This window comes from Pannus brasiliensis CCIBt3594, from assembly GCF_036688125.1.
Taxonomy (GTDB): Bacteria; Cyanobacteriota; Cyanobacteriia; order Cyanobacteriales; family Microcystaceae; genus Pannus; species Pannus brasiliensis.
Genome location: NZ_JBAFSM010000030.1, coordinates 1 through 57,671 on the forward strand (window position 1 = coordinate 1; position 57,671 = coordinate 57,671).

Sequence of the window (57,671 nt, forward strand, 5' to 3'; positions counted from 1 at the left end):
CGATGCCCAACTGGTGGTAGGTGCTGGCTTGGGAATAGCGATCGCCGAACTCGACTTTGATAGCGAGAGCCTGTCGGTAATTCTCTCGCGCCTCCTCGAACTCCCGTAACTCCTGCGCGACCCTGCCTAACTGGTGGTAATCCGTAGCTTTCCAAAGCTGTTTTTGTCTTTCTTCTATATTACCGAGAACGTCATAAATTTCTAAAGCCTTTAAATAAGATTGTTTCGCTCGATCGTACTGCTTCGTCATTAGACAATTGGTAGCCATTCTTTCTAATGCGAATGTGACTTGATAGCCATATTCACTCACTAAAATTTCGGAAAAATAAGACTCTTGCGATTGACAAACAAACTCGGATAGTTTTAAATTATTTTGAACATCGTTAATCAACCTGAAGTATTTATAAAGACAAAAGAAAATATGAATACTCTCCCGATTCGCCAGACAGGTTTGCAGGGCGTTATAGAGATTTTCGTATTCCAAGCGACAGAAAAAGATTCCTAACTGTCGTTGTTGCGGGTCTTGCGATTCCATTAATTGATTGTAGGCATTCGCTAAAACTTGATAGTGATTTTTAAATCCTTCCTGTATCGCCTCCCGCATCGCGGGATCGAGCGCGTTGAGCTTTATTTTCAGAAAATAGGGAAACACCGGTTGAATGGTCAATAATGGACTTTCCTCCTCTATCGGTTTCAATAACCCCCGATCGATCGCCTCCTGAATCGCCGTATCGAAATCGGTAAAATCGAAACCCTGTAACGGTTCTAGTTTTTGTAATTGTTGAGCGTAATTCGGAATATCACTACGATCGATAAACCCGCTAAACGGTGCAAGACAAAGTAGCAATTTTTGCGAATTCTCCGAGAGATTGCTGTGGGAATATTCCACGCATTTGATAATACTTTTCGTTTTGTCCTCGCTGTCCGTATCCAGATCCCCGTCCGCGATCTGTAGCGCCTCCAGCACTTGCCCCGGTGACTGCCGTTTCAGATTCGGGAGAATCACCTCCATCGCAAGGGGATAGCCCACTAAAACCTTCATTAATCGCGTGAAATCCGCTTCCCCCTGCAACGATTCCGCCTGACTCCCCGCGTGACGTTCTAAAATCCGTTTCGCCAACTCCGTCCGCGCTTCTTGGTCTAACCCCCGCAAAGCATAAACATTCGTTTGAAACGTCGTATCCTTTAGCCATCCCTCCCCACTTCGCGAACCCAACACCACCCGCGTTTTTCCCCCCGACAACCGCGAGAGAAAATCCCGAAGTTTTTCCCGTTCCTCCGGCGCTAAAGTATTCGGAATCGCCAACGGTTCCCCCGTCACCGACTCCAGATTATCCAAGATCAAAACGTGATTCTCCGCGCGCAACAGCGTCACCATTTTCTGCATCCGCGCCACCGGATTCATCGCCTGAAAACGTCCCCTCTCGAAACGGTCATAGATTCCCGTCCCCAACGCGAATAAAATCCGCTCCAGCGTCCACGCGCTCTCGTCGTAGCCGAAATAGAAAATCCTCTCCGCGAACCGCGTTTTCTGCCACCATTCCCGGAGATAATTGAGTAAAGTGGTTTTTCCCGTCCCGCCCATCCCTTGCAGTAACAGGATATTCCGACGCAGTAACGCCCTCTCTACCCGCAGAATATCCAGATCCCGCCCGACGAACTGGTATTCCGGCTGAATAAAGCGAAACTCTCGCGCCTGTGCCTCGAAATAGGCTTCCTCTTCCCGCGCTGACAACTCCCGTAACGGAAAATTCACCGGCCGGTTACTGTACACCACCGGCAAAAGCCAATCCTCTAAGCGGATAGTTTCGTTAAAATACGCCCGTCTTTCCTTGCGGTTGAACAATTCCCGCCGTCCCAAGCGTATCGCTTCATCGATCGACTTCCCGCTAAAGAGGGATTTATATAACTTCTCGATGATAATTTCCGCCGCCGATACCGTCACACTGTAGCCCATCGCCACCACCATCTGCATCCCCGCGGCCATCAGACGACTACCGAGACTCGTCTCTCGATACTCCTCCCCCTGCCCCGAATCCCCGCGTAACTGCTTCCCCGACTGACAAGCATTGAGAATACAGACCGGAATCCCTTTACCCGTCAATAAATCCGCCATTTCCGTCGCTTCCACGAGATCGGCCGTTCCCTCTTCCTCCCCTTCCAACACCAGAAACGCCTTTACCCCCGTGTAGGGTTGTATCTGCTCGCGGCCGAAACGTTCGCGGTAGGTTAGGGGATTGGGTTCCGATGGTTTTGTCGAATTGAACTCCTTGTAGGTCAATAACGCCCCGTGCGTGTCAAAATGAACGATATGATAGTATCCCGCGCCCTTTTCCTCTAAATGCCTCGATAACGCTTCAAACGTCGCCGGTCGCAATAACTCCACATTCACCGGTAAGCGACTATTTTCGATACCCTCGACTAACGGCCGGGAAATCGTCCGGTAATTCACATCCTTTTTAGAAGGTCGCGCCACCACCAGCAGGAGATTAATCGTCGCCGATTCCGCCATTTCCGAGGCTGTAGCCGTCGATCGAAAGCTTTTTCGCACCATCACGCCCTCTACCGCGAACGGTCGGGGCAAATTCGGATCGCGGAGTGCCTCCCAGTGGAGCGCGTGAAACTCCGGATTGTTCCCCTCGATCTCGATCCGTAATTGTGCTAGATTTCCCTTATATCGAACATATTCCGCGTAAGCGTCGGGATTGGAGCGAAAAACCTGCTCGAATAAACTTTCCCCGTAAGCCTTGACACTATCCGCCGCTTCTTTCGCCTTCACCGTATCCAGAATCGGACACTGCAACCATTCCTCGAAATACCACTCTAAGCGTTTTTCCTCCCCCGCGCCGAAAGGATCGCGCACCGTCACCGGAAAGCGCGCTTGATGGTCGAATTCTAGAATGGCGGTAAATCCGGACTCGGTTTGTCCGTCCTCGCGAATGGTGATGGTAGGCATGATGGCAGAGATCGATCGACTGCCTCCAGTATAGCCAAGCAAAACGGGGAGAATCGCGAACCGGACGAGAGACACACGGCCGCATTGTAGGGGCCAGGTCTCGCGCCCGAACAATGCGGGATATCCCCCCCGAAACCCCTATCGTAGCGATTTTATTTTCCGCGACAGACCCGATGTTCCCCCGATCCCCATCGGTGGTAAGCTGTATGTTGGCTAATTTTAGAAAAACTTAACACTTTCCCGTTTCGGGAGTTATTGATTAGCGAAACCCCAGAGTAGACATAAACATGGTAGCGACAACAGAAACGAACGTCGGTAAAATCGTCCAGATCATCGGCCCCGTGATCGATGCCGAATTCCCTAGCGGTAAACTTCCCCGGATTTACAACGCCCTGACCGTCAAAGGCAAGAATTCCGCCGGACAAGACCTGTCCGTCACCTGTGAAGTGCAACAGTTACTCGGGGACAACCAAGTACGCGCCGTTGCCATGAGTAGCACCGACGGCCTGGTTCGGGGATTAGATATCGTGGACTCGGGCGCGCCGATTAGCGTTCCCGTCGGTAAATGCACCCTCGGCCGCATCTTCAACGTACTCGGTGAACCCGTGGACGAAAAAGGCCCCGTCAACGTGACGGAAACCTCCCCGATCCACCGTCCCGCCCCGAAATTAGTCGATCTAGAAGTAAAACCGAAAGTTTTTGAAACGGGGATCAAGGTTATCGACCTACTCACCCCCTACCGTCAGGGCGGTAAAATCGGCCTGTTCGGTGGCGCGGGCGTGGGCAAAACCGTGATCATGATGGAATTGATCAACAATATCGCGATCCAACACGGTGGCGTGTCCGTTTTCGGTGGCGTGGGCGAACGTACCCGCGAAGGAAACGACCTCTACAACGAGATGATCGAATCCAAAGTAATCAACCCCGATAACCCGGAAGACTCGAAAATCGCGCTCGTCTACGGTCAGATGAACGAACCGCCTGGAGCGAGAATGCGCGTCGGTCTGTCCGCGTTAACGATGGCGGAATATTTCCGCGACGTGAACAAGCAGGACGTTCTCCTGTTTATCGATAATATCTTCCGCTTCGTGCAAGCCGGTTCCGAAGTGTCCGCGCTTCTCGGTCGGATGCCCTCCGCGGTAGGATATCAGCCCACCCTCGGCACGGACGTGGGCGACTTACAAGAGCGCATCACCTCCACCAAAGAAGGTTCGATTACCTCGATTCAGGCGGTATACGTTCCCGCGGACGACTTAACCGACCCCGCGCCGGCGACCACCTTCGCTCACCTCGACGGAACGACGGTTCTCTCCCGCGGTCTCGCGGCGAAAGGCATCTATCCCGCGGTAGATCCTCTCAATTCCACCAGCACCATGCTCCAGGCGAATATCGTCGGTGACGATCATTACGGCATCGCCCGCGCGGTTCAATCGACCCTGCAACGCTACAAAGAACTGCAAGACATCATCGCCATTCTCGGCCTCGATGAACTGTCGGAAGAAGACCGTCTGACGGTGGATCGCGCCCGTAAGATCGAGCGTTTCCTCTCGCAACCCTTCTTCGTGGCGGAAGTGTTCACCGGTTCCCCCGGTAAATACGTCACCCTCGACGACACCATCAAAGGGTTCAAGATGATCCTCGCCGGCGAACTCGATAGCTACCCCGAACAGGCGTTCTACATGGTCGGCAATATCGACGAAGCGATCGCTAAAGGCGAAAAACTCAAAAAAGGCTAGATAGAAAACGGGTAAAAGGTTGAAAACAATTTTTTACCCGTACTTTCTTCTCGAAATCGTCAAAATTATCACGATTATCAGCGATGACTATTACAGTACGGGTGATCACGCCCGATCGAGTTGTTTGGGATAACGTGGCCGAAGAGGTGATCCTGCCCAGTTCCACGGGTCAGTTAGGGATTCTCACCGGTCACGCGCCCCTGTTAACCGCCCTGAATACCGGCGTGATGCGGATCAGACCGGGCAAAGATTGGGAGAATGTCGCCGTTATGGGCGGATTCGCCGAGGTCGAGAACAACGAGATCAAAGTTCTCGTCAACGGGGCGGAGTTAGGGAAAAATATCGATAAGGAAAAGGCCCGCGCCGAGTACGAGAAAGCGCAGACGACTCTCGACGAGGCGACCAAAGGGGACGATCGCCGCAAGCTCATCCAGGCTCAACAGGCTTGGAAGAAAGCCCGAGCGAGATATCAGGCCGCCGGCGGTTTGGTTTCCCTCTAGAAAACAGAAATCGGGTAGGTCTCGCGCCTGCCCGATTTTATAGGGATTATTTTTCCGGCGTAATTCGGGTTCGGGTGGGATAGAAGTTTGAATATCAGGATTTATAGAGGATCGATCGGCTTTTCGGATTTCTCCCGACTCCTGAATTCTGGCTCCTGACTCCTCCGAATTAGTTACTGCCGCTAAAAACGACATCTGGAAATTTGGCCGCCGCGTCGGCCATCGGGATATGTTTTCCCTGATTGCGTAGCTCCTGCCAGAAGTTGATCACTTCCGTGGCCTTGTTGAGAACCTCGACGCGATCGGCCTCGTCGATCCAGTGTTTGGCTTCTAACTCGTCCTGGAGTTGTTGCCACGCGTCGTTACGCGGCCAGAAAAAGTAAGCGGTTAGGGGGCTAGTGCCTTTTCCGACCACCTGATCGACGGCGATCGCCACGTTCTGATCCAACCACAGCACTTTTAAAATAAACTTAGATCCCAAAGATTCCTCCAAATACGTTGCAGTCATTGTCAACAGAAGATTCGTACAATTCTCCATTTTACCGCGCCGCGTCGGAACCGACGGAACGAGAAATCAGTCTCGCGGGTGAGGGAAGAGAATTTTAGCCGTGACAGTGGCTAGGGGTTAAAAGCGGGATGTAATCAGTAAAAATCCCGAATAAAGAAGCTCTCTCTCGGTTAAAATCTCGATTTATCTTTTATTAATCTAATTTTTCAAGTTTTGAGAATTGGGAAAATCCAAAGCGCGGGAAGTTCCGGCTATCCCTCCGGTACGCCGTCCCGTCGCGGGGGCGGGAAAAAATAACGAGAGCGAGGCGGAAAATGAGCCTCCCCGATCGGCTACCCTTACTGCCATAACAGTTTACCCGACTCTAGAAGGATGTTTGGTTAGCTTATGGATGGTATCTGTACCCTCGCCAACGATCGGGTTTACGATCAACCGGTCGCGCTTCTCAATAGTATCGAGGTGAACGCGGGAAAAGAGATCCCGGTTTGTGTCTATCCCTACGATGACAACACCGAACGAATCGCCGCCGAGATCGCCAAACGTCCGAACGTTCAACTCTTTCGCGATCGAGAGGTGATCGATCGTCGGGACGCTTTCGCCCGCGCCGCGTGGGAACCCCATCCGACGGCCCGCGAGCGGTGGCGCGAGGCCGGGAGCGAGGGATACCATCGTTTCGGAACCCACCGGCGTTATTGCGCCTTTGACGGCCCGTTCGATCGCTTTCTCTACATGGACGGCGACACCCTGTTAATGGGAGCGGTCGATTTCGTTTTCGATCGCCTCGATTCCGCCGATCGCGTGGTATACGATTTTCAGTATAAAGATCCCACCCACGTCTAGGAAGTCGCTTCCCCGAAATTACGCGAGATTTTTCCGGGAGAGCGCGTCGAGCGGGAAATTTTCTGTTCGGGGTTCTTCGCGTCGAGAAAGGGATTGTTCGACGGCGATCGACGCGAGTGGTTACTGGAACGATCGCGCTCCGGGGAAGCGGAAATCGTCTACCCGATGGCGGTCGATCAACCCCTGTTGAACTATATGATGATGCGATCGGGCTGTTCGATCGCCAATCTCGCCCGCGAATTACCGCAAGAACGACGGACGGGATGCTGTGTCACCTCCCCCCACTTCGATACCCGAGAGCATCTGCTCTACGATCGAGGAAATCGCCTCACCTACTTCCATTACATCGGCCTATCCTCCAGCCTATTCGCGCGCCTCTGTAGCGCCGAGAATATCGATGTTCCTTACCGGGATATCTTCCTGCATTACCGCTACCTACACGAACCGGAAAAACGCCCGGTTTTTACCGATTTCCCGCGACCGCACCAACCGCCGGTTCCGAGTCTGATGAAACGGATGTTAGCCAAACTTGGTATTTAATACCCATTTTCTAAAAATAAGAGAGACTTGTTGGTAACGGGAAAAGGTTGAAGGGGAAAAGGTGAATGTATCAGCCTTTCCCCTCCCCCTTTTTTTCACCCCTACCAGGGTTAAAACGGTCAAAAAATTGGTATAACTGGTGACGGGGATCGATCGAGAAAATCGAGGATAATTTCTCTCGGTAGCGATCGATACCACCGTTCCGGGTACGGGATCTCGATCGACGCTCCGATGGGGTAGCGATCGGGTGTTTTCGAGACGAACTATCCAGAAAACAAAAATTTTTAGGCGAATTCGTTTCAAAAATATCGTTCAATAACTTCCGACAAGAAACCGTTAAGACCACATCGGTACAAATCCTTGTCAAGTTAATAGAGATAGTTTTATCCCGTTTTTTTCCCCGTTAATCTGAAGGCGAAATCTATGCGCCCGCGGGAAAAACGCGAGAATCCTATGGACGGTATCTGCACGCTCGCCAACGATCGGATCTACGATCAATTGATCGCGCTTCTCAATAGTATCGAGGTGAACGCGGGAAAAGAGATCCCGGTTTGTGTCTATCCCTACGATGACAACACCGAACGGATCGCCGCCGAGATCGCCAAACGCCCGAACGTTGAACTATTTAAGAATCGGGAAGTCATCGATCGATGGGATGATTTCGCTCGGAAAATGTGGGACACTCACCCGACGGCGAGACAACGCTGGTCGAAAGCCGGGAGCGAGGACTACTATCGTTTCGGAACCCATCGCCGGTTTTGCGCGTTCGAGAGTCCGTTCGATCGATTCGTCTACATGGACGGCGATACTCTCTTAATAAGTCCGTTGGACGGGATTTTCCAACGATTACACGATAACGATCGCGTCGTCTACGATTTCCAATACAAAGATCTAACCCACGTTTACGAATCCACGTCCGCGAAACTAACCGAAGTTTTCCCGAGAGAACGTCTGGAAACCGAAATTTTTTGTTCGGGTTTTTACGCGTCGAGAGCGGGATTATTTACCGAAGAACGACGGAATTGGCTCGTCGAACAATTACGGGCGGGAGAGGCGGAAATTCTCTACCCGATGGCTCCCGACCAAACGCTGATTAACTATATGATGATGCGATCGGGGTACTCGATCGTTAACCTCGCTCTAGAATTACCCCGAGAAAAACGGACGGGATGCTGTGTCACCTCTCCTCATTTCGAGACCCGAGGAAACCTGCTCTACGATAAGGGAAATCGCCTCGTTTATCTCCATTACATCGGTTTATCCTCTAGTCTATTCGCCCGACTTTGTAGCGGGAAAAACCTCGATTTTCCCTACCGGGATATCTTCCTACATTACCGCTACCTACACGAACCCGAAAAGCGCCCGTTTTTCAACGAGATCCCGCGACCACCCCAATCGCCTACCCGAAATCTGGCGCGGCGAGTAATGACCAAACTCGGATTGACAATATAAGAAACTTGTCAGAATAGTTCGGTCTTATTCTTAGGAATTTCATATCCTTTGGAAAAAAACATTACATTTTAACGGAACGCTTCGAGAGAACTCGGATAATTCAAAAAAAATATCCTAGCCGGATCGGTCGCGATCAAGAGATGAAAAATTTCCACGATAACAAACCTCTCCGAAAATTCGCGGGAGTTATTTTAGCGTCCTCGGCGATCGCCGGGCCCGTTTTCACCGGGCGCGTCACGGCCGCCGATCCCGCTATCGTTCGAGAAGCGCAACAGTTGTGTATCGATAACGCGAGAACCAAAGGGTTCGAGCTAAAAGAAGTGGTCAGTTCCGGAGATGCCGACGTGGCGGGCAAAGACGCGAAAATTATCCTGACCTTACTTAAAGACGGCCGGGATTTTAAACAAACCTGCTACTACGATAAAAACGCGAAAAGTGTCTCTTTCGGCGAGGAGATCGCCGCGACGCTCACTCCCCCTGCCGTCACCGTGCCTCCCGCGAAAACGTACTCCCCCGCTCTCTGGTGGATGCTGTTACCGATCGTCGGTTTACCCGCGCTCTTGTGGTGGGCGGAAAATCGCCGTATCGGTCCGGCTAGAACCGTCACTATCGGTGCTAGAAACGCTTCGATCGCTCACTCCGAGGCTCTCATCCGTGGCGAGGATGGCAATCCGGTACAGGTATACAAAGAACCTTCCTACAGTTCTAGAGTTCTCGGAACCGTTGATGACGGTCAATTGGTTCGCCTCACCGGACGGGAAAACGATGATTGGTTCGAGTTGGTCGGTGGCGGTTGGTTGCCCAAGCAATACGCGAGAACTTTCGTTACCGGTTAAAGGTTGGCCGGGTGCGGTTGGTTGCTCCGGCCGTACATCAGATCTTCCGTTACCGGTGACAGTAAGGTTGGCATCCACCCGGTAGGCTTCACCCGATCTCGCGTTCCCGACGCTTGCCGGTCGGGTTTCGCTTACAGGGAAAGCATCCTCTCGGGAATTGCAACGCCGAGAAGACGCGATCGCCCCGAGGAGACGTGGCTTCCGGCCCGTTGGTCGGCCCTTGGAAACGAACGGGCAACCCATTTTGGATTCGACCAAAAGTTCTTACGGTTGCCCGTTGCCCGTTGCCTATTCCCTCCACCGAAGGTCGGTCAGCGAGTAAGAAGCGGATTTCCGGGAAAGAAAACAGCGATCGCCCGAGCGACGATTTCCGTCCCGATTCGAGCGCGAGGGAGCCGATACATTTTTCGCGACGACGCGCCCGTCCCGGCATTCTCGATCGACTTCAAATAATAAGAATATATCGATCGAGGGATGACAGGGGTTTCCCAAAACTGGCCGGATCTGTCACAATATATCGATGACACAATTCGCGTATGGATCGGGAAAAGTCTTATGGAATTTGAAGCTTTATTATTAGGAGCCGAACCCCTCGTCGCTTTCGGGGCGGGATTGGGCGCGTTGGCGCTGGGATCGGCGATCGTCGCGCTCGGGAATTCCGAAGCCGGTCAACCGTTAGTGGAATCGGGTCGCGATCTCACCAAACACGGACTGAAATGGAGCTTGGAAACCTTCGATAAAGTGCAGGAAACCTTCGCCGAGGCGGGGGAATCCTGGAACGATCTCGTCGCGGAAGCGAAGTCGGAAATCAAGGATGCCCGCGTGAAATCGGAGACGACCCCGCCGCAAGAAGTAGAAATTAAATAAATATAGTCATCGGGAGTTAGCCCTTTTCTGTCAGAGGTGGAATGCCGCCGATCCCGCGATCGAACGATCCCCTTACTGGGCAAGGATTTCGGGATTGAGTTGCTGACAGTTTCCCTCGATCGGGTCGTAACAACGCTCAATTCTCGTGAAACCATTGATAGACAAGCGTTTCGGCTCGGATTGCCAACAGGAACCGATCCTACTCTGATGAAAGAGGGTTAGAGTCCGGGAGAAAAAGTTTCGTTTAATTTTGACCGATATATCTGGATTTTCGGGTTAATCGTTCTTTTTTTCTCCCATCTCGAACCGATCTCGATCGCCACTCCGGAACCTTCCGATCGCTCGCTAAACCCCGTCTATCCAGTCAAATCTATCGATCGTGGAACCCGTGGAAATCAGCCTGATTATCTCGATTCTCTCGGCCGCGGCAACGGCGGCCTGGACGGTGTGGACGTGGGGAGAACAACAGAACATCGAGCGGCAAGAAAAACGGGAACGGCTGGCCGCTTCCTATGTCAATCCTTTTCTCCTCGCGGCGGAATCCCTGCAATACCGTCTGTATAATCTTCTCTACCAAGAGGATATGTTCCGGCGCTCCAATCTCGTACAGAACACGTCCGGTTTCGTCTCCCCGCTCACCCTAGAAACGCTCTATCGATTCGCGCTGTATTTCGGTTGCGAGAACTATCTGATCCGGTACAGCCCCTACACCCACGATCGCCCCTCCATTGAAATTAGTCGGCAAGTAGCCCTTAATTTTGTCGATATCGAGAATTTTCCCGATTCATATTTCTCTTTCTCACTCTCGGAACAGTTATCTCTCGGTCAGTTGGTCGTGAAACCGATCGGTTCCCGCGACGGGGAATTTCCGTCCGTGGAGGCGATCGATATCTACCGGTTCGAGGACGAACTCCGCGCCGCGCGGGATAACGATTCCCCGCTCTGGCGGAGTCCGGGAGTTCGAGCGGCGATCGAGGCCCTCGAAGCGTTCAGCCGGGGTGAACCCCTAAAAGGTTGTCAGCGCTTGGAAGCGATCCTCCTACAATTGGTTCAGCTTCTCCAATATTTGGAGAAAAAAGAGGGTTTTTCGGTCGCCCTTCAAGAAGAACGCTTTTCCGAACGTCTATCGCGCTCCCGACAGGGGATGACCGGCGCGGGAACTACCGAGGTGGTACATAAAACCGCGGGACGGATTCGCCTCCGGGTTCCCCGCTCGCGATCCGACGAGCGCTACGCCGAACGATTACTAGAAAAGATTCGCTCCCTGGCCGGGGTCACGGAAGTTAGCCTGAATCGTCCTTCCGCCTCTCTGACCGTTCATTACTCCTCTTCCGCCTGGCGGGATTGGGAAACGTTCTTGATAAGTTTTATCGAGCGGGAAATCACTTCGGAGGGAGTCTGAGCGGTTCGGGAGAGCGGGATCGTCACCGATTTGTCACCTCGATCTGTTACTGTTCGACTAACTCCATCGAAACCGGTTCGCCCGCGAGCGTTCCGGAAACACCGATCGCTGTCCGGCGATCGTTATCCGGCGAACCGGGCTAGATAGGTTTACGACCCGATCGCTCCGAACCCGATCGAGGGGAATTTCGGGCTTTTGAAAAACCGAGAGAATGATTCTGATTGAACGGGCGATTTTCGAGCGGGAAATAGCGATATATACAGTAATCAAGATCGGGCCAGTAGACCATGCGAATTCTACTTGTCGAGGACGATAAAAACTTGGCCAAGGTATTAACCGATTTTCTCGAAAAACATAATTACTTAATCGATACTTCCGCCGATGGCGAGTTAGCTTGGGAGATGATTAGTCTCCTACCCTACGACCTGATCTTGCTCGATGTAATGCTCCCGAAACTGGATGGAATTCACCTCTGTCGTCGTTTGCGCGAACACGATCGAACCGTTCCCATCATGTTGATCACGGCGCGGGATTCGGTGGCGGATAAGCTAATCGGACTCGATAGCGGCGCGGATGACTACCTCGTGAAACCGTTCGATCTCCAGGAATTGCTCTCCCGCGTGCGGATTTTATCCCGCCGTCCGGCCGATCGACCGTTGAAAATTCTGACGGTCGGCGATATCCGTCTCGATCCGGAAAAACGCGAGATCTCCCGCGACGGTCGGGTTGTCCCCTTCACCCGCAAGGAATATTTACTGATCGAGCTATTGTTCCGCCATCCCTATCGGATTTTTAACCGCGGCGATATTGTCGATCGCCTCTGGTCGCTGGAAAACCCGCCCACCGAAGACACGGTAAAATCTCATATCCGCCGGATTCGGAGCAAATTAAGGGCGATCGGGGCCGAAGATCTCATCGAAACCCTGTACGGTCACGGATACCGGATCAATCCGCTCTTGCTCGATCGATCTCCCTCCGAACCCGCTCACTCTGCCGCGCGGCTAGAGGAATTGAACGCCGCGATCGCGGGGGTGTGGGAAAATATCCGAGCGGGAGTATTCGAGGAAGTAGAGTTTTTGGAACGGGTGATTTCGGGCGAGATCTCCGACCCCATCCGGATAGAATCGGCCCGGCAAACGGCGCATAAACTCGCGGGAACGATCGGTAGTTGCGGTTTCGAGGCCGCTTCCCATGTTACTAAGGCGATCGAGACGCTATTACAAGAATCCCCCCCGCGACCGAAAACGGGCGACTCCCTGCGCGCTCTGGTGAGGGTATTGCGATCGCAGTTGGAAGGGCAACCCCGTCCCCTGACCGGCCGCGCTCGGGAATAGCGATCGAGTCGCGTATTAATCGGGCCAGTTCAAGATCGATCGCGTCTGTCGCACCAACTCCGGCGCTGTAAAGGGTTTGGTAATCATGCCGGCGATCGGTAGTTTCGCGAATCGGGCGCGCTCGCCGGCCCCGGTTTTCGCGGTGAGGAGAATCACGGGGATCGATCGGGTGACGGGATTCTCTCGCATTCGATGGAAAGCGGTGATGCCATCCATCCCCGGTAGCATCACGTCGAGCAGGATCGCGTCCGGTTGTCGGCTTTCCGCGAGGGCGATCCCGGCCGGACAATCGGCCGCGATCAGGGTTTCCCAGGAAGTCAGCACTTTAAAAGTCACTTGAATCACTTGCCGGATACCCGGTTCGTCATCGATCACGAGAATACATTTGGTCATAGGGCAGGAGTCAGGAGTCAGGAGGCAGGAGGCAGGAGGCAGGAGGTGAGGGAGGGAAAAGGTGAAAGGGTAAAGGGTAAATGGTGAAAAGATTAAGAAAGCTCTTTTCCCTTTTCCCCTTCCCCTTTTCCCCCAAAAACCCCCCCCATCTTCCCATCTCCCCATCTCCCCATCTCCCCATCTCCCTCACCTCCCCATCTCCCTCGCGAGCGGTAGGGTGAAATAGAAGGTACTGCCTTGTCCTAGAATACTTTCGGCCCAGATCTGTCCCCGATGCTGTTGGATGATACCGCGACAGATGGCCAATCCCAAACCGGTGCCGCTTTTCTCGCGCGAGTCGGAGGTGTCTACCTGGGCGAATCGATCGAAAACCCGATCGAGTTGGTCTTCGGGAATGCCGCGCCCGCGATCTTTCACCTGAAAACGTAGCGCGTCCGGGGCGATCACCCGTTCCACGACGATATCGATCGTCGAACCCGCGGGGGAGAAACGGATGGCGTTACCGAGTAAATTGGTAAGAACTTGTACCAGGCGATCGAAATCGGCGTACACCGGACAATCGATCGCGGATATTGAAAAGGCTATCCCGGCACTCTCGGCCAGTTCCTTGACCTGCGCGATGGCGGTCTCGATCAGCTTGACGGGAGAACAGGGTTGTTCGTGTAGTTGCAGTTTGCCCGATTCCAATCGTTCGAGATCGAGGATATCGTTGACGAGACGTACCAGGCGATCGACTCCGAACGCGGCCGCTCGGATCATGTTCCGGCCGTCCTCGGAGACCGGATCGACGAACCGCCCGTCCAACAAACTCAGCGCGACCTGGATCGAGGTGAGAGGGGTTCGTAACTCGTGACTGACCATCGAGATAAATTCGTTTTTCAGGCGCTCCAGTTCGTGGCGCTCGGTAATATCGTCGCCGATCGAGATCGTGCCGATCGACTGTCCGACAGTATCTTTTAAAACGGTGTCGTTCCAGGCGATCAGTCGTTCCTCGCCGGATTCGGTGAGAATTCGATCCTCGTGGTGCGAGTACAAGGAATTCCCATCGAGTAATTCTTGAAAGTGTTTTTTCGAGTCCCGCCGTCGCGCCGGGGCGATAAAGTTCTCGAACCAGCATTTTCCCAGCACGTCCGTTTCCCGGTAGCCGGTAACTCGCCCGAAAAAAGGATTCACGTACTCGACATCGCCCCGACTATCCAACCCCACCACCATCAGTTGCACGCGTTCGAGGAGCGATCGCCAGCGTCGATCCGCTTCCCGTAGTTTCGCCTCGGTTCGCTTGCGATCGGTCACGTCGAGTACCGTTCCGAATAACCCGATCAGTTCCCCCCGCTCGTTGAAAATCCCCGGCGCGCCCCTCGCCTCCACGTAACGGATCTCCCCGTCGGGACGGATGATTCGCAGATCGACCTCGTAGGGCCGGCCCGCGTAGGAATCGGCGGTAATCCTTTCATGAAGCGATCGATCGTCCGGGTGAACGTAGGGAGCATCCCGCCCCCTAGGAGGGGACACACTAGGCTCAAGCCCGTGAATCCGATAGATTTCTTCCGACCAAACGACCTGACCGATCTCGCTGTCCCACTGCCAACTGCCGACGTGGGCGACTCTCTGGGCTTCCCGCAGGGCGAACTCGCTCCGGCGTAGTTTTTCCTCTACCCGTTTCCGCTCGGTCACGTCCAATACCGTACCGAACAGATAGAGCAATTCCCCGGCCGCGTTGAATATCCCCGGTTCCCCCCGCGCTTCCACGTAGCGGATCTCGCCGTCGGGACGGACGATCCGGAGATCGACCTCGAAGGGAAAACCCGCGCGGGCCCGATCGAGCAGTTCTCGATACAGGGACAGATCGTTCGGATGGATATACCGGAAAATCTCTTCCCCTCGCGGCGGGGAAGAGGCTGGATCGAGTCCGTGAATCCGGTAGGTTTCCTCCGACCAGATCGTGGTGTGGTTGAGGCGATCCCATCGCCAGCTACCGACGTGGGCGATCCGTTGGGCGGCGCGTAGGTCGCACTCGCTCTGGCGCAGTGTCTCGACCTCGGCTCGCAGGACTTCTAGTTCCGCGATTAGCTCCGCTTTCGTTCTCGATCGATCGTCCATTTTTCCCTTCTTTCGTTACCGATCGCCGCGCCCGGAGGGCCGAGTGCCGATCGCCCTCCCTTCTTCCAATATCGATAGGGTACAGAAATATTTAAACCAATCTTAGGATAGATGCGTATTGCTGTCATATCAATTTATCCGCGGGAACGATAGAGAGAACCCGATGGGCGGTTCGATCGGTAAACCTCCCGCGAACGCGAGAATCGAAAGTAGAATTTAACTTAAAACTTGAAATTTTTAAAATCTTTAAGAGAAAAATAAAAATTTTAGATTTCTAAAAGCTCTTTACTTCTCCTTTCTCCTCCTGCCTCCTGCCTCCTGCCTCCTGCCTCCTGACTCCTGCCTCCTGACTCCCGCCCCAACGAGAGATTTTTGATTGTTACAGGACGCGGGACACGTCCATCGGTAACGCGACATAGAAGGTACTGCCGCGGCCGACAACGCTCTCGACGTGTATCCGGCCGCCGTGTTGCCGGATTATCTCGTGACAGATCGCCAGTTCTAAGCCTAATCCCCCGTATTCGCGCGTATCCGAGGAATCTATTTGCTGGAACGGTTTAAAGAGCCGTCCTATATCCTCGCGAGCGATTCCAACGCCCCGATCGGCGATCGAGAACAGGGCGATCGCCGCCCCCGGCCCCTCTTCCGACGGAACGATCGTCACCGTCACCCAGATCTGACCGTCTCGCGGGGAGAATTTGATAGCGTTGTGAAGTAATCCTCGGAAAGCCCGTCGTAAATAACGCTCGTCCGTCACCAGAGGAATCGATTCTAAAATATCGAGGGAAATCCGGATCTGTCGCTCGTCCGCGAGCGGTTGTAGGGTTTGAACGGCCTGTCGGAGCGCGTCCGCGCCATCACCCGGCTGTAGGAACAGGAAATCTCTCCCGTGGGACAGTCCGTACCAATCGAGAATATTCTCGATCGCCCGGGTGAGGTGATCGGCGCTCTCGGCGGCCAGATCGAGGAGTTGACCGACTTCGGGGCGATCGTTAAGCGGTTGTCGCCGTAATAACCAGAGCGCTCCTTGAAGCGAGGTGATACGCGTGTAGAGTTCGTGGCTAAAAAGAGAAAATAACCGCTCGATCGAAGGTTCCTTCGCATTCGCCACACTCGGTTCTACCGGTCGAGAAGGATTCCGCTCGCTCATAATAGCCTGGTGAATACTGGTTTCATTCGGGGAGCGGTCAGATCATGAAGTGACTTCAACTAATGACTTTCCAGTTATAGATTACCCGGCAAAAGTAACAAACTAGGAACGAAAAGACTGTTTCTCGTGAATCGCCCGATCGATTGTCGCGGGGATCGGGATTTTTTCGTCGGGGGAATCGTCACTCGATTTGCACTTTTTTCCTTTATGCTTGCCCGTTAACGAGATCGATCGAAAAAAGATCGGGTTAGCGATCGAGCGAAATTTTCCGACCCGTAATCGATGGAATTATCCTATGTTAGTATCGCCTAAATCCTGCACGGCCGCTCTGGTCGGTACCGCTACCGTATTCGGCGCGCTGGTTCTTTCTCCGGTGCCGACAAAAGCGCAGGCGCCGAGTCTCGGTGACGGGATGATCTGCGTCGCGAGAGGGAAAACCAACGCGGGCGCGAAAATCTATTTTTATACCTCCGAGATCGACGATGATTCGATCGACCGAAAAGAACCGGTTTCCGTGACGATGGTACAGCCGGTCACGGACATCACCGAGGGAGAAGTAGTAGTTCTCGATAAAGAAAAACACTCGATCCTCATCGACGCTTTCGGCGCGGCCACTCCCCCGGCCATGCAACCGGTCGGATTGGCTCTCACGACCTATCAAGGCAATAACACATTTTCGGGAAAAAGTCAAGCGGGAACTCCTCTGAGTTTTAGCCTGAGCGAGAACAATCGCGTTTTTACCCTCCAGCACGCCGGCTCGACCTATACTGGAGTCTGTCATTAAAATCCACCCCGATTCCCCCGCGCGACCATGAGTATCACCGATCGACAGATTCTTATTGCCCATCCCGCGATCGTCCCCGAAGAACCGGCTTCCCTTCCCGAAAAGCGCGAGTTCGTTCGGGATTATCAACTCGTTCACGCGATTCAAGGGCGTTGGCGGGTGAAGAGCGCCCGTCTCCGTCACGATCCCGATTACGGGATGAATCTAGCCGGACTCTTGCAAGATAGCGAATTCATCGAGACAGTCCGCTATAACGAGGCGGCGGGTTCTTTAATTATCGAGTACGTTCCGGATGGAGTTTCCCCGGAGCGTCTGCGGGAATATATTCTCGTCGCGATGGAAGAGGCCGATCGGGGTTACTCGATCGCCCCCAAAGTCACCCCGGAATCCGGTCACGAGATTAACTACTGGGAGAGACTGGGAATTCCCGTCGGTAGTCTCCTCCTGGCGATCGTCGCGCTCCCCCTCGAACTGCCCCCGATCCTGGTGGGGGGATTGATTCTCGCGGCCTGTCTGCCCGCCTACGGTCGCGCCTGGGAGGGAATCCGCGAGGAAAAACAATTAACCGTCGATTTTCTCGATTCTCTGGCGATTACCCTGAGCGCGGTGCAGGGCCATTTTATCCCCCCCGCGTTCATGATCAGTTTAATCGAGGCCGGGGAAGTGATCCGGGACGTTACCGCTCGATCGAGCGAGCGTCAGACCCTCGATCTCCTCGATAGTCTCGGCAAATACGCCTGGATCGAGCGCGACGGCGTGGAAGTCCAGATCCCCCTCAAAGACGTGGAAGAGGGCAATCTCGTCATCGTCTACCCCGGCGATCTCATCCCCGTTGACGGAAAGATCGTGAGGGGTAGCGGACTGATCGACCAGCAGAAACTGACCGGAGAATCGGTTCCCGTCCACCGGGAGATCGACGATGAAGTGTACGCCTCTACCCTACTCGTCGAGGGACAGTTAGCGATCCTCGTCGAAAGGACGGGCAACAATACCCGCGCCGGTCTGGTGGTGGAACTGATGAAAGCGGCTCCTGTCCACGATACCCGGATCGAGAACTACGCCGCCAAATTCGCTAATATCGCCGTTTTACCGACTTTATTAATCGGGATGGGCGTTTTCGCGTTCACCGGGGATCTGGCGCGGGCGACCGCGTTAATCACCCTCGACTTCGGCACGGGAATCCGGGTATCGGTTCCCACCGCGGTACTGGCGGGATTGACCCACGCCGCGCGCACCGGGGTCTATATCCGTAGCGGACGGGCGATCGAACAATTGGCGAAAGTCGATTGCGTCGTTTTCGACAAAACGGGAACGCTCACCCAGGGGAACGCTTCCGTTACCGATATCCGACCCACCGCCGACGGAGTGACCCCCGAGGAAATTCTCACGCTCGCCGCCAGCGCGGAACAGGGCTTAACCCACCCGGTCGCCCACGCCATCGTGCAACACGCGCGCGATCTCGGTATGGCGACGATCGCCCCCGAGGAATGGGATTATCGGGTCGGTTTGGGCGTGGTCGCGGGCATCGAGGGACGGCAGATTCTCGTCGGCAGTAGTCGTTTCATGAAAACCGAGGGAATCGACATCAGCGCCAGCGAGAGCTTTAAAACGGGAGGTGTTTCCCTCGTTTACGTCGCCCGCGATGGCGTTTTAATCGGGGTGATCCTTTACGCCGACCCGATCCGTATCGAGAGTCCAGGCGTGATCTCCGAGTTACACGGGTGGGGCATCGAGACCCATATGTTAACCGGGGACGTGCAGAGAGTGGCGGAGGCCGTGGCGATCGAGTTGGGCATTCACGGGAACGAGGTTCACGCGCAGGCTTTCCCGGAACGGAAGGTAGAAGTGGTACGGCAGTTGAAAGAACGGGGCAAAACCGTCGCGTTTATCGGGGACGGGATCAACGATTCCGCCGCCCTCGCTCACGCGGATGTCTCGATCTCCTTCGCGGCCGGAAGCGATATCGCGCGGGAGACCGCGGACGTGGTGCTGATGGATGACGATCTCAGTGGTCTGACCCACGCGATCGCCCTCTCGAAGCAGGTGATGGAGATTATCTATCAAAACGCGCTGATCGTCGGGATTCCGAACTTGAGCGCCCTGGCGATCGGGGTTCTGTTCGCCCTCGATCCGGTCTTGGCGATTATCGTGAACAACGGTTCCGCGATCCTCGCCGGTCTCAACGGTCTACGTCCGGCGCTCGGAGAGGATAAGAAGTCTTATCGGGACGCTTAGGGAGATGGGGGAGTTTTGGGGGAAAAGGGGAAGGGGGAAAGGGTAAAGGCTATTTTTTATCCCGTCATCTTATATCCTTTGCTTCTAGCTCCCGCTTCTTGGCTCTTGGTGAATTAGCGAAGCGTAATCCACCCTACGGTCTTCCCCTCGGGATACCTTTTTATTTACCACTCAACAAAATCAACAAGAGGTTGTCATGGAAGAGTTATTGATTATCGGTGGTGTCGGTGTGGCCGGAATCATCGTTTTCGGTTCGGCGATCGCTCTGGTGAACCCGCAAGCGGGCGAGGCGATTTCGGAAACCGGCCGGACTCTGGCGAAAAACGGTTTGAAACTCGGTATGGAAGCGGTAGAAAAGGTTCAGTCCTCGATCGCCGAGGCCGGGGAGTCCTGGAACGACATCGTGGCGGAAGCGAAAGCGGAGCGGGAATCGGTCGCCACTAACTCGCGGGTTTCCCCGTCCGAAGACCACTCGTAATTCCTAACGTTCCCCCATCCGGGGGAATTGCGATCGCCAGCGGATAACGCGAGCTTATCCCCGATTAACGTGTTCGCGGGAAAAAATCGGGAGGAGGGGATCGGGCGATCGACTCGAAAAACACTCGATCGGTTATCGCGTAACCCTCGCTTCCCTTCTCCGTTCTTCGGGACGTTATTAAACCTCTTGTATAATTCGTCTTTGAACCTCTAAAAACTTCAAAACAAGATAAATAGGTTTTTTGTGCGATTTTTAACTATAAAATTTTTGATTTTTTCTCCTGACTCCTGGCTCCTGACTCCTGGCTCCTGACTCCTGACTCCTGGCTCCCTAACCAAACGAAAATTTTTGAATTTTGCGCGGATGTCTATTTATGGTGACAGCAGACTATCAGATCGTTCATGACATTCCGGGGCGCGTTCGCTTACGGGTTCCCGGATTCCGCCACGATCCCCGGTATACCCTGACCGTTCAGGGATTACTGGAAGCGATCGAACCCGTACTCGATACCCGCGTGGTTCCCGTTAACGAGACCCTGGTGATCCAATACGAACATCAAGCGCTCTCCGAAGCCGGATTCCGGCAGAAATTGACCGATATCCTGTCGCTCGCGCGAGATCCGGATTTTGACGGGCCGTTCAGCGTTCGGTGGCCGGGCTACCATTCTAGCGGCTTAACGCTCTACGAATTCGCCCGCGCCCGCGAGATCAAACATTGGTGGTCAGATCTTCCGGAGGGTCTGACTACCGCGGTCGCCGAAATCTCGGGTACGGTGGTGAAAATCCTCGAACCGCTACTCCCGGACTGGGCGATCGAGCGGGCGTTACGATCGATCGACCACCTCGCCCGAAAAGCCCCCGAAGCGTTGGATTTATGGCGATCGAAAGCCAAGGTCGCTCACCCTCGCGACCCCCGCGCCGTCTCGCTCGAAGAGTGTGATCGTCTGGTCGAGAAGATACGACAGGAAACCCTAGAATTCAGCATCGTCGAAGGCGCGATCTCCGGTCTGCTCGGGCCCGTCGGCGAGATTGCGAATGTTCCCGTTTTTGTCTTTCAAGCGCTCGAATCGATCCACCGGATCGGCTCGTGTTACGGCTATTCCCCCACGACCGAAGAAGAGCGGAATTTCGCCTACACGATTCTAGGCGCGGCCCTGGCCGCCACCCCCTCGGAAAAACGGCAGGCGGTGAAAAATATTCAAGAAAGTCACGCGCGCTTTTACCGGCAGGCTTTCGGCGATACCCTGACGGAATTCGGCTCGAAAAGCGCGGTCGGCTTGATGCGAGATCCGATTCTCGGTCAATTGGTCGTTTATCTGGCTCCAGGGGCGATCGTCGGGGCGCTCCTGATCGTGTTCGCGGTGTTTTTCGATCTCAATAAAGATTTCTTCCTCGATCGAGGGGTCATCGCTTCAGCCCGACACGCCTATCAATTGCGATGGTTATTGGATAACGGAAAACTATCTCCCGTTACCGGTGCCGAAGTCATTCAATAATTCGATCGAGATAAGGTAATCCCGATTTTCTGAATTTCTGGCTACAGTCGAGGAAAAAGAGGGAAATTTTATCGCCCGACCTTTTCCCAGAATCGTAACGTAGGGGCGCGAGACTCGCGCTCTTATTTTTTTGGAGAAAAATCGGTATTAACGTAAGTTGCTAGTTATAAATCCTAGCCAGCGATCCCCCTAAATCCCCCTTAAAAAGGGGGACTTTCCCTCATGTTCCCCCCTTTTTAAGGGGGGTTAGGGGGGATCGAAACTTTAGTTTAGATCGCGGACATTGTAACTAGCAACTTGGGCTATTAAGATTCATCGGGTGGGGGATTTCCCGACAACATCGAGAGAAATTCATTTCGGCTCTGGCTAAAGGAAGCGATCGAGTCGTAAATCAAATATAATTGCAAGGTAAAATTTAACTCGTCTGTTGTTAAACTATCTAAAAAACTTACATTATTTTCTGCATCGTCCAAAGGAGGGATTTGGAAAAGAGAATGAGAGCGAATAGCCCGATCGATCCGTTCAAAAATATCGTTCAGTCGGTGAATTCTTCCCAGTGTTCGCGTGGATAGCTCGACGGGCTGGGAACTTTGCACGATATAGCTAAAATAGAGGAGCGATCGATAGATCGGCTGATACGCTTCGATGAATTCCGTATCTTTTTGCTGTAGGGTCGATCGAGTGTAGCCCGCCGTCAATTTACCGATTAATTCGTGTTTTCGACTCGCGAGGTTTTTTTCTAGTAAGAAAACACTCCGTAAAGCTTTGCGTCCGAGTTGCTCTAAGTGTTGGCGATCGATATTTTCCGATCGATAAGCGGCAACGATGTCGGTAAACCAAACGCGCATCTCGTTCCACGCTGTTAACTGTCCTTTCTGTAAACGCGGTCGATCCGAGGTGGGTAAAACGAAAAGAGCGACGACAATTCCTACCATACAACCGAGGCCGATCTCGATCGCCCGCCATTCGATTAAATCTACCGATAGCGGTTTACCGACCGCCGCGAGAAAACAAACGTAGGCTACCTGTAGAAAAAAATAGGCGTAGCCATAATTATCCAACGCGGAGAGTAGATAAACGTAGGGAAAGATCGTCAGAAAAGCGGTGAAGAAAATCAGGGCATGATGTTGTCGGATCAGCGCGTAAATGGCTAGGGATGCGATCGCCCCGAACAGCGCGCCCCAGAATCGTCCCTCCGCTTTCCAGAGCGAAGTACCGATCGTATCCTGACTGACGATAAACGCGGAAAGAATAATCCATTCCCCGTGAGAGGGTTTTTTTAACACGTAAACGAGCGCCATCGCCAAAAGAATCGCGATCGCCGTGCGCGTGGCCCGTCGATGCACCGGATGATGGATATCGAAAATAAGGCGCGACGATCGCGGTAATTCCTCCTCGATCGATCGAGAGAGAATATCCACGGCACTTTCTTCCGCGAGGTCGCGTTTCGGTTCCAGCGTTAACTCCGCGATCGCGCGGATTTTCTCGAAGAAATTTCGGATCGCTGACCGGGTATTCTGTCGCCGGATTCGTGTCGCGGGAGGAACGGATCGATCGCCCGCGAATTCTTCTAAAGATCGATCGGAATTAGCATCGAGTAGCGGTGGGGATGCTAACGGCTGTCGGGAACTCGTTCTTTCCAGAAATTCGATCGCCCGCCGCCCCGATTCTATCAAACCCGACTGTAGTGGCGAGGGCAGAGATTCCGTAGATTGTAAGGTTAATAAACTGGTTTCCAGCGCGAGGATAGCCTCGAACAAGTCCTCGCCGGTCGCGAGCTTTTGACGGTAACGGGCGATCGAGCTTTTCGGAATTCGTTTCGAGCGCGTCATCTGTCTTAAGACTAGATTTTGAGCGGCTAGTAAGTTAGCGATCCTCCGATCGAGATCGTCATCCCGCGGATCGTCATCGGAATCCCGAGAATCCGTCGCGGGATTCCATCGATCGATAACCTGTTGTAGCCGCGTGGCTAACCGTCTGCCGACGCGTTCGTGTAGGGCGAGAAATACCGCGCGGGGACGGTAGGGAGCGATCGCGAAATAGCAAATATAAACGATCAGCCAACCTAGCGCGATATTCAATAACGTTCCGGGAAGTTGTTCGACGAGGGGATTACCGGCCACCGCGAGCAAGCAGAGAATCCACACGAAAAATCCCCCCGCGAAAGCCCGGCTAAACTGGGTCATATATTGCACCAGAAATCCCAGGACGATTAAAATCGCCCCCTGCCAGAGCGGTTGAAACCACGTCAGGATCAGTAAACTCGTACTCGATAGCACGATAATGAGCGAGCCGAACAGCGTGATGGGGCGTTCCGGGCGATCCCGTTCGTTCGTGGTGAGCGTGAAACATAAACTCGCCAAAACCAGTAGAGGCTTGGCGATTTCCGGGAAAAAATAAAGCCCCGTCGCCGCGATCGAGGTGGCTAGACAGGCATTACAGGCGCGATGAAAATAAACGGACCGCGGATCGTGAAGATCCAGTACGAGCGATCGGATCGTCTGAATTCGACGGGATACGGTGCGGATAAAGTCCATGAACCGTTCTCGGGCAAATGTTTTCACTAACTAGACAACGCTCGGGAAACGTTCCCTAGACCACGTTCGAGACCAAGTTAACCACCAGACCGAAAATGCAGGAAACGTAGATAAACGAGATAATCGCGTGAATCAGGGTAATGCGGCGCATTAATACGGAAGTTACCGAGATATCGGAGGTCTGATAGCACATGGCGATCGTGAAGGAGTAATAGAGAAAATCCCAGTAATCCGCCAGCCCCGGATTCGGAAACGTTAATCCACCAATATATTCCTTTGATTTCGCGTCATCGGCAGAAAATTTATCTAAAGCCCGCGGTTCTTGATAGTAAGCGCGCGCGTAGTGAAGCGCGAAATAGGTGTGGACGAACAACCAGGACAGAAAAATCGCCAACAGGGACAGACCCATGTGAAGGTTCGCCACGATCGCCGGTCGGACGCGAGAATTATTTAACATCAGGGCGATCGCCATCAGGGAAACGCTAGAGAAGAGTAACACCGCGCTCAGAACTCCCGTATTGCTCGGTTCGAGAGCGCGCGATCGTCGCATGGTCGCCTCCGCCGTCGAACGGAACATCATGATCGCGATCAGTACCAGTTGAACGGACACCCCCGCGACGTAGGCGAGGATAAATTGAAGATCCCAATACTCGCGGGGAAGGGGAAACCAATAATAGACGAGTACGGTTATGGCGATCGAAAGAAAAAGCCTCGCGCGCGGATGAATCACCTTATCTATCCAACTCGATCTCGAAAAACGGGACATGGCGACGATTCATTAAAAATTTAGACCGTAGACCGTAGGGTGGGAAGCGCGAAGCGTAACCCACCAGGAGCCGGGAGATGGGGGAGGTGAAAGGGTAAAGGATTAAGAAAGCTCTTTTCCCTTGTCCGGGGGATCTTTTCCCCGAAAAATTTCCCCATCCCCACCATCTCCCTAATTTCCCGTTCCTTTACTCCGCGGAAGCCTTCTGAATATCTGCCGCTTTTACCCCGTGTTTATCGAGAATCGCTTGTAATTCCGCTTCTTCGGTTTTCGTCAGCGAAGTGCGTAATACTTTGCCACCGTAGGGGGCGACTTCTTCGAGTACCTTGTCGGGGGTAACTTTTCTGACGAGGACGAACAGGGCCGAACTACCATTCGGTAGGGTCGCTCCCAGTTCCCGCATGAAATTATCGTTAACCCCGATATCGCTTAACGCGCCTCCCAACGCGCCACCGGCCGCGCCGAGAGCCACACCGAGTACGGGAGCGAAAAATAAAATCCCGATCAGTAAACCCCAAAAACTACCGCTCGATGCCCCCGCGGCGGCTAAATTCACCGCCTGTTTCAATTTCACCTTGCCATCGTCTTCCTTAACGACCACGGCGGCATCTTCGAGTTCGATCAGATATTCCCGTTGTAGTTTCGCGAGGGTTAGACGTACCTCCTCGGCTTTAAATTTGTCGTCGTAGGCGATCACGATCAAGTCGGCCATAATATTTTCCAGAATGTCAACGCTTTTTTGCCAACGTAGAGTTTACCTCGCCAAAGTGCAAAACTCGGAACAATCCTGTATCGGGGAATCCTCAAAAAGTGACCGATCGATACCGAATTTCCCCGAAATGGACAGACCCGCCGGTAATAGAGAAAGCGTTCAAAGCGACCTACCCGAAAAGATCGGTCCATCAGAGAAGACGATCGGCACCGGGCGTTTTTCGGTAAGAAGCTCGAACTTCCCACCCAAAACGCCCGTGAAAACCGATGAAATTAACGCGAATCTTCGTTCCCTCAATTCGTCCACCGATCGAGCGGATTAATCGACCCGATCGATCCCGTCGCGACGCTTATTCCCCGTCCCCCTCGACCCGACTCTGTATCGATTCCACGGCGGAAATAAAGCCCTCCGATCGGGCGAGCGTTTCTAGCGTATCCGACATTTTTTGGAAGGGATCGGCGGGATATTCGATGACGATCGAGGATTGTAGGAAATTCTCCACGGAGGTCGCGTTACATCCCAAATAATCGCCGATCGCCTTCGGGGTGGAAGCGCCCAGAAAGATCGTCCCCGTTTGTCGGATCGAGGGCAGAAGATCCCAGGGTTCCTCGACGATCAATTCCAGATGGCTGGGGGCGAAAGAATTGGACAACTCCACCGCGCGGGCGATCGAATCCACCACCACGATCAGACCGTAATGGGCGATCGCCTTTTCCGTCAACAATCGCTGGGGGTGTACCTGTAGCTGTTGGTGTACCCTTTCCTGAACCTCGGCCGCTAACGTCTTATCCGTCGTGAAGAGAATCGCCGAAGCCAGGGAATACTGTTCCGCCTGCGCGAGTAAATCCATCGCCAATCGACGGGGATTCGCCCGCTTATCGGCGATAATAACCAGATCCGAGGCGTTGTAAAGAGAATCCACCCGCACCCGATCGGCCACCAATTTTTTGGCCAACGTTACATAAAAATCGCCGATTCCGGCGATCGTATCGACCGGTTCGATCGTTTCCGTCCCGTAGGTCAGCGCGGCGATCGCTTGCGGCCCCCCCACCCGATAGATCTCGGAGATTCCCGCCTCCTGAGCGGCCACGAGAATCGCCGGATGGATTCTCAACTCCGCTCCGGGAGACGAAACCAGGATCACCCGTTTCACTCCCGCCACCCGCGCGGGGATCGCCTGTTGTAAAAGCAGGCTTAAATAGGCTCGATTACCGTCGGGAACGTGAATTCCCAGCGAGGCGATCGGTTGATAGCGTCGCGCGAATACCGTCCCGTCGTCGTTAAACTGTACCCACGGTTTCGGGAGACGCTGACGGTGAAAGGCTTCCAACTTCTGACAGGCCCGCTCGATCGCCCCCAATAACTCCTGGGAAACCTGTTGGTAAGCCGCGTCCAGTTCCGAACCGCTGACCTTGATCTGGTGGGGATCGAGAACCTGATGATAGAACTTTTCCGTATACTCGATCAGCGAATCATCCTTCCGAAGACGCACCTCGTCCACGATCTCCCGGACAAGAGACTCCTTCTGACGGATGTCCGGATCGTCGAACCGTTCCCGAATCCGTCGCAGTTCCGTTCTGGCTGACCACGGCTCACTGATAATTCGTAACATCGAGTTATCATCCCTCTATGGACGAGACGAGAGTAAGAAGGGTTGGACTCTTCACCTACTAGCTTACCGTTTTCACGCTAGACCGGGGAGGCGATCCCGCCCCGATCGACCCCGGGCGCGAGAGGGAGAAGATGCTAAAGTCAAGGCAACGATCCCGATCACGATGAAACCCGTCTATTGGAACGAGGCCAAAAACCGTCGGTGTAATGGCCGAGAGGGGAATCGCGTTCGAGGAAGTCGTTCGAGCGATCGAGTCCGGGGAGCTACTGGCGATCCTCGATCCTCCGAATCCCGAACGTTACCCCGGACAGAGGATATCGATCGTTAAAATAAGAGAATACGCTGATAGGGTTCCCTACGTGGAGGACGAAACCGAAATTTTCCTCAAAACCATCATTCCCAGCCGAAAAATGCAAAAGAGGTACTTAGGAGGCTAAAATCGTGAACACGCTAGATCCCGAGGCAGAGGAAGCGCTACAGAGCGTCGAAAACGAGGAATGGAGGGAGATCGAGAATTTCGCCGGGGAAAAACAACGCCACGCGGATATCGCCCGCTACCCGATCGCCCGGATGGAGATCGAACGGCTTCTATCCGCCGAAGACTGGCAAAAAGTTCGGAAATCGCCCGTAAACTCGATCTTCCCGTTCCCGGTGTCGCGCGAGACATCCCGCGTAAATACTTAACCGGTGAGTTAGTCGAGAGAGCGATCGGGCGAGCGCCTTGAGGATTTTCCGACAAACCCTTGCCACGGTATCCGATAACTTGCTATAATCATCTGTCCGAGTCCCGATAATCTATCCAAGTATTGAGAACGAGAAACGACCGTGGCTAATACAAAGTCTGCACTCAAACGAGTTCAAATCTCTGAAAGAAACCGACTCCGCAATAAAGCGTACAAGTCAGCGGTGAGAACCTTAATGAAAAAATGTTTTCTCGCGGTCTCTGCCTACAGTGCTAACCCCGACCCCGAAGCCCTGAAAACCGCTCAAGAAGCTATGTCCGCGGCCTACAGCAAAATTGACAAGGCCGTTAAGCGCAACGTTCTCCATAGAAATAATGGAGCCAGAAAAAAGGCCAACCTAGCAAAAGCTTTTAAAAAAGTTACAATGGCTTCGTAGGGTCAGCGAGAGAATCACTTTCGGCAAACGCCTTCGGGGTGGGTATCACCGAGTACGATCGACCGGCATAGGGAAAGCGCGCGTTCTTGAGCGATCGGGGGTAGATGCAACTAATCGATACGCACGTTCACTTAAACTTCGACGTTTTCGCCGAAGATATCGTCTCGATCGCCGATCGGTGGCGAAAGGCCGGGATCGTTCATCTCGTGCATTCCTGCGTGGAACCGGACGAGTTCGAGACGATCCGCTCGATCGCCGATCGCTTCGAGGAAATCTCTTTCGCCGTCGGTTTACACCCGCTAGACAGCGAGAAATGGACGGACGGCACCGCCGATCGGATCGAGTCCCTGGCTCGTTCCGATCGGCGCGTGGTGGCGATCGGGGAAACGGGACTAGACTTCTATAAAGCCGAAAACCGGGAACACCAGAAAGAAGTTTTTCGCGCCCAGCTAGAAATCGCCCGCGCCCTCGATAAACCCGTCATCGTTCACTGTCGCGACGCGGCGCCCGCGATGCGGGAGGTTCTCGCGGAATTCCAAAGCAACGTCGGAACCGTCCGGGGAGTCATGCACTGCTGGAGCGGAACGCCGGAAGAAACCCGATGGTTTTTAGACCTCGGGTTCTATATCAGTTTCAGCGGGGTCGTCACCTTTAAAAACGCCCGTACCGTGCGGGAATCCGCCCTTCTCGTCCCCGACGATCGACTATTGGTAGAGACCGACTGCCCCTTTCTCGCCCCCACCCCCTATCGAGGAAAACGCAACGAACCCGCTTACGTGTTGAGCGTCGCCGAAAGTGTCGCCCGTCTGCGGGATGTTCCCCTAGAAACATTAGCCGACCAAACCACCCGTAACGCCCGTGAACTATTCAAACTATCGATCGAGGTGGAGCCGCGCGATCGCCCCCGGTAACGCGATCCTAGCCCGAAATTCCCGATAAATTCCCGCCATTCTATTTCTATGAACAACTTAACCTATAATCTCTTACCCGATCTCATTGAAATCCAGCATTCTAGTTTCCGGTGGTTCCTAGAAGAAGGACTGATCGAAGAACTCAATAGTTTCTCGCCGATCACCGACTACACCGGAAAACTCGAACTGCACTTCCTCGGTCAGGACTACAAGTTAAAAGAACCCAAGTACAGCGTCGATGAAGCCAAGCGTCGCGACAGTACCTATTCCGTTCAGATGTACGTTCCCACCCGCCTGATCAACAAAGAAACGGGGGAGAACATCGAGCAGGAAGTGTTCATCGGCGACCTGCCCCTGATGACCGAACGGGGTACCTTTATTATTAACGGCGCGGAGCGGGTGATTGTCAACCAGATCGTCCGTTCCCCCGGCGTGTACTACAAAGCGGAAATCGATAAAAACGGCCGTCGTACCTATTCCGCCTCGCTAATTCCCAACCGCGGCGCGTGGTTAAAATTCGAGACCGATAAAAACGGTCTGGTGTGGGTCAGAATCGATAAAACCCGCAAATTATCGGCGCAGATTTTACTGAAAGCGATCGGTCTGAGCGATAACGAGATCCTCGACTCCCTGCGTCACCCCGAGTTCTACCAGAAAACCCTCGAAAAAGAAGGCAACCCCAGCGAGGAAGAAGCGCTCCTAGAACTGTACCGGAAACTCCGTCCGGGGGAACCGCCCACGGTGATGGGAGGGCAACAACTGCTCGACTCCCGTTTCTTCGACAACAAACGCTACGATCTCGGTCGCGTCGGTCGCTACAAACTTAACAAAAAACTCCGGCTGAACGTTCCCGATAACGAGCGGGTGTTAACGCCCACCGATATCCTCGCGGCGATCGACTACCTGATCAACCTGGAATTCGACATCGGCAGTACCGACGACATCGATCACCTCGGCAACCGTCGCGTTCGTTCCGTCGGCGAACTGCTCCAGAACCAAGTTCGAGTGGGTTTGAACCGCTTGGAAAGAATCATCCGGGAACGGATGACCGTTAGCGAGTCCAACGCGTTAACCCCGGCCTCCTTGGTGAACCCCAAACCCCTCGTCGCCGCGATTAAAGAATTCTTCGGTTCGTCGCAGTTATCCCAGTTCATGGATCAGACCAACCCCCTCGCGGAACTGACCCACAAGCGCCGTCTATCGGCCCTCGGTCCCGGCGGTCTGACCCGCGAGCGCGCCGGTTTCGCGGTGCGGGACATTCACCCGTCCCACCACGGTCGGATCTGCCCGGTCGAAACCCCCGAAGGCCCCAACGCCGGGTTAATCGGCTCCCTGGCGACCTACGCGCGCGTCAACGATTACGGGTTCATCGAGACTCCCTGTTACGTCGTCGAGAACGGGCGCGTGCGCTACGATAAACCGGTCAAATACCTGACCGCCGACGAAGAGGATGATTGTCGGGTAGCGCCCGGAGACGTGGCCACCGACGAGAACGGGTATATCCAGGGCGATACCATCCCCGTCCGTTACCGTCAGGAGTTCTCCACCACCACCCCCGAACAGGTGGACTACGTGTGCGTCTCCCCGGTACAGATCGTTTCCGTCGCCACCTCGTTGATCCCCTTCCTCGAACACGACGACGCGAACCGCGCCCTGATGGGATCGAATATGCAAAGACAGGCGGTTCCCCTCCTGCGCCCGGAACGTCCCCTCGTCGGCACCGGATTGGAAGCCCAGACCGCGCGCGACTCCGGGATGGTCATCGTCTCCCGCACCAACGGGGTGGTTTCCTACGTCGATGCCACGAAGATCCGGGTGAAAGTCGCGCCGGAAGACCGCGATATCGTCGGCAAGAGCGAGATCGAGTACGAGATCCAGAAATACAATCGATCGAACCAGGACACCTGTCTCAACCAGCGTCCCCTCGTCTACATGGGCGAACAGGTCGTCCCCGGACAGATTCTCGCCGACGGTTCCGCGACCGAGGGGGGCGAGATCGCGCTCGGACAGAACATTCTCGTGGCTTATATGCCCTGGGAGGGTTACAACTACGAGGACGCGATCCTGATCAGCGAGCGGCTGGTTTACGATGACGTGTACACCAGTATTCACATCGAGAAATACGAGATCGAGGCCCGTCAGACAAAACTCGGCCCTGAAGAGATCACGCGGGAGATTCCCAACGTCGGCGAGGATGCCCTGCGGAATCTAGACGAGCGCGGCATTATCCGCATCGGCGCGTGGGTGGAAGCCGGCGATATCCTCGTCGGTAAAGTCACGCCGAAAGGGGAATCGGATCAACCCCCGGAAGAAAAACTCCTGCGGGCTATCTTCGGCGAAAAAGCGCGGGACGTGCGGGATAACTCCCTCCGCGTTCCCAACGGCGAGAAAGGTCGGGTCGTGGACGTGCGCGTGTTCACCCGCGAGCAGGGAGACGAACTGCCGCCGGGCGCGAACATGGTCGTGCGGGTGTACGTGGCCCAGAAACGGAAGATCCAGGTGGGCGATAAAATGGCGGGTCGTCACGGCAATAAAGGGATTATCTCCCGGATTCTGCCGATCGAGGATATGCCCTACCTACCCGACGGCCGCCCGGTCGATATCGTCCTCAACCCGTTGGGCGTTCCCTCGCGGATGAACGTCGGTCAGGTGTTCGAGTGTCTCCTCGGCTGGGCCGGCGAAAACCTCGGCGTGCGCTTTAAAGTCACCCCCTTCGACGAGATGTACGGCGAGGAAGCCAGCCGCTTAACCGTACACGGTCTGTTAGAGGACGCGTCTAAAAAACATAACCGGGATTGGGTGTTCGACGAAGAGCATCCGGGGAAAGTGATGGTCTACGACGGGCGTACCGGGGAGGCGTTCGATCGACCCGTGACCGTCGGCATGGCCTATATGCTGAAACTGGTTCACCTCGTCGATGACAAGATCCACGCCCGTTCCACCGGTCCCTACTCCCTCGTCACCCAGCAACCCCTCGGCGGTAAAGCCCAGCAGGGCGGTCAGCGTTTCGGGGAAATGGAAGTGTGGGCGCTGGAAGCCTACGGCGCGGCCTACACCCTGCAAGAACTGTTAACCGTCAAATCCGACGATATGCAGGGACGTAACGAGGCGCTTAACGCCATTGTCAAAGGCAAGCCGATCCCCCGTCCCGGAACGCCGGAATCCTTCAAGGTGTTAATGCGAGAACTGCAATCGCTGGGGTTAGATATCGCCGTTCACAAGGTAGAGAACGCCCCCGACGGCACCTCCCGCGACGTGGAAGTGGATCTGATGACCGATACCGGCCGTCGCGCCCCCTCCCGTCCCACCTACGAATCGTTAACCACGGAAGACCTAGAGGAAGAAGAGGCCGAAGTGTAGTTTCACCGAGTCAGGAGTCAGGAGTCAGGAGTCAGGAGTTATTCATTAACCCCCGCGCTCCTTTCCCCTACAGGCCCTTGATGGTAATCGTGTCGGGAGATAGGAGTTAGGAATTCAAAGAAATCATCCCTGCCCCGCTCCTTTGTCGTAAAAGCTTCTAATCGTGTAAGGACAACCGATGTTTTATAACCATATTGTTGACAAAGGGAAACTGAAAAAATTAATCGCCTGGGCGTATCAGAACTACGGCTCGGCGCGTTGCTCGCAGATGGCGGACGATCTCAAAAATTTGGGATTCCGGTTCGCGACCAAGGCCGGGGTGTCGATCAGTGTCGAGGATCTGACGGTTCCCCCGGCGAAACGGCAGATGATCGAGAGCGCCGAACAGGAAATCCGGGCCACCGAACAGCGCTACGCCCGCGGCGAGATTACCGAGGTGGAGCGTTTCCAGAAGGTGATCGACACCTGGAACGGTACCTCCGAAGCGCTCAAAGATGAGGTGGTGCGGAACTTCCAGGCTACCGATCCCCTGAACTCGGTGTATATGATGGCGTTCTCCGGCGCGCGGGGAAACATGAGCCAGGTACGGCAGTTGGTGGGGATGCGGGGTCTGATGGCCAATCCCCAGGGGGAGATCATCGACCTCCCGATTAAAACCAACTTCCGCGAGGGGCTGACCGTGACCGAGTACGTGATCTCGTCTTACGGGGCGCGGAAAGGGTTGGTCGATACCGCTTTACGGACGGCGGACTCGGGATACTTAACCCGTCGTCTGGTGGACGTGTCCCAGGACGTGATCGTGCGGGAAGTCGATTGCGGCACGAATCGGTATATCGAGTTAACGCCGATGACCGACGGGGACCGGGTGTTGATCCCGTTGAGCGATCGCCTGCTCGGTCGCAGTCTCGCGGAGGATATCGTCGTTAACGGGGAAACGATCGCCGAACGGAACCAGATCATCGACGACGAGACCAGCGAGAAAATCGGTCGGCTGGTCGATCGGGTGAAGGTGCGGAGTCCGCTGACCTGCGAGGCCGTGCGATCGGTGTGCCAACACTGTTACGGCTGGAGTCTCGCCCACGGTCACACCGTCGATATGGGCGAGGCGGTGGGGATTATCGCGGCGCAATCGATCGGTGAACCCGGAACCCAGTTAACCATGAGAACCTTCCACACGGGAGGGGTGTTCACCGGGGAGGTCGCCCGTCAGGTGCGCGCCAATTTCAACGGTACGATCCGTTTCCTGCCGGGGTTGAGTATTCGCAACGTGCGGACCCGTCACGGGGACGAGCGCGATCAGGTGGAAGCCCCCGGAGATATCGAGTTGATTCCCGACGCGAAAAATAAAGCCTCGGTGATCTTCGGCGTGACCACCGGTTCCCTGTTATTCGTCACCGACGGCGCGAAAGTGAGCGAGGAGCAACTGCTCGCGGAAATCGCCTCGGATAAGGTGCAGAAAGCCACCGAGAAAGCCACCAAGGACGTGACCAGCGATCTCGCCGGCGAGGTGTTATTCTCGGCGCAATTGATCCCGGAAGAGAAAACCGATCGCCAGGGCAACACCACCCGCACCGCCCAACGGGGGGGACTACTGTGGATTCTCTCCGGGGAGGTGTACAACCTGCCGCCCGGCGCGGAACCGGTCATCACCAACGGCGCGACCGTGAACGCGGGCGACGTGCTCGCGGAAACGAAACTGGTCTCGACCAACGGCGGGATCGTGCGTTTCGAGGAGAATAGCCGGGAGATCGACATCGTGACCGCTTCCGTGTCCCTCGATCGCGCGAAGGTGAAAGTCGAGAGTAGCGGCGGCCGGGAGCAGTTTATTATCTACACCGGCGAGGACGGGCGCTTTTTGCTCAAAGCCACTCCGGGAACGAAGGTACAGAATCACGCCATCGTCGCCGAGTTAATCGACGATCGCTACCAGACCCACACCGGCGGGACGATCAAGTACGTCGATATCGAGGTGTCTAAAGGCAGTCGCAAACAGGGCTACGAGATCACCAAGGGCGGCACGATCCTCTGGATTCCCGAGGAAACCCACGAGGTGAATAAAGACATCTCCCTCCTGCAAGTGGAGGACGGGCAGTACGTGGAAGCCGGGGAAGAAGTCGTCAAAGATATCTTCTGTAGCTCTAGCGGCGTGGTCGAGGTGATCCAGAAAAACGACATCCTGCGGGAGATTATTATCAAACCGGGGCAATTGTTCATGGATCTCGAACCGGAATCCTCCGGGATCGCCCAGGAGCAGTTAATTCACCCCGGAACGCAGATCACGCCCGACGTGACGATCGAGGAACTGCGGCAGGCGGAATGGGTGGAAACGAACGAGGGATTGGGATTACTTTTGCGCCCGGTTCACGAGTTTCCCGTGTACGACGAACCCGCCGCGCCCTCGCAGGGTTCGACCAATCAGGAGGGGGGACGACAGATCGAACTGCGATCGATCCAGCGTATTTTCTACAAGGACGGCGAGCGCGTCAAATCCGTCGAGGGCTGTCAACTGCTCAGTACCCAACTGGTCTTGGAGATCTCCAGCGAGGAACCGGAATCGGTGTCGCATCTCACCGCGGATATCGAGTTAGAACCGACGGAGGAAGCGGATTCCCAACGCCTGCAATTGGTTATCCTCGAATCCCTCGTCCTGCGTCGCGATACCGACGGCGATCCCCTGAGCGGCAATATTCACACCCGGATTCTGGTGAAAGATGGGGACGAGATTCCCCCCGGCGCGGTCGTGGCACTCACCGAGATCCAGTGTAAGGAAGCCGGGCAGATCCGCGGGATTCCCGATTCTCCGGGAAGCGAGGCGGTACGTCGTCTGTTGGTGGTGCGCGAAAGTGACGAGTTCACTATCCCGATCGCTACCGAACCGAAGAGCAAGGTAGGCGATCTGGTGATCGCGGAAACCGAGGTCGCCGATGGGATGCTCGCGCCCAATTCGGGGCAGGTGCTATCGATCGAGAAAACCGCCACCGGCCACGAGATCCATTTACGGAGCGCCCGACCTTACCGGGTGTCGGCCGGGGCGATCCTGCACATCGATGACGGGGATCTGGTACAACGGGGCGATAATCTGGTGCTGTTGGTCTTCGAGCGATCGAAAACGGGAGACATCATCCAGGGTCTACCGAGAATCGAGGAACTGCTGGAGGCGCGCAAACCGAAAGAGGCCTGCATTATCGCCCGGAAGCCGGGGGTCTGTCAGGTGGAATACATGGACGATGAGATCGTCGATATCAAGGTGATCGAGGACGACGGCACCATCAGCGAGTATCCGCTGTTAGCCGGTCAGAATCCTTTGGTGGGCGATAATCAACGCATCGAGGCCGGTCAACCGCTTACCGACGGTCAGGCCAATCCCCACGAGATCCTAGAGGTGTTCTTTAACTACTACGTGGACGAGTTGGGAAGTTACGAGGCGGCGTTAAAAGCGCTGGAAAAAGCCCAGATGTTCCTCGTCGATCAGGTGCAGTCGGTGTATCAATCCCAGGGGATCGATATCGCCGATAAACATATCGAGGTGATCGTCCGTCAGATGACCTCGAAGGTGCGGATCGATGACGGGGGCGATACGAGTATGCTTCCCGGCGAGTTACTGGAGTTACATCAGGTGGAGACGGTTAACGAGGCCATGTCGATCACCGGCGCGGCGGCGGCGAAATACACGCCGGTGCTGTTGGGGATCACGAAAGCGTCGTTGAATACCGATAGCTTCATCAGCGCGGCCTCGTTCCAGGAGACCACCCGCGTGCTGACCGAGGCGGCGATCGAGGGCAAATCCGACTGGTTACGCGGCTTGAAGGAAAACGTGATCATCGGTCGTCTGATTCCCGCGGGAACCGGATTCAACGCCCACGAGATGGGTGGCACCACGGCCGCGGATTACCCGCCGGTCGAGGAGGAGTATTCTTACAATCGCTCCTACTACGCGCCGGCGGCGCCCGGTTTCCCCTCGCGTCCGGCTTTCTCCGACATGGAGGACGACACGAACATGATTCTCGACGATCAGACCGCGCGCGCCTACGCGGAAGGGGATGGCGGTATCCGTCTGGGACTCGACGAGGAGGATGATGAATTCCTCTCCTCGCGCGGTACCGGTCGTTTCGATCGCTGGTCGGAATCGGACGAGGACGAGGAGGATGACGATTTCGAGGACGATTTCGAGGAAGAATAAATCCTAGTTCGATCGTTCCCTACTTTGGCATGGCGAACCCGACTTTCTCGAAAAGTCGGGTTTTTTATCGGTGCCGCTAGACGGGAGATCCCCGATTCCTTCATAATCGAGAACGGGCGAACTTTTCCGAGAAAAGCCCGTAGATCTCTCGCACAATTCGTTTTCGGAGATCTAACAGCTTTAAAAACTGGAGTTTTACGAGATAAAGAAGTTTTTCCCGTGATTCTTATCCATAAGATTCTTTATTCTTCCTCCTGGCTCCTGTCTCCTGTCTCCTGTCTCCTGACTCCTGACTCCTGTCTCCTGTCTCCTGTCTCCTGTCTCCTGGCTCCTGTCTCCCTAACCACACGACAATTTTTGAATTTCGCGAGAGATCTCATGCTACCCCCTTCCCTCCTTCTCGATCGAATGCTGGAAAACTGGATCGCCGAAGATCTCGGACGCGGCGATCGAACCACGGCGGGCATTCTCGAAGGACGCGACCGGATCGAGCGCGCCCGCTGGATCGCCAAGGAAACGGGGGTTATCGCGGGTTTACCCGTGGCGGCGAGGGTTTTCCAACTGCTCGATCGTTCCGCGCGATTTACCCCCCTAGTCGTCGAGGGAGACGCTATCGTGTCGGGAAACTCGATCGCCGAAATCGAGGGTTCCCTATCGGCCCTTTTAATGGGGGAGAGAGTCGCCTTAAATCTCGTTATGCGCTTGAGCGGTATCGCCGGGGCTACCCGTCGCTACGCCGATAAAATCGCCGATTTACCCGCTAAATTAGTCGATACCCGCAAAACTACCCCCGGATTACGAATTCTCGAAAAATACGCCTCCCGCGTCGGTGGCGCGATCAACCACCGTATCGGATTGGACGATGCCGTAATGATCAAGGATAACCATATACAGGCCGCTGGGAGCGTCTCCGAGGCTGTCCGCCGCGTCCGCCAAACCATGCCCTACCCCCTGACGATCGAGGTAGAAACCGGCAATCTGGCAGAGGTGCGGGAGGCGTTGGCGAGCGGGGTAGAGATCATCATGCTCGACAATATGGATCGGGAAACCACCCGCGAGGCGGTTCAAATTATTCGGGATTTCTCCAAAAGTACGAAAATCGAGGCATCCGGGAATATAACTCTCGACACGATTCGTTCCGTCGCCGAAACGGGAGTCGATTACATATCCACCAGCGCCCCGATAACCCGATCGTCTTGGTTAGATCTCAGCATGAAAATCGGTCTCTAGCGCGCCATTCTGCCGAACGCTATGAAAAACGGAGATCGATTGACATCGAGGGAAGCATAGAGATATAGAATGATGAAATCAGAGAAATAATGAGGATAGAGAAATTAATAACTCTTTTCTGCCTCATTTCTCTCGCCTCTTTCATCCCCTTCACCTCGCTTATTCGCCTCACCTTCCGCCTTCTCCGATCGCTTCACGGAATGGTACAGAAATAATACAGCCAGAGGTCGGTACAGGCTTCTAAATCGCTCTCGCTCTCGATTTCCCGACCGGTTTTCCAGGAAAAGATTTTGATATCCCGAAAGAATGGCTCTAATTGTCGCGATTGCTCTCGCGGTCTACCGTAATAGGTCAGCAGACGGAAGTTGTGGGGTTCATCGCGGATCATCGCTCGATCGGACGTTGCTAATTTGGCGGGAGTCAGCGATCGATTGCGAAGGCGCAGGATCGCCCACATTATCAAGTTAACGTAGGCGCTGAAAGGATTTAGACCGATCTTGTTTTTCCAATCGAATTCGCGTTCGATCGCCGTCAGATTGTGGCTAGAGAAACAGAAAATTCCGGACGATTTACCGACGCGGGCGACTTCTGCGAAAACCCGCTCGCGGTCGGCGGGAGGCATATAATCGATCCCGTTAAAACTAAACAGGATAAAATCGAAAGAATCGTCCTCGAATCGGCTCAGATCCCTCGCGTCACCGACGAACCAGGATAGGGATCGATCGAACCCGGAAAAGCGTTGCCGGCAAGCCTCGATCATTTCCGGTGAGTAATCCAGTCCGGTATATTCCGCGACCAATGGGGCGAAGTGCGCGGTAGTGCGTCCACCTCCCACCCCTAAATCGAGCATTTTCATCCCCGGCAAACGCTCGCGCAGGAGGGTTAGAATGGTTTCTTCCGCGGGCTGTAAGGCGCTCAAAGCAGTGTAATATCGAACGAAACCCCCGCTCGCGTACAGTTTTCGATTGTTGTCGTCAATCATATTCGATCGGGCTTTTTAGAAATATTACTTCGGGTATCGGTCAGGCGATCGAGAATTCGGTAAACTGTCTCGCGTCGGGAGGTTGGAAAGCCAGGACGATATCGCTAGTGGGAATCCCCAAGTGTAGGAGTTCGGTAGCGATGCCCTCTTCTGTCCAATCTTCCTCGATGTAAATTCTGTCATTTTTAACGCGAACGTAAACGGAAATCGCTTTAATCCGTTTCCCGTTTTTCCAGCCAATATTAAACCAAAGATAGTGGCTTCTTTCATCGTCGAATATCAATACCTCATCTACATCGGGGTCGGGGACTTGTGATGAGATTCTTTCGTATTCGGTTAGAATTTTTTTAATCGTGTTTTGGTAATGGGTTAGCTTATCCATTGGATGATTTCCTCTCGATCGATGTCAACAATTAACAATAGAACTTGATATTCTCGTAAAATTAATCGGATCGCGGATTGAGTGAAAAACTCCTCGTAAATTGTTTGTGCGATTGCGAGATAAACTTGATAATCGGGATGTGTGATGGAAAGAAAAGTTCGATAAATAAGATACTGACCTAACGCTGTTTCAAATTCTCGCATGGGAGAACGTCCCCGAAAGCTTTTGATTTCAATAACGATTTTTCGTTCGCCGCGGGTTGCCGAGATTGTTTTCTCTCCAGCATGGTAAATATCTTTTGCGGGCATTAATCTACTACGATAATTTTTCAATCTTTTGTTGTACCTTCGATCAACTTTAGTGTTTGTCTTGAAATAAGCTTACAGCCTTTCTCGTAAAGGTGAAGTACAGACAAACCCTTGCTACTAAAGGATTCTAGCTCCCAAAACGTACCTCATTTATCTGAGAAAGGCTGTAAATCGTTCTACAGGTTGCCACCACCGCGATTTACTAAAAAATTCCTCGGTCAATGGAGGGATATCGGAAGTATCGATTTCCTCTTCCGTAAGCGAGTCAACTTTCTGCCAATTCGTCTTCGAGGTATTGTTCATAGCGTTTTCGTTCATAAGATCGTTGTGTTTACAATATTTATTAAAGATTATCTCGGTTGATTCCAAAATTATGTTCTAATTGTTTCATATATTTATTTAATTTACTTAAAACATACTCGGCTATCTTACCCGGTGTAGCATCGGTTGTATAACAAAACTCTAAGCAAACAAGACTTTTCTGCGTATCAACTAATATATCTGGTTGAATAGTTGTAAGATATGGATGTCTCTCTTCACAACTAAATTTAAAATTTTTGTTTTCAAGTGAATCTTTTAATGTCAAATAAACGGCCTTGTTAAAAAGATGATCACTAATTTTATTTTTATGCTGATATATATCTTCATTGATTTTTTGAAAAGCTTGCCTTGCATTATTCAACCCTTTTTCTACTGTTCCGCTTTTACGCTTTCCACCCGGAATAGAAACATTTGACAATTGTAAACATAATGGCGTTCTTTTAAGCGTGTCTATCGCTTTTTTTTTGCCGAACCAGTGTATAGGAACTTTGTATTGATTTTCATCAAGGAAATCATCTCTTGTAATAGGTATTCCCGCTTCTTTTGCATAAGCGGCTATACAACTTACCAATGCGTTTGTCGGTAAATACATAATTTTAGTTGTTAACATACGACTACTAAGAGCAAGAGTTAAACGCTTAGGACTCCAATCCGCTTTTCTTTGATTATTATCATTAATATAGGCGTAAAGTGATTTATAATCCGCATTCCACATTTCATTGATTATATCTGGCGTTTGTTTGGCAAAGCGTGCTACTACCCCTTCTGCTTCAGGATAAGAAAATATAAACCAGACCTCTGTTGGTTTAGGAATAGATTTGGAAATCCGAGATAAATAATTAGTCCTTTTTTCCCAAAATGTTTTGACATCTTTTAAATAATCTCTGATCAAGTGCTTATCTTGAGGTTTTTGCTGATACTGTATTTTTAAATCCTCAAGATCATTATCAGTTAGTTGAAACTCGTAACAAGTTTTTCCAGCATTAAAAAACATGATGGTTTTCTTGGCTATATTAGGATATTCGTCAATTGGTGGGCCAGTAAATTCGATAAAAGGGGTTCTTCTATGAAACATTGTACTAGAATAATCTTGAGCAAATTTTCTCATATCTTCTAGATCCTGACGAACCGTTATCGGCCAAATAATCAAGATCGCATATTTGCGAAGCAGTGCGTTTAAATCTCTAAAAAAAGCTTTAATTTGAGATTCTTCTTCATCTTTTAAATTTTCTAGATAGTCTATGACGATACATAATTTTTCTTCTTTTTTATTGTTTTCGGAAAAAAACTCTACAGATTTTTTCTTGATTTCTTCACGCAGTAATTGGAGCTTTAGATTAGAGCTAGATTGAGGTGTTAATTCACTGGCATCAATCGATATAATTTCTTGTATTGGTATATGTTTTTGAATCTTTAGAGAACTTATAAAAGTCGATTTTCCAACGCCTGACACACCATACAAAAACAGTAAATATCCCGCAGTGCTAATATCTGCCGCAACTTGAATAATTGGCTCTTCAAATTCAGTGACAGGAACGATAAGATCAACAAGTCTAGCATCGTTTTTTTCAACTCTAGACAAAATTTCTTCATAGGAAAAAGGAAGAAATAAATCTTCGATTTTACCTTTGTTGTTTAGCTCAGAAAACTCCTTGCATGGATCAGAAGTCTTGAATCCTCTCTCGCTTTCTTTTTCATTTTTTAAAGTATCCCAACGAGATTCTGTCCGAACTGTAATTGCTTCTGAACTTGTTTGCCGTGAAACATCTTCTGCAAAATTCTCACTATTTGCAAATAGGCTTAACTGGTTTGGATCGTTATAATTTTGTTTTTTAGACATACTAACTCAAATTGATTGATGGAAACATATTACCCTGTAGTGTCTGGGTGATAGGGTGAGCTTTAAATAGCCCACCCTACCATTATACTAACTCAAAACGCCCGAGGGAATCCCTAAGATATCCTCGATGCGGGGGAGTTCTTCCACGGGGATGACGCGACCTTCATCCTCGAAACCGGCGATTTCGTTGAAATTCAGATAGCGGTATAAATCGCCCGCAAAGGGATTGATTTTCTCCGCGACAATGGCGAGATATTCTTCCACCGTCGGGATACGTCCCAATAGCGCGCAAACCGCCGCCAGTTCCGCGGAACCGAGATACACCCGCGCGTCTTTGCCCATGCGATTATTGAAGTTTCGAGTCGAGGTAGAAAATACCGTCGCCCCGTCTTCTACCCGCGCTTGATTGCCCATACAGAGAGAACAGCCTGGCATCTCGGTACGCGCCCCGGAAGCGGCGAAAATACCGTAAATTCCTTCATCGCGTAATTGCTGTTCATCCATACGCGTCGGGGGACAAATCCACAGTCGCGCTTTTGCCGTTCCCGCACCCTCTAGAATCTTCGCGGCGGCGCGATAGTGACCGATATTGGTCATGCAGGAACCGATGAATACCTCGTCGATTTTATCGCCCGCGCACTCGGACAGTAATTTAATATTATCCGGGTCGTTGGGCGCGGCGACGATCGGTTCTTTAATCTCGCTCAGATTCACCTCGATAGTGTCCGCGTATTCCGCGTCTTTGTCTCCCTCCATTAACACGGGATTGGCTAACCACTGTTCCATCTTGGCCACGCGTCGGAGAATCGTTTTCGCGTCGGTATAACCCCGCGCTGCCATATTTTTCAACAGCGCCACGTTAGAACGGAGATATTCCGCCACCGTCTCGGTACTCAGCTTAATCGTACTGCCCGCGCAAGACCGTTCCGCGGTCGCGTCGGTAAGCTCGAAAGCCTGTTCCAGTTTCAAATCCGGTAAGCCTTCCATCTCCATGATGCGACCGTTGAAAACATTCTTTTTATTCTGTTTCTCGACGGTCAATTTGCCTTCCTGCATGGCGACGTAGGGAATGGCGTTAACGATATCCCGTAGCGTTACCCCCGGTTGTAGTTCCCCGGTAAACCGCACTAACACCGATTCCGGCATATCGAGGGGCATCACCCCCAGCGCGGCGGCGAACGCGACTAAACCCGACCCCGCGGGGAAAGAAATTCCCAACGGAAAACGGGTATGGGAATCGCCCCCGGTTCCCACGGTATCCGGCAGTAACATCCGGTTTAACCACGAGTGAATGATGCCATCCCCCGGACGCAACGCGACCCCGCCGCGGGTGGAGAAGAAATCCGGTAAGTCGTGATGGGTTTTAATATCGACCGGTTTGGGATAGGCCGCGGTGTGACAGAAACTCTGCATGACTAAATCGGCGCTGAATCCCAGACAGGCTAATTCTTTTAACTCGTCGCGCGTCATCGGGCCGGTGGTGTCCTGCGACCCCACGGTGGTCATCATCGGTTCGCAGGAAGTCCCCGGACGGACACCGGGTAAACCGCAAGCTTTCCCGACCATTTTCTGCGCGAGGGTGTAGCCTTTGCCGGTATCGTTCGGCATGGTGGGACGGACGAATAGGGTACTGGGTTCGAGTCCGAGCGCGTGACGGGTTCGGTCAGTGAGCGCGCGCCCGATTAATAGGGGAATCCGTCCCCCGGCGCGCACTTCGTCGAGAATGGTATCGGGTTTGAGGGTGAAGGTGGAGATGGTTTCGCCGGCTTCGTTGGTGATTTTGCCCTCGTAGGGATAGATGGTAATCACGTCCCCGGTGTTCAGGGCGCTAACGTCGCACTCGATGGGCAACGCGCCGGAATCTTCGGCGGTATTGAAGAAAATCGGGGCGATTTTTCCGCCGAGAATGTAGCCCCCGGAACGCTTATTCGGAACGAAGGGGATATCCTCGCCGATATGCCAGAGAACGGAGTTAATCGCCGATTTCCGGCTGGAACCGGTTCCCACTACATCGCCGATGTAGGCGACGGGATGACCTTTTTTCTTCAGTTCGACGATGGTTTCTAGAGAACCGGGTTGACGGGTTTCTAACATCACCAGCGCGTGGAGGGGAATATCGGGGCGCGTGGTGGCGTGGGGCGCGGGGGATAGGTCGTCGGTGTTGGTTTCGCCGGGGACTTTGAAGACGGTGACGGTGATTTCTTTGGCGAGTTTGGGTTTGTTGATAAACCATTCGCCGTTGGCCCACGCGTCGATTACCTGTTTGGCGTAGGGGTTGGTATCGGCGAGTTCGAGGACTTCGTTGAACGCGTCGAAGACGAGGAGGGTTTTACTTAAAGCGGAGGCGGCGGTGGCGGCGATGTTGGTATCTCTCGATTTGAGGAGTTCGATGAGGGATTGCACGTTATAGCCTCCCACCATCGTACCGAGAAGGCTAACCGCGCCCTGGGGGGAGATAACGGGAGAGGTGATTTCTCCTTTGGCGATGCCGGTGAGGAATCCGGCTTTCACGTAGGCGGCTTCATCGACTCCGGGGGGAACTCTATCGCGCAGGAGGCTCATTAATTCCCCTTTGAGTTCTTCGGGGGGATTTTTTAACATCTCGCAGAGTTCCGCGGTTTGTTCGGCGTTGAGGGGTAGGGCGGGAATGCCGAGTTTCGCGCGTTCTTCGGCGTGCTGGTGATAAGCTTCTAACATTTCTATCTCCTGATAGTCGCTCGTGTCGGATGGTTTATTCTAGATTACCGAGTTTTCGCGGGTAGGTTCGCGAGGGACAATTCGATCGATCTATATTGTAGTCGTTATGAGTTTGGATAGGGAGGGGCGCGGGGGCGATCGATACGGTAAAATGTCAACATCTACACCGAATCTCTTTATGACGGTGAGTGTACAATTCGATTTACCGATCGATATCCCGTCCTCTCTCTATCACGCAGCGGAACAACAGGCGAAAATCGCCTATATTATGACCCTATTAAACACGGGGAAATGAGTGGCGGTACCGCGGGGAAGCTGTTAAGAATCTCTCGCGTAGACGTTTTCGATCGGATGTCCCGATACGGAGTGCCAGTTTTACCCGATCAGAGTCGAGAGGAGCTAGAGAGAGAAATACGGGAAACTCTCGAAATCAACAAATATTAGATATGACGGGATAAATTTAAAAGTATACAGTTTGCAAGATAGATTTTGTGCGGAATTGAATTTATAAAAAGATCGCGATTTTATCTCGGTAGGTTAGCGAAGCGTAACCCACCCTACGGTCTTTTCCAACGGCTTCTAAAACATACAAAAAGGGTGAGCGACGCTCACCCTAGAGATTTGTTTAACCCTGATTCGGATTATTGGTTTCCGGGGCGGGGTCGGTGGTCGCGATCCGCATCTGTTGGATCAGGTTATCGAGGGCGAATTCAAGGTGTAGGCCCGCGTCTACCGCCGTCCAGCCCTGTTCGGTTAAGTGTCGCCACTCGAAGTGGAGGTGAGGCCCGGTAGACATTCCCGTACTGCCCACGCGACCGATCATCTCGCCCTGTTCGACGTGTTGACCGGGGGTGACATTGATTTCCGAGAGGTGTCCGTAGCGGGATTCCTGGGTTCCGTCGAGGTGGCGCAGGATGACCATCAGACCGTAACCACCCACCCAATCGGCCGTGACCACTTCACCGGGATAGGCCGCGAGTACGGGGGTTCCCGTCGGCGCGCCGAGATCGGTTCCCGCGTGCATGGCTTCCCGACCGCTAATCGGGTGTTGTCGCCAGCCGAAAACGGAGGTAATCCGGGCGGGAATGGCGAGGGGGAAGAGTAAATCGGTGCGTTGCGGTTGCTCGCTTACCGTGGGGCTAAGGCTGGTAGCCCGATCGATCGTCGCCGATTCTTCCGCGGGTTCTACGGTGGGATAGGCTTCCACCGGACGCGTCACGGGCGCGAGGGCGAGTTTCACGCCGTTCCATTCCGGGGGATTGAGGGGGACGACCGTACCGACCTCGCTGGGAATCACTCTCGGGGCCGCGAGACGGACGGGCGCGGTAGAGGCTACCAAGGTGGGCGCGATACGACTCGCGACATTCTCGGTAACGATCCGTCTCCGGGGTTGAACGGCGACGGGATTCTCGGCGATTATTCTTTGTCTCCGGGGTTGAACGGCGACGGGATTTTCGGCGATTATTCTTTGTCTACGCGGTTGGACGGCTACCGTCTCGGTTTGACGGACATCGGGACGGGAACGACGGATCGCGGTCAGATTGACGGGGGGTAAGGGTTTGGCGACCCTAGCGAGACGTTGACGCTGACGGGGGGCGGCACTCGCGACGGGCGCGGCCGCGCAACGACCGCCCACCAGTTGACCGCCGCGGGCGATCGTCTGGCAACCGCCACTCCGTCCGGTAACGACCACCTCGGTAGGCGGCGCGTAGTTCCGGGTGTCGATAAAATTATTTTTGCCCGACGCGGTTTGTCGCGGGGCGAGGGTGGGCATATCGGTTCGGTGATTTTCGGGGATAGCGAGGCGGCCGGAAGGTTCGGACACCGTTTCCGCGGCGATCGGGACGGGGGGTTTGAGGGTCGGAACCGTTTCCGTTCCTACTTCACCGGCGGTGGCGCGGTTCGGGAGACCGATCGAGCCGACGAGCGCGAGACTAATAAGACCGAGAACACCGAGACTCGTTCGCGACGAGTTCGAGAATAGAAACTTCCTGATAACGGATGATTGACGCATGATACCGCCTCACTTCTCACGGGTTGCCAATTACGAGCTTTTAGACATACTTCTCGCGAAAGAAGTTTTATCGATTATAACCGAGACTGATTGTACCGGTCGGGAGATGGATTTCGGTAGTCGCTCCCGCCGAAGACAGACGGACTTTTAATTCGCCCCGATCGCTTACCCCGGTTACGATTCCCGTATTCCCGGCGATCGATACCCTCTGGCCGAGATTCGCGAAAAGTTCGAGATAAACCGCGAGTAAACCCTCTATATCTTTGGATAGATAGTAATCGTAACCGGAAAAAATCGCGGCGATGGTTACGGCCGCTAATTGTTCGAGAGAATGTATCGAGCTTTCCCCCGTTCCCGTGAAAAAAGTTTGTAGATCGATCCCGGTTTCCGGCACCCGATTGCGCCAGTTAATCCCTACCCCGATCACGGCCCGCGAGATGTTTTCTCCCCGAACCCGCGTTTCGATTTTTATTCCCCCTAATTTTTTCCCGTCGATCACCAGATCGTTGGGCCATTTCACGCGGACGGGTATCCGATAGGAACGTAGACGGGACGCGATGCCCCAGGCGGTCGCGAGAACGAGATGGGGGGCTTTTTCAACGGTTAAATCGGTTTCTAACGCGAGAGAGAGATACAATCCGCCGATTTCCGAGAGCCATTGTCGGCCCTGTTGTCCTCGTCCCGCGCTCTGTTGGCTCGCGATCACCGCGAAGGGGGGATTTTCGCCCGATTCGAGCAGTTCCCAGGCGGTTCGATCGGTCGAGGGGATTGTATTGAACCCGTGAACGGGGATTCGTGTCTTTAGATCGAGCGAGGAAAGTTCGTTTTCGAGTTGTTGGATGTCCAAACTCATGGCTACGATGGTTGAAAATAAAGAACGAACACTGACGATCGAGGTGAATACCGTGACAACCCTAGTGACTGATGAACGGAAGACGCGAACCTGGCAATGGCGGGAGTGGGACGGTTTACCCTATCTGACCTGCTCGTTGTTAGAGGATTGGTCTCACGGCTTTTTTACCCGACAGTATCACCCGCGCCCTCCCGAAACCTTCGTCGGCGCGTTACATACCGAGGCCGAAGTATACCGGGTGAAACAGGTTCACGGCGATCGAGTCGTCACCCCGACGGAAATCCAACGGGAAGAAACCGCCGAAGCTGACGGTATTCTCACGGAATCGCCGAATCAGGCGGTCTGGGTGGCTAGTGCCGATTGTACCCCCGTTCTGATCGGCGATCGAGCGACCGGCCGCGCGGTGGCGATCCATTCCGGGTGGCGCGGGACGGCGAAACGGATCGTTCCGGGGGCGATCGATCGTCTGGTCAATTCCGGAAGCGAGTTAGAGAATTTATCGATCGCTCTCGGGCCGGCGATCGCGGGAGAGGTGTATCAGGTTTCGACGGAAGTGGCCGCGGAGGTCGGCGCGAGTTTGTTCCCGGACGAGGGAAACGAGGGAACGATGCTCGAACGTCTTTTCGATCTGCCCGATTCTCCCCTACATCCCGACCCGGAACCGGGGAAAGTGCGTTTGGACGTGCGATCGATCCTCCTGCACCAGTTACGACAGCTAGGGATCGACGATGACCGCATCGCCATCGCGCCTTTCTGTACCTACCAACAAGGCGATCGTTTTTTCTCCTACCGCCGCGAACGCGAGAAAAAGATTCAATGGTCGGGAATCGTGAGTCGCTAAGGCAGGGTGTAGGGTGTGGGGAGTGAGGGAGGTGAGGGAGGTGAGGGAGAAAATAGTTATTATTTCCTCGGAAACTTCATTTTTATTAGTTTTCCATCTTCCCCATCTTCCCCATCCCCCTCATCTCCCCCATCTTCCCCATCCCCCTCATCTCCCCTATCTCCCCATCACCCCGCGGGTTGAACTCCGGAACCCACCGGGGCGATCGAGTTTAACTGTAGGTCGGGATGATCCTCGCGTACCTGTTGCAAGTTCCACTCGTTTTTAAACAGTAAAACGGGACGACCCCAGTAATCCTTAACGGTGAGGGTGTTGAACAGTTTCCCCGCTTTCTCCAGCGCCGGCCAGCCTCCCGCTACCCAACGGGCGAGACTATAGGGTAAAGGTTCTAAGGTGGTTTCTACCCCGTATTCGCTCAACAGACGGAACTGCACTACCTCGAACTGGAGTTGACCGACCGCGGCGAGAATGGGATCGCGCTTGAAGTCATCGATCGACGATAGAATCTGTACCGCACCCTCTTCCTGTAGTTCGGAGACCCCTTTCTGGAATTGTTTGAACTTGGAAGGGTTAGGATTTTTTAGATAGGCGAATAATTCGGGAGAAAAACAGGGAATTCCCTCGTACTCGATTTTTTTTCCCAGATAAATCGTATCGCCGATCGCGAAAACGCCGGGATTATTCAACCCGATCACGTCTCCCGGATAGGCTTCCTCGATCACCGCGCGATCTTGGGCGAAAAGTTTCTGCGGACGGGAAAGGCGGATGGTTTTGCCCGATCGAGCGTGATTAACCGCCATATCTTTCTCGAACTTGCCGGTACACACCCGCACGAAAGCCACCCGGTCGCGATGTTTCGGGTCCATATTCGCCTGGAGTTTGAAAACGAAGCCGGTAAATTCCGGGTAGGTAGGGTCGAGGTTTCCCGCGGTCGAGTTGCGTCCGACGGGTTTCAATCCGTAGTCGAGAAAGGCTTCGAGGAAAAGCTGTACCCCGAAATTGGTCATCGCGCTCCCGAAAAATACCGGGGTCATCTGTCCCGCGTGAACGGCTTCGAGATCGAGTTCCGCGCCCAGTTCCGACAGAAGCTCTATATCCTCTTTTAACTGGTAATACAGGTCTTTGTCGAGATATTCTTCAATTTTGGGGTCGCCGAGCTTTATGACGGTCTCACGGGCTTCCCGAGAGCCGTGGGAGCGACGTTCAAAGAGGTGTATCGTCTCGTTGCGTCGATCGAACACGCCTTGAAAGCGATCGCCGCCACCGATCGGCCAGTTTACCGGATAGGTTTGCAGACCTAATTCTTTTTCGATCTCGTCTAATAAATCGAGGGGTTCGCGTCCCGGACGATCCATTTTATTGACGAAGGTGAAGATCGGTAACTGGCGCAGTTTACAGACCTCGAATAGCTTACGGGTTTGCGGTTCCAGACCTTTGGCCGCGTCGATGAGCATCACCGCGTTATCGGCGGCCGCGAGGGTGCGATAGGTGTCCTCACTAAAGTCTTGGTGTCCGGGGGTGTCGAGGAGATTGATCTGGAAGTCGCGATAATCGAATTGCAGGACGGTGGAAGTGATGGAAATCCCCCGTTGTTTCTCCATCTCCATCCAGTCGGAAGTGGCTTTGCGTTGGTCGCGTCGGGCTTTTACCGCTCCCGCCTGGTGAATTGCGCCCCCGTACAGCAGGAGTTTTTCGGTGAGGGTGGTTTTTCCCGCGTCGGGGTGGGAGATAATGGCGAAATTCCGTCGCTTCTCGATCTGGGTTTCTAATTCTTGCAGGATTTCAATAGACATTACGGGCTTAGAAGTTTCCTATAGACTCTCTTACCAGCCTATCGATTATCCTCGCGTTCATCAATAGCCGGCGGGGATGAGGGGGTATGCCCGCGTTCGATCGAGAGGATGACTTCCCCGCGGGAGAGACGGAAATGTGGGTTGATGGAGGGGTTAGGTTCGGTTCTGAAACGAAAGCCACGGTAGAATAGGAGACAAAACGCTCGATCGATCTCGCGCTTCGGTAGTGGTAGTCTATTCCATGACCGGATCGCCTTTTCAGACCGTACAGATCTATTGATAGTCCTTCCAATCCATCGCTAAAAAAATCCTTTGTTCGTATCCAATTACTCAGATGACATTAACTCAAGGAAATTTATTCGGATTTGAGCCAAGTTTGTTTGGCTTGGGCATAGGTCGCTCTAATAGAGATTTTTCAAAAGAGGCCAGTTGGGGCAAGAATAAATTTAATAATGCTTTTCCAGTATCTCTGGCTTGTTACATGGCGAGTAAAGGATTACAGCCAGTTTATTTAACTTTAGATGAAAGTTCAGTAATTAAACATACAAAAATAGAGGTTGATCGAGTGTTCGGTTTGGAACCATTTTCATCCAATCTTTATTTCTCGTTTGAAACGGATTTTACGCCTTACAGAACAATCGTTACAGGGAAGTTTCCAAGAACCGATCTAGTTACCTTGGACAAAGCCAATAGAAATAATTGCCTTCGATGTTTGGAGGTAAAGCTCACCGCTTTGCCCGACAACTCAACCTATAGACTTCCAGAAAGTCGGTATGGTTGCGAGATTGTTGTTAGACCTAATACGATTATTTATTTAGCGCTAGGGATCGCGTACAAGTTTCAAAATTCTCCAGAGACATTACTGAATTATCTAGATCCTAATTCTGTTCGTGGAGATTTAGAATGGTGGAATATAGAAAATATTATTAATTATATTTTAGATTTAGCCGATGATATAGATCGCATTTTACTTTCAGCCTTGCATTTGCAAGAACCATTCGTTTTACAACCGATCTGGAAAACGATCGGCAAAACAACTAAGCTACATGAAGATTGTTTGGATATATTTGTCTGGAGTGATTTCGCGTTTACACGGCTTTTTTTTAATGCGGCTCGGGATGCTTTAAGTAAAAGTAAAAAACAAGAACAAGAAATCGATCGATACGCTCGATCGATTATTTGGCTTTCGAGAATGCTTCTAGATTTTGCCATGATGGGAAGAATTCCTCATGAAGACATTATTAAAACCTTTTCCTATAAAGCTCAAACTGATAAGGCATTTGCCTTAAACGGTTCTAATACGAATCAGTATATGTCTTGTGCGGAATTAACAACTCCTAGAATCAAGAAAGATGAAATTAAAAATATAATTTTGGGAGGGGGACAAAATTATCTTAGTCCAGAAAGAAGATTTGATGCCGCTCTCTTAGGTAATCCAGAGTTATTCGCTTAAAAAATATGGGCATTGATTTAAAAGATTTTAAAGTGGTAGACCTTTTTTCAGGTTGTGGCGGATTCTCGCTAGGACTTCAAAATGCAGGATTTAACGTAGTCGCTGGATTTGACAACTGGGAAGCGGCTATTGAGGTTTATCAGAAAAATTTTAGCCATCCAGTTTTTGCTGTCGATCTCGAAAAGCTTCCAGGCGATTATGATTGTATACGTGAATTCCAACCGAGTATTATAGTTGGGGGTCCACCTTGTCAAGACTTTTCCAGCGCGGGAAAAAGAGATGAAAGTCTCGGCAGAGGAGATTTGACAATGACATTTGCAAAAATTGTCACCGATCTTAAGCCTCGATTTTTTATCATGGAAAATGTAGACAGATTTGTGAAAAGTGAAAAATATCAAGAAGCGAAAAAAGTTTTTGAACTGGCTGGCTATGGACTGACAGAAAAAATCGTTAATGCAAGTTTTTGTGGTGTTCCGCAAAATAGAAAAAGATTTTTTTGGATCGGTGATATAAATGGAAAACATCAACAAATAGAATTTTATCTTGACAAAAATATGTCCAAAAAAGCCATGACCATTAGACAATATTTTAATCAAATAAATAAGCCTTTAAATTTTGAACATTATTACAGACACCCAAGAAGCTATAAAAGACGTGGTGTATTTAGTGTTGATGATCCTAGCCCAACAGTTAGAGGGGTTAATCGACCTATTCCTAAAACATATCGATCGCATTCTGGAGATTCAGCGTTGATAACATCAGCTATACGTCCTTTAACCACCCTGGAAAGAAGCTATCTACAAACTTTTCCAGAAAACTTTATTTTTACTGGCTCTAAAACCGATATCGAACAAATGATTGGCAATGCTGTTCCTGTTAAGCTTGCTGAATATGTCGCTCGCTGTCTTGTCGAATATATTGTAGATCGTGATCTTCAAGACTCGAACCAATTCGCTCAGTTTAAACAAACTAGTCAAAATTTTATTCAACTCTCTTTACTAGAAATATGAAAAGTCGAACAATTTTCAGTAATGTAAGAACACGGGGATCTCGACACTTTTTTACTTTGTCAACCTATGCGATCGCAAATGCAATAGAGCAAGAAACTCGGCTAATTCTATTAATCCCTCGGCCTCTTTTCTTTCCGAGACGGTTAACGTTTCTCCCGCGTCTTGTCGATCGAGCAGAAATTGCAAACGTTCCTGAACCGCTTCCGGGAGTTGAAAACGAGTCAGTTCGATCGGTATCTCGATAACTTCGGACATACAATCAAACCTTTACAGAGATACGGTTATTGTAGTCGATCGTCCCTCCAAAAGCGATCGATCGGCTACCGAACTCGATCGAATTGGAAATCTTCGCCAAAAGTACGACTTTCGCGACAGAATCAGAGAGTTTAGCCGTAGGTAACAATAGATATTAGAAGAGAAAGATCTTCGGCAAGTTCTCAACTACAGCGAGAACTCACCGAACTGAAAACTACTGAAAAATCGCTAAAATCCCGTTAACATCCCGTAAATCGCCCAGATCGCCATCGCGCGGAGATAATGCGAGGCTCGGAACGTTCCCGCCGCGGTAATCGCCTCCGGGGTGCGGAACTGTAAGCCATTCTCGTATACCTGTCGCACCACGGCCTCGGTAATTTTCATCCCCTCCTCTTTCATCCCCATCTGGATTAAAAAGGCCGCCAACCCGAAATTAATTCCCGTCCAGACTTCTAACGGGTGGGTCGCGTCGGGATTCTCCGGGGTTCCATCGGGACGTAACCCGTTAGCGGCGCCGAATTTCCCCTCGTAAAATTTGAGGAAACAGGCGGTATAAATCTTTCTTAAGGAGGATTCGGTATACTGGCTCTCTACAACGTCCGGTAACGCCAACAATCGCGCGTAGAATTGACCGCACAACTGATCCGTCATCACCACGTCGGAACCGCTACCGCTATCGAGGCGATAATATTCCCCGTTCCAGAGTGTCTCGTGATACACGGCCCGCGATTGGTGTAGCCATCCCGCGAAGACCGCGGTATCTTCTTCGAGAATTTCGCCGATTTTTAGCGTCGCTTCCAGCGCGGCTATCCATAATCCGCCACAATAAGCACTGATGCCCTGTAATCGCCAATCATCGAAGGTTTGATCCGGCGCACCGGAGTTTTCGGGGATACCGTCGTTGTCGAGGTCGAAAGTTTTCAGATAGTGCAGGGTTCGGACGATCGAATCCCAACATTCTCGCAGGAAATCCACGTCTTTCGCGCCGGTTAATAGATAATCCCGGTAAACCAGTAGAACGAAGTCACTTCCGAGGTCTTTCCACAGATTACAGTCCTGATAGCTGGTGTAATTGCTTTTTGCCCAGGGGTGTTCGTTGGGAGCGCCGAGATCGTGGGGGGTGGCGTTTTTCGCCTTGCGAATTGCCGAAGCTTGGTTATAGCCGATAATTCTCGGGGTTTCGTCTTCGGTGGGGATGGCGCGGGAGAAAGCTTCCATTACCGCCTTTTCTAGCCGCGGCCAGAGCATTAATAAGCCGAAAGAACCGTAGAGACGGACATCGAGACTCTCGTACCAACGGTAATCGATACATTCTAGAACGCCGAACTGCCCGATCGGATCGTCCTCGCTCGCGGCCGTCCAGAGACTTCCCCCGTCCGCGAGCAGGTATAATTCGTTAAATAAGGCCATTTTGAACCAATCGGGGAGATCCGATCGCTCTAAAATCGGTTTCTGCCAATCGATAATATTTTTCCGCCACGTATCGCCGTGTTTTAGTGCCGTCCGCACCATCGACCACGCGTTATGACCGTTGCGACCGAAAAAATCCGTATAGCGGCGATAGTAATTGATACCCTGAGCGAATTCGGTCACGGGGAAATCCCACGCTACAATAAAGGGAATTTTCTTCATTTTTCCCGGACGGATCGTGAAACGGATGGCCATCGCGGTCGCTGTCTGTTCCCCCTTTCTCGCGGGAGTTTCGTCCTCTATATCCGGTAAAGAACCATTCATCGCGAAATGATCCCAAATTTCCGAACCATCGCCGTCGGGGTTCCATTTTCCCAGATAGAAAACGTCTAGCGTCGGATTGGTAATACTCGCGATCGCGATCTGTCCGTCTCCTTCTCCCGGTTCCTCGTGATTCCGTCGCAAAACGCACCCCACCCGGAAGTTATCGACAATCCATTGATTGTAATTTCCCTCGCTTTCCCCGCATTTCGGTCGGTATTCATAGACGGGACTGCCATCGTCGCGAACCTGGACGGTGGGGGATTTCACCGCGTTAGTAAACCAGCCGACCGTGTTCTGCCAGGTGAGGAGGATACTGATAGTAATCGGTTTATCGGTGGGATTGTGTGCCGTCCACTCGAATATAGCGATCGGGTAGCTAGATTCTTGATAATTTCCCGCCCAAATCGGCGAAAATTGCTCGCATACGAGTTCCGTTTCAAAAACTCCCCGATATTCGTACCAAGCGCGGGGATATAGTGCCGAATAGGTTCCCCGCTCTTTCGGATACCACGACCACCGCGATAATTTGCCGTCTTCGGGAGCTTCCGTCGCCATCGCGTAGGCTCTCGCAGTTCCGTCTTCTGTTTGCTCAAAAACGCTGAATTGACAGGCGGGAAGGCTCTTAAACGTGTGTTCTCCCCCGTCGAGATGCCAGAGATTGAAATCTCCCTTCGAGGAACGTCCGATACAACCGGCCCCGAATCCCCCTAACGGCATCCCGTGCCACGGCCCGTCGTCGAGGTTGCTCGCGTAACGTACCGTGTAGGGTTTCTCCCATCCTTTACCGATGGGACGTTGCCACGCGGGGGAGGGAATTTCGGGTCGGGAGATGGGGGTAAGCATAGGGAACTGTTTCGGAATTGCTCGATCGATTTAACCACATCGACGGTAATTCCCCAAACAAGATTCCGTTTATCGAAATTTCCCGGTAGCCTCGATCTTTCCAGATGGGAGCGCTGTGGTCTCGATCGTCAGTCCGGAAGAACTCGCCATTTTCGAGGAAGTCATTCAAAGGAAATAAGCGATCGAAGACGTGTTCTATAATCAAGAACTTGAAGCCATATCCTTAATACAGGTTTCCATCAACTCCTCGACACCCATCACCGGAAAAATCGGTACATTCAAGCGACTCGCTACCGTTTCCAATCGCGTATCGTCTAGAAATACCGTATCCCCATCTTTTAACATCACCGACGGCAGTAATATTCCATCGCCCAGATTGCGATCTTTTAATCCGTCGATCAGATCTTGCCCAGTTAATAATCCCGTCACCGTGATTTCTTGTCCCCAATAATTACTATTCAACGCGACTAATTCCACGGTTAAGCCTTCCACCTGATTCAATCGTTTGACTAACGGTTGAAAAGCGTGTTCTACCGCGTTGCCAACTACCCATGTCCATCTTCTCGCGGGGAATATTTTTTGGGGCAAGAACTTTTTCGCTGTTTTTTGAAAATCCCGAATAAACTGACGGATAGAACCCACCCCGTTACCGATTTGGGGGTAATCTTCATAATGAGATTGTGGGGGTAAATCCATCCTCGCGATCAGGAACCATTCATCGGCTAACCACACCACGTTACTCTCGAATTCCTGACGGAATTTTTTCTGTAAGATTTGTACCTGCGCGATAACTTCCCGCGCTTTTTCAGTCGTCACGGGAATTAATTCATCCTCCGCGGGACGGAAACGGGTTAACCCCACGGGAACCACTGCCACGGATTCGACAGCGGGAATATCTCCCCGATGGAAAGAGACGAGATCGAGCAGGGTTCTTTCGAGGTGTATGCCATCATTAATCGTCGGACATACCACCACTTGCGCGTGAATCTGTAACTGTCTTTCTTGAAACCATTTGAGATTGTCTAAAATCTGTCCGGCGCGGGGATTTTTTAATAAACGAATTCGGACATCGGGTTCGGTCGCGTGAACGGAAACGAAGAGGGGAGAAATCCGCATCTGTTCGATACGTTGCCATTCTCTCGCGGTGAGATTGGTGAGGGTTAAATAACTACCGTAGAGAAAACTTAAGCGGTAATCGTCGTCTTTGTAATAGAGGGTTTCCCGTTTGCCTTCCGGCTGTTGGTCGATAAAGCAGAAAGGACATTTATTGTTACACTGGATTAAGCCGTCGAATAAGGCAGTCTCGAACTCTAAGCCTAGATCTTCGTTATAATCTTTCTCGATTTCTAGTCGGTGTTTTTTGCCTTTCGTGTCGAGAACTTCGAGGGTTAAAAATTCATCGGCACAGAGGAATTGATAGTCGATTAGATCGCGGGGACGGGTTCCGTTAATGGACTCGATCGCATCTCCCACCTCGAAACCGATTTCCGAGGCGATCGAATCGGGAATCACCCGACTAATTTTCGCGGGACGAATGGTTAACTCGCTCATATTTCTCTATGCCGCCACCCAAGTATCTAACTGTATCTCGCACTGTTGAAACATAAAATTGATCGCGCCGAATAAACTATCTAACTCGGAAATATAGTAAGGGTTCGTATTTTTGGTAAACGTGTTACCTTCTAATTTTCCGAACTGCCATCCCGTTCCATTAGAAGCGATACCGTGAATGACGATCGATCTCTCGTTCAATTGTCTCGCCGCGATCATTTCCGCCAAACATTGACCCCAAGCGGCATCGAATTTATCCTGCTTCGCTTCCACTAATAATAAATAAGGTTTATCGAAAACCACTTTCCCTAACGGCGATCGCTGTGCTATAATATATTCGGGGAACCCTGTCAGATTATTATCATAACACAAAGCTTGATGGCTCCAGATCAGAAACTTCTCCCGATAACTTTTCCACACTTCTTTTAAAACGGGATAGATCAAATTCTCACAGATGGCGTACTCGGAATTATCCACCATTCCCTCGCGCATCATAAACGCGAGATCTTCACGAAAATAGTCAGAAATCGGGAACGCGATCTCGCGAACGAAATTTTCTTCGCGATAGTAGACCTGAAATTCCTTAACCGTATCGCCGAGACTCTTGTAGCTACTGAAAGACATGACGTGTAACTCCCGAACCGTCGTCGCTTTCCCATTCTAGTAAATTCCCGCGACGCTAGGGAACAGAAAGGGGCTAATCGAGATCGGATCACAGGTGACTGATAAAATGGCACTCAAAGCCACTCCCACCCGATCGA

The 57,671-nt window shown here is 52.6% G+C and carries 46 protein-coding genes and 1 pseudogene; 22 read left to right on the top strand and 25 right to left on the bottom strand.

Annotation, left to right across the window (positions count from 1 at the left end; genetic code table 11):
- A partial coding sequence (locus V0288_RS15270; protein ID WP_332865988.1) for a CHAT domain-containing protein occupies positions 1 to 2,998 on the bottom strand: 2,998 nt, incomplete at its 3' end.
- Positions 2,999 to 3,243: 245 nt separating this feature from the next.
- Here V0288_RS15270 and atpD point away from each other — a divergent pair.
- Together atpD and atpC are read left to right on the top strand one after the other, a co-directional pair.
- A complete protein-coding gene (gene atpD, locus V0288_RS15275) occupies positions 3,244 to 4,692 on the top strand; it encodes a F0F1 ATP synthase subunit beta (protein ID WP_332865989.1) in 1,449 nt (482 codons plus the stop codon).
- Between the two features lie 83 nt (positions 4,693 to 4,775).
- A complete protein-coding gene (atpC, locus tag V0288_RS15280) occupies positions 4,776 to 5,192 on the top strand; it encodes an ATP synthase F1 subunit epsilon (protein WP_332865990.1) in 417 nt (138 codons plus the stop codon).
- Positions 5,193 to 5,361: 169 nt separating this feature from the next.
- Here atpC and V0288_RS15285 read toward each other — a convergent pair whose 3' ends face one another.
- On the bottom strand, positions 5,362 to 5,700 hold the full coding sequence (locus tag V0288_RS15285; protein ID WP_332866039.1) for a 30S ribosomal protein PSRP-3: 339 nt from the start codon (positions 5,698 to 5,700) through the stop codon (positions 5,362 to 5,364).
- Between the two features lie 387 nt (positions 5,701 to 6,087).
- Here V0288_RS15285 and V0288_RS25145 point away from each other — a divergent pair.
- The 3 genes and pseudogenes from V0288_RS25145 to V0288_RS15305 all read left to right on the top strand — a co-directional run bounded on the left by V0288_RS25145 (position 6,088) and on the right by V0288_RS15305 (position 9,368).
- Positions 6,088 to 7,080: pseudogene (locus V0288_RS25145) on the top strand (Npun_R2821/Npun_R2822 family protein).
- Positions 7,081 to 7,533: 453 nt separating this feature from the next.
- Positions 7,534 to 8,532, top strand: coding sequence for an Npun_R2821/Npun_R2822 family protein (locus tag V0288_RS15300; RefSeq protein ID WP_332865993.1), 999 nt, complete (start codon positions 7,534 to 7,536; stop codon positions 8,530 to 8,532).
- Between the two features lie 140 nt (positions 8,533 to 8,672).
- On the top strand, positions 8,673 to 9,368 hold the full coding sequence (locus V0288_RS15305; RefSeq protein ID WP_332865994.1) for an SH3 domain-containing protein: 696 nt from the start codon (positions 8,673 to 8,675) through the stop codon (positions 9,366 to 9,368).
- Between the two features lie 88 nt (positions 9,369 to 9,456).
- On the opposite strand, the gene V0288_RS15310 is transcribed toward V0288_RS15305, so the two are convergent.
- On the bottom strand, positions 9,457 to 9,801 hold the full coding sequence (locus V0288_RS15310; RefSeq protein WP_332865995.1) for a hypothetical protein: 345 nt from the start codon (positions 9,799 to 9,801) through the stop codon (positions 9,457 to 9,459).
- Positions 9,802 to 9,923: 122 nt separating this feature from the next.
- Between V0288_RS15310 and V0288_RS15315 the strand changes: the two genes are divergently transcribed.
- The 3 genes from V0288_RS15315 (at position 9,924) to V0288_RS15325 (ending at position 12,971) form a co-directional block, all read left to right on the top strand.
- Positions 9,924 to 10,235 carry a DUF5132 domain-containing protein gene (locus V0288_RS15315; protein WP_332865996.1) on the top strand — a complete coding sequence of 104 codons (312 nt, stop codon included), beginning with the start codon at positions 9,924 to 9,926 and terminating at the stop codon, positions 10,233 to 10,235.
- Between the two features lie 388 nt (positions 10,236 to 10,623).
- A complete protein-coding gene (locus V0288_RS15320) occupies positions 10,624 to 11,637 on the top strand; it encodes an HMA2 domain-containing protein (RefSeq protein ID WP_332865997.1) in 1,014 nt (337 codons plus the stop codon).
- 287 nt (positions 11,638 to 11,924) lie between these two features.
- Positions 11,925 to 12,971, top strand: a complete 1,047-nt coding sequence (locus tag V0288_RS15325) for a response regulator (protein WP_332865998.1) — start codon at positions 11,925 to 11,927, stop codon at positions 12,969 to 12,971.
- A gap of 15 nt (positions 12,972 to 12,986) precedes the next feature.
- Here the strand turns inward: V0288_RS15325 and V0288_RS15330 are convergent, their stop codons facing one another.
- The 4 genes from V0288_RS15330 to V0288_RS15345 form a co-directional block, all read right to left on the bottom strand.
- Positions 12,987 to 13,364 (bottom strand): response regulator, encoded by a 378-nt coding sequence (locus V0288_RS15330; RefSeq protein WP_332865999.1) that lies wholly within the window; start codon positions 13,362 to 13,364, stop codon positions 12,987 to 12,989.
- Positions 13,365 to 13,550: 186 nt separating this feature from the next.
- A complete protein-coding gene (locus V0288_RS15335) occupies positions 13,551 to 15,464 on the bottom strand; it encodes a PAS domain S-box protein (RefSeq protein WP_332866000.1) in 1,914 nt (637 codons plus the stop codon).
- A 285-nt stretch (positions 15,465 to 15,749) separates the two neighbouring features.
- Positions 15,750 to 15,881, bottom strand: coding sequence for a hypothetical protein (locus V0288_RS15340; protein ID WP_332866001.1), 132 nt, complete (start codon positions 15,879 to 15,881; stop codon positions 15,750 to 15,752).
- Positions 15,844 to 16,575, bottom strand: a complete 732-nt coding sequence (locus V0288_RS15345; RefSeq protein ID WP_332866002.1) for a sensor histidine kinase — start codon at positions 16,573 to 16,575, stop codon at positions 15,844 to 15,846. The genes V0288_RS15340 and V0288_RS15345 overlap by 38 nt, the downstream gene beginning before the upstream one ends.
- Before the next feature lie 334 nt (positions 16,576 to 16,909).
- On the opposite strand from V0288_RS15345, the gene V0288_RS15350 reads away from it, so the two are divergent.
- From V0288_RS15350 to V0288_RS15365, 4 genes are all read left to right on the top strand, one after another.
- Complete coding sequence (locus V0288_RS15350) at positions 16,910 to 17,398, top strand: hypothetical protein (RefSeq protein WP_332866003.1); 489 nt, start codon at positions 16,910 to 16,912, stop codon at positions 17,396 to 17,398.
- Positions 17,399 to 17,425: 27 nt separating this feature from the next.
- Positions 17,426 to 19,633, top strand: a complete 2,208-nt coding sequence (locus V0288_RS15355) for a heavy metal translocating P-type ATPase (RefSeq protein ID WP_332866004.1) — start codon at positions 17,426 to 17,428, stop codon at positions 19,631 to 19,633.
- 196 nt (positions 19,634 to 19,829) lie between these two features.
- Entirely contained in the window at positions 19,830 to 20,111 is a 282-nt protein-coding gene (locus tag V0288_RS15360; RefSeq protein WP_332866005.1) for a DUF5132 domain-containing protein, read from the top strand.
- A 373-nt stretch (positions 20,112 to 20,484) separates the two neighbouring features.
- Positions 20,485 to 21,606: an EcsC family protein gene (locus tag V0288_RS15365; RefSeq protein ID WP_332866006.1), complete on the top strand. Its 1,122-nt coding sequence runs from the start codon at positions 20,485 to 20,487 to the stop codon at positions 21,604 to 21,606.
- Between the two features lie 305 nt (positions 21,607 to 21,911).
- Here V0288_RS15365 and V0288_RS15370 read toward each other — a convergent pair whose 3' ends face one another.
- The 4 genes from V0288_RS15370 to hisD form a co-directional block, all read right to left on the bottom strand.
- On the bottom strand, positions 21,912 to 24,170 hold the full coding sequence (locus V0288_RS15370; RefSeq protein ID WP_332866007.1) for an FUSC family protein: 2,259 nt from the start codon (positions 24,168 to 24,170) through the stop codon (positions 21,912 to 21,914).
- A gap of 28 nt (positions 24,171 to 24,198) precedes the next feature.
- Positions 24,199 to 24,873, bottom strand: coding sequence for a DUF1345 domain-containing protein (locus tag V0288_RS15375; RefSeq protein ID WP_332866008.1), 675 nt, complete (start codon positions 24,871 to 24,873; stop codon positions 24,199 to 24,201).
- 223 nt (positions 24,874 to 25,096) lie between these two features.
- On the bottom strand, positions 25,097 to 25,621 hold the full coding sequence (locus V0288_RS15380; protein WP_332866009.1) for a DUF1269 domain-containing protein: 525 nt from the start codon (positions 25,619 to 25,621) through the stop codon (positions 25,097 to 25,099).
- A gap of 349 nt (positions 25,622 to 25,970) precedes the next feature.
- Positions 25,971 to 27,233, bottom strand: coding sequence for a histidinol dehydrogenase (gene hisD, locus V0288_RS15385; protein ID WP_332866010.1), 1,263 nt, complete (start codon positions 27,231 to 27,233; stop codon positions 25,971 to 25,973).
- Positions 27,234 to 27,674: 441 nt separating this feature from the next.
- Between hisD and V0288_RS15390 the strand changes: the two genes are divergently transcribed.
- The 5 genes from V0288_RS15390 (at position 27,675) to V0288_RS15410 (ending at position 36,803) form a co-directional block, all read left to right on the top strand.
- Positions 27,675 to 27,917 (top strand): hypothetical protein, encoded by a 243-nt coding sequence (locus V0288_RS15390; RefSeq protein ID WP_332866011.1) that lies wholly within the window; start codon positions 27,675 to 27,677, stop codon positions 27,915 to 27,917.
- Positions 27,918 to 28,058: 141 nt separating this feature from the next.
- On the top strand, positions 28,059 to 28,352 hold the full coding sequence (gene rpsT / locus V0288_RS15395; protein ID WP_332866012.1) for a 30S ribosomal protein S20: 294 nt from the start codon (positions 28,059 to 28,061) through the stop codon (positions 28,350 to 28,352).
- Positions 28,353 to 28,456: 104 nt separating this feature from the next.
- Positions 28,457 to 29,263 carry a TatD family hydrolase gene (locus tag V0288_RS15400; RefSeq protein ID WP_332866013.1) on the top strand — a complete coding sequence of 269 codons (807 nt, stop codon included), beginning with the start codon at positions 28,457 to 28,459 and terminating at the stop codon, positions 29,261 to 29,263.
- A 48-nt stretch (positions 29,264 to 29,311) separates the two neighbouring features.
- A complete protein-coding gene (rpoB, locus tag V0288_RS15405) occupies positions 29,312 to 32,623 on the top strand; it encodes a DNA-directed RNA polymerase subunit beta (protein ID WP_332866014.1) in 3,312 nt (1,103 codons plus the stop codon).
- Positions 32,624 to 32,801: 178 nt separating this feature from the next.
- On the top strand, positions 32,802 to 36,803 hold the full coding sequence (locus V0288_RS15410; protein ID WP_332866015.1) for a DNA-directed RNA polymerase subunit beta': 4,002 nt from the start codon (positions 32,802 to 32,804) through the stop codon (positions 36,801 to 36,803).
- Between the two features lie 242 nt (positions 36,804 to 37,045).
- Here the strand turns inward: V0288_RS15410 and V0288_RS15415 are convergent, their stop codons facing one another.
- Positions 37,046 to 37,183 (bottom strand): hypothetical protein, encoded by a 138-nt coding sequence (locus V0288_RS15415; protein ID WP_332866016.1) that lies wholly within the window; start codon positions 37,181 to 37,183, stop codon positions 37,046 to 37,048.
- Between V0288_RS15415 and nadC the strand changes: the two genes are divergently transcribed.
- Positions 37,182 to 38,033: a carboxylating nicotinate-nucleotide diphosphorylase gene (gene nadC, locus V0288_RS15420; RefSeq protein ID WP_332866017.1), complete on the top strand. Its 852-nt coding sequence runs from the start codon at positions 37,182 to 37,184 to the stop codon at positions 38,031 to 38,033. The two genes, V0288_RS15415 and nadC, sit on opposite strands and share 2 nt — an antisense overlap.
- 193 nt (positions 38,034 to 38,226) lie before the next feature.
- Here nadC and V0288_RS15425 read toward each other — a convergent pair whose 3' ends face one another.
- The 6 genes from V0288_RS15425 to acnB form a co-directional block, all read right to left on the bottom strand.
- Positions 38,227 to 39,015: a class I SAM-dependent methyltransferase gene (locus V0288_RS15425; RefSeq protein WP_332866019.1), complete on the bottom strand. Its 789-nt coding sequence runs from the start codon at positions 39,013 to 39,015 to the stop codon at positions 38,227 to 38,229.
- A 40-nt stretch (positions 39,016 to 39,055) separates the two neighbouring features.
- A complete protein-coding gene (locus tag V0288_RS15430) occupies positions 39,056 to 39,397 on the bottom strand; it encodes a XisI protein (RefSeq protein ID WP_332866020.1) in 342 nt (113 codons plus the stop codon).
- Positions 39,385 to 39,705: an element excision factor XisH family protein gene (locus tag V0288_RS15435; protein WP_332866021.1), complete on the bottom strand. Its 321-nt coding sequence runs from the start codon at positions 39,703 to 39,705 to the stop codon at positions 39,385 to 39,387. Before V0288_RS15435 ends, V0288_RS15430 begins: the two co-directional genes overlap by 13 nt.
- A gap of 150 nt (positions 39,706 to 39,855) precedes the next feature.
- Positions 39,856 to 40,008, bottom strand: coding sequence for a hypothetical protein (locus V0288_RS15440; RefSeq protein WP_332866022.1), 153 nt, complete (start codon positions 40,006 to 40,008; stop codon positions 39,856 to 39,858).
- A 40-nt stretch (positions 40,009 to 40,048) separates the two neighbouring features.
- Positions 40,049 to 41,866, bottom strand: coding sequence for a P-loop NTPase family protein (locus V0288_RS15445; RefSeq protein ID WP_332866023.1), 1,818 nt, complete (start codon positions 41,864 to 41,866; stop codon positions 40,049 to 40,051).
- An 87-nt stretch (positions 41,867 to 41,953) separates the two neighbouring features.
- Positions 41,954 to 44,563, bottom strand: a complete 2,610-nt coding sequence (gene acnB, locus V0288_RS15450; RefSeq protein ID WP_332866024.1) for a bifunctional aconitate hydratase 2/2-methylisocitrate dehydratase — start codon at positions 44,561 to 44,563, stop codon at positions 41,954 to 41,956.
- Positions 44,564 to 44,714: 151 nt separating this feature from the next.
- On the opposite strand from acnB, the gene V0288_RS15455 reads away from it, so the two are divergent.
- Positions 44,715 to 44,858 carry a hypothetical protein gene (locus V0288_RS15455; RefSeq protein ID WP_332866025.1) on the top strand — a complete coding sequence of 48 codons (144 nt, stop codon included), beginning with the start codon at positions 44,715 to 44,717 and terminating at the stop codon, positions 44,856 to 44,858.
- Between the two features lie 330 nt (positions 44,859 to 45,188).
- Here the strand turns inward: V0288_RS15455 and V0288_RS15460 are convergent, their stop codons facing one another.
- Complete coding sequence (locus V0288_RS15460) at positions 45,189 to 46,577, bottom strand: peptidoglycan DD-metalloendopeptidase family protein (protein WP_332866026.1); 1,389 nt, start codon at positions 46,575 to 46,577, stop codon at positions 45,189 to 45,191.
- A gap of 67 nt (positions 46,578 to 46,644) precedes the next feature.
- Positions 46,645 to 47,430: a biotin--[acetyl-CoA-carboxylase] ligase gene (locus tag V0288_RS15465; RefSeq protein WP_332866027.1), complete on the bottom strand. Its 786-nt coding sequence runs from the start codon at positions 47,428 to 47,430 to the stop codon at positions 46,645 to 46,647.
- A gap of 7 nt (positions 47,431 to 47,437) precedes the next feature.
- On the opposite strand from V0288_RS15465, the gene pgeF reads away from it, so the two are divergent.
- Positions 47,438 to 48,271: a peptidoglycan editing factor PgeF gene (gene pgeF, locus V0288_RS15470; protein WP_422661988.1), complete on the top strand. Its 834-nt coding sequence runs from the start codon at positions 47,438 to 47,440 to the stop codon at positions 48,269 to 48,271.
- Between the two features lie 167 nt (positions 48,272 to 48,438).
- Here the strand turns inward: pgeF and prfC are convergent, their stop codons facing one another.
- Positions 48,439 to 50,064, bottom strand: a complete 1,626-nt coding sequence (prfC, locus tag V0288_RS15475; protein ID WP_332866029.1) for a peptide chain release factor 3 — start codon at positions 50,062 to 50,064, stop codon at positions 48,439 to 48,441.
- Positions 50,065 to 50,398: 334 nt separating this feature from the next.
- On the opposite strand from prfC, the gene V0288_RS15480 reads away from it, so the two are divergent.
- Positions 50,399 to 51,517: a HindVP family restriction endonuclease gene (locus V0288_RS15480; protein WP_332866030.1), complete on the top strand. Its 1,119-nt coding sequence runs from the start codon at positions 50,399 to 50,401 to the stop codon at positions 51,515 to 51,517.
- Positions 51,518 to 51,522: 5 nt separating this feature from the next.
- A complete protein-coding gene (locus V0288_RS15485) occupies positions 51,523 to 52,527 on the top strand; it encodes a DNA cytosine methyltransferase (RefSeq protein ID WP_332866031.1) in 1,005 nt (334 codons plus the stop codon).
- A 51-nt stretch (positions 52,528 to 52,578) separates the two neighbouring features.
- Here V0288_RS15485 and V0288_RS15490 read toward each other — a convergent pair whose 3' ends face one another.
- The 4 genes from V0288_RS15490 to V0288_RS15505 all read right to left on the bottom strand — a co-directional run bounded on the left by V0288_RS15490 (position 52,579) and on the right by V0288_RS15505 (position 57,534).
- Entirely contained in the window at positions 52,579 to 52,782 is a 204-nt protein-coding gene (locus V0288_RS15490) for a hypothetical protein (RefSeq protein WP_332866032.1), read from the bottom strand.
- A gap of 228 nt (positions 52,783 to 53,010) precedes the next feature.
- Positions 53,011 to 55,359 (bottom strand): GH116 family glycosyl hydrolase, encoded by a 2,349-nt coding sequence (locus V0288_RS15495; RefSeq protein WP_332866033.1) that lies wholly within the window; start codon positions 55,357 to 55,359, stop codon positions 53,011 to 53,013.
- A gap of 201 nt (positions 55,360 to 55,560) precedes the next feature.
- On the bottom strand, positions 55,561 to 56,910 hold the full coding sequence (locus V0288_RS15500; protein ID WP_332866034.1) for a TIGR03279 family radical SAM protein: 1,350 nt from the start codon (positions 56,908 to 56,910) through the stop codon (positions 55,561 to 55,563).
- Positions 56,911 to 56,916: 6 nt separating this feature from the next.
- Complete coding sequence (locus V0288_RS15505) at positions 56,917 to 57,534, bottom strand: hypothetical protein (protein WP_332866035.1); 618 nt, start codon at positions 57,532 to 57,534, stop codon at positions 56,917 to 56,919.
- Between the last annotated feature and the right edge of the window lie 137 nt (positions 57,535 to 57,671).

What these genes read in the sequence shown, in the direction of transcription:
- atpD (WP_332865989.1), top strand. Translation starts at nt 3,244, where the DNA reads ATGGTAGCGACAACAGAAACGAACGTCGGTAAAATCGTCCAGATCATC.
- atpC (WP_332865990.1), top strand. Translation starts at nt 4,776, where the DNA reads ATGACTATTACAGTACGGGTGATCACGCCCGATCGAGTTGTTTGGGAT.
- V0288_RS15285 (WP_332866039.1), bottom strand. Translation starts at nt 5,700, where the DNA reads ATGACTGCAACGTATTTGGAGGAATCTTTGGGATCTAAGTTTATTTTA.
- V0288_RS15300 (WP_332865993.1), top strand. Translation starts at nt 7,534, where the DNA reads ATGGACGGTATCTGCACGCTCGCCAACGATCGGATCTACGATCAATTG.
- V0288_RS15305 (WP_332865994.1), top strand. Translation starts at nt 8,673, where the DNA reads ATGAAAAATTTCCACGATAACAAACCTCTCCGAAAATTCGCGGGAGTT.
- V0288_RS15310 (WP_332865995.1), bottom strand. Translation starts at nt 9,801, where the DNA reads ATGCCGGGACGGGCGCGTCGTCGCGAAAAATGTATCGGCTCCCTCGCG.
- V0288_RS15315 (WP_332865996.1), top strand. Translation starts at nt 9,924, where the DNA reads ATGGAATTTGAAGCTTTATTATTAGGAGCCGAACCCCTCGTCGCTTTC.
- V0288_RS15325 (WP_332865998.1), top strand. Translation starts at nt 11,925, where the DNA reads ATGCGAATTCTACTTGTCGAGGACGATAAAAACTTGGCCAAGGTATTA.
- V0288_RS15330 (WP_332865999.1), bottom strand. Translation starts at nt 13,364, where the DNA reads ATGACCAAATGTATTCTCGTGATCGATGACGAACCGGGTATCCGGCAA.
- V0288_RS15335 (WP_332866000.1), bottom strand. Translation starts at nt 15,464, where the DNA reads ATGGACGATCGATCGAGAACGAAAGCGGAGCTAATCGCGGAACTAGAA.
- V0288_RS15340 (WP_332866001.1), bottom strand. Translation starts at nt 15,881, where the DNA reads ATGTCGCGTTACCGATGGACGTGTCCCGCGTCCTGTAACAATCAAAAA.
- V0288_RS15350 (WP_332866003.1), top strand. Translation starts at nt 16,910, where the DNA reads ATGTTAGTATCGCCTAAATCCTGCACGGCCGCTCTGGTCGGTACCGCT.
- V0288_RS15355 (WP_332866004.1), top strand. Translation starts at nt 17,426, where the DNA reads ATGAGTATCACCGATCGACAGATTCTTATTGCCCATCCCGCGATCGTC.
- V0288_RS15360 (WP_332866005.1), top strand. Translation starts at nt 19,830, where the DNA reads ATGGAAGAGTTATTGATTATCGGTGGTGTCGGTGTGGCCGGAATCATC.
- V0288_RS15365 (WP_332866006.1), top strand. Translation starts at nt 20,485, where the DNA reads ATGGTGACAGCAGACTATCAGATCGTTCATGACATTCCGGGGCGCGTT.
- V0288_RS15380 (WP_332866009.1), bottom strand. Translation starts at nt 25,621, where the DNA reads ATGGCCGACTTGATCGTGATCGCCTACGACGACAAATTTAAAGCCGAG.
- hisD (WP_332866010.1), bottom strand. Translation starts at nt 27,233, where the DNA reads ATGTTACGAATTATCAGTGAGCCGTGGTCAGCCAGAACGGAACTGCGA.
- V0288_RS15400 (WP_332866013.1), top strand. Translation starts at nt 28,457, where the DNA reads ATGCAACTAATCGATACGCACGTTCACTTAAACTTCGACGTTTTCGCC.
- rpoB (WP_332866014.1), top strand. Translation starts at nt 29,312, where the DNA reads ATGAACAACTTAACCTATAATCTCTTACCCGATCTCATTGAAATCCAG.
- V0288_RS15410 (WP_332866015.1), top strand. Translation starts at nt 32,802, where the DNA reads ATGTTTTATAACCATATTGTTGACAAAGGGAAACTGAAAAAATTAATC.
- nadC (WP_332866017.1), top strand. Translation starts at nt 37,182, where the DNA reads ATGCTACCCCCTTCCCTCCTTCTCGATCGAATGCTGGAAAACTGGATC.
- V0288_RS15415 (WP_332866016.1), bottom strand. Translation starts at nt 37,183, where the DNA reads ATGAGATCTCTCGCGAAATTCAAAAATTGTCGTGTGGTTAGGGAGACA.
- V0288_RS15425 (WP_332866019.1), bottom strand. Translation starts at nt 39,015, where the DNA reads ATGATTGACGACAACAATCGAAAACTGTACGCGAGCGGGGGTTTCGTT.
- V0288_RS15430 (WP_332866020.1), bottom strand. Translation starts at nt 39,397, where the DNA reads ATGGATAAGCTAACCCATTACCAAAACACGATTAAAAAAATTCTAACC.
- V0288_RS15435 (WP_332866021.1), bottom strand. Translation starts at nt 39,705, where the DNA reads ATGCCCGCAAAAGATATTTACCATGCTGGAGAGAAAACAATCTCGGCA.
- V0288_RS15440 (WP_332866022.1), bottom strand. Translation starts at nt 40,008, where the DNA reads ATGAACAATACCTCGAAGACGAATTGGCAGAAAGTTGACTCGCTTACG.
- V0288_RS15445 (WP_332866023.1), bottom strand. Translation starts at nt 41,866, where the DNA reads ATGTCTAAAAAACAAAATTATAACGATCCAAACCAGTTAAGCCTATTT.
- acnB (WP_332866024.1), bottom strand. Translation starts at nt 44,563, where the DNA reads ATGTTAGAAGCTTATCACCAGCACGCCGAAGAACGCGCGAAACTCGGC.
- V0288_RS15455 (WP_332866025.1), top strand. Translation starts at nt 44,715, where the DNA reads ATGTCAACATCTACACCGAATCTCTTTATGACGGTGAGTGTACAATTC.
- V0288_RS15460 (WP_332866026.1), bottom strand. Translation starts at nt 46,577, where the DNA reads ATGCGTCAATCATCCGTTATCAGGAAGTTTCTATTCTCGAACTCGTCG.
- V0288_RS15465 (WP_332866027.1), bottom strand. Translation starts at nt 47,430, where the DNA reads ATGAGTTTGGACATCCAACAACTCGAAAACGAACTTTCCTCGCTCGAT.
- pgeF (WP_422661988.1), top strand. Translation starts at nt 47,438, where the DNA reads ATGGTTGAAAATAAAGAACGAACACTGACGATCGAGGTGAATACCGTG.
- prfC (WP_332866029.1), bottom strand. Translation starts at nt 50,064, where the DNA reads ATGTCTATTGAAATCCTGCAAGAATTAGAAACCCAGATCGAGAAGCGA.
- V0288_RS15480 (WP_332866030.1), top strand. Translation starts at nt 50,399, where the DNA reads ATGACATTAACTCAAGGAAATTTATTCGGATTTGAGCCAAGTTTGTTT.
- V0288_RS15485 (WP_332866031.1), top strand. Translation starts at nt 51,523, where the DNA reads ATGGGCATTGATTTAAAAGATTTTAAAGTGGTAGACCTTTTTTCAGGT.
- V0288_RS15490 (WP_332866032.1), bottom strand. Translation starts at nt 52,782, where the DNA reads ATGTCCGAAGTTATCGAGATACCGATCGAACTGACTCGTTTTCAACTC.
- V0288_RS15495 (WP_332866033.1), bottom strand. Translation starts at nt 55,359, where the DNA reads ATGCTTACCCCCATCTCCCGACCCGAAATTCCCTCCCCCGCGTGGCAA.
- V0288_RS15500 (WP_332866034.1), bottom strand. Translation starts at nt 56,910, where the DNA reads ATGAGCGAGTTAACCATTCGTCCCGCGAAAATTAGTCGGGTGATTCCC.
- V0288_RS15505 (WP_332866035.1), bottom strand. Translation starts at nt 57,534, where the DNA reads ATGTCTTTCAGTAGCTACAAGAGTCTCGGCGATACGGTTAAGGAATTT.